The sequence below is a fragment of the Algoriphagus lacus genome, assembly GCF_003583985.1.
GTDB classification, from domain to species: Bacteria; Bacteroidota; Bacteroidia; order Cytophagales; family Cyclobacteriaceae; genus Algoriphagus; species Algoriphagus lacus.
The window spans coordinates 57672-115342 of record NZ_QXML01000010.1 but is presented as its reverse complement, the minus strand read 5'-3'; the positions used below and the strand labels follow the sequence as shown (position 1 = coordinate 115342).

Genomic DNA, 57671 nt, shown 5'->3' with positions numbered 1-57671 from the left:
AAACACCCACTCTCCACCGGCAAGTGTCGCAGCGCCGAGAGTTAGAAAGAAAAGCAATCCATGGATGAGATATTCTTTAGGTTTATACATGTCCAAAAAAGTCAAATAATACGTTTGGACCTGTCACATGAATCGCACGGACACCAATCGATGCGGCACCTTTCACATTGGCTTCCAAATCATCAAAGAAAATAACCCGCTCCGCAGTAGTTCCAAGTTCAACCAACATTCGTTCATAGATTTCTTTTGATGGCTTGGCCAGTCCCATCTCATGACTGTAAAATATTCGATCAAAGAGCGGATCAAAGCTGTTTAAGCCATGATCCTTGCGAAGCATTTCATACACCGCATCAATATGAATTTCATTGGTATTACTGAGGACGCCGATTTTATAATTTTGTCTCAGTTTAGAGACCAATTCCAGTCGTTCACCGGGAATTTTTCCAAGTAGGCTATTCCACAATTCGTCCACTTTCTGATCCTCCCAATTTTGTTCAAAATACTCTCGAACCGCATTGCGAAAGGTAGGAGAATCGATCTTTCCCTTTTCATAAGCTTTATGAAAATCAGTAAGATAAAACCCATCCACCTTGGCATGGAGGGATTCAGGTACATGATTTTTTATCAATCCAAGAGAACGATGGTAATCGATATCGATGATGACATTGCCCAAATCAAAGATCAAAAAGTCAGCATCAGGGGCATTTTTCATTGAATACTGTGGTTGTGTATATGATCTCAAATATGTAACATTGCACTCCGAAAACCAAGGTTTGAAGCCAATTGGGCAACAATTTTGGGGTTTTTAAAGGGCCTATAGCTCATTCGGTTAGAGCAACTGACTCATAATCAGTAGGTGCTTGGTTCGATTCCAAGTGGGCCCACAAAGCCATCCAAATTGGATGGCTTTTTTTATTTTTATCCTATGAACAGCTTTTTCGTATACGTGCTTTTTTCCCAGTCTCTTGACAGATTTTATATTGGTCTAACAACTTTGAGTGTGGAAGAAAGACTTGAAAATCATCTTGCTAAAAAAAATATGATGCCAAAAACTTCACTCAAAAAGCAAATGACTGGACTTTAGCCTGGAAGGTTCAAGGGAAATCCTATTCGCAAATCCGAAAAATTGAACATCATCTAAAACGGATGAAATCACGGAAATACCTCCAAAACCTGATTCAGTTCCCAGAATTGGGTCAAAACCTTCTCAAACGATTTGAAGACAACTGACTCTCCCGATAACTATCGGGACAGAAGGTGCTTGTCCCGAAAGCTTTCGGGAGAGGCCAAGTGGGCCCACAAAGCCATCCAAATTGGATGGCTTTTTTTATTTGGTAACAGGTGCAAATTCAAGCCAAGCTACATCTCAGATCCTGTTAAACTATCCGCTCTACAATCTTTTTAATTTTTCCCTTTCCTTCCGGTTTAGCGAATTAATCAAAACACCAAAACCGACCCTACCTAAATTTTGCCTAAATCGAAAACCAAGAACTGGGCTTTTCCATAATTTTTTAGGAAGTTTAGTATCTTCTCTTTTCGACTGCATAGACCCAAAACCTACCCATGAAGCAATTCCTTATTCAGATCCTTCGAATTTCCAGCTTTTCAATTTTTTCTGTTTTCCTTTTTGAATGCAACAATTCCAAAACTTCTGAATACGCCCATGCGGAAATCTCCGATTCATTGCGTCTGATCCCGGTTAGCTCGGGAAAAATCTTTGAAAGTCATCCGGAATTTGCACAGGGACACGCCTCCACAATTGTAGCTGTTAATCCCGGTGAATACTTGATAGCATGGTTTGGAGGTACGCATGAGAAACACGACGATGTCAGCATCTGGATGTCCAGAGGAGATGGCAAAACCTGGGAAACTCCTCAAAAAGTCGCTAAAATCAGAAATGATCCACACTGGAATCCGGTTCTTTTCAACGCACCTGACGGAAAATTACACCTCTATTTCAAAGTCGGAAAAGAAATCGACGACTGGGAAACTTGGGTTCAAACTTCCGAAGACAAGGGAAAAACCTGGTCAGAGCCGAAAGAACTTGTCCCCGGAGACCGGGGCGGCAGAGGCCCTGTTCGAAATCACATCCTCATCCTCTCGGATGGAACTTGGCTTGCTCCTGCTTCCAACGAAAAGAACAAAGTGTGGAATGCTTTCCTGGATAGAAGTATGGATGGTGGTAAAACCTGGGAAGCCACCCCATTTCTGGAGCTTGACCGGACGTTGATTCCCGAGGAAGGTGTAATTCAGCCTACGGCTTGGGAATCTTCTCCTGGAAATGTTCATCTACTTATGAGGAGCTCAGGTGGAAAAATCGCCCGAAGCGATTCCAAGGATTACGGCAAAACCTGGAGCCCGATCTACCTCACCGATCTGCCCAATAACAACAGTGCCATTGAAGTAGCACATCTAGGTAGAGAAAAAATCGCCCTGATCTACAATCCCGTCTCCGGAAATTGGGGCGACCGAAACCCAATCAACCTCGCGATCTCTCTGGACAATGGGAAGAGTTGGAAAATAGACCAAATCATTGAAAAAGGCGATGATCCGGAGACCGAATTCTCCTATCCTTCCATTATTCTCGATGGTGAGCACCTGGTTTTAACTTATACTTGGAACAGACAAAAAGTAGCCTTTTGGAAGTTCAAAATTGAAGGACTTGATTCTGCTAAATGAATTTAACCAGTCATTTTTTTGGAATTACTGGTTCAGGTCAGCTGGTCAAAGAGGTTAAAATGAAAAACATGACATCAAAAAAATTCTTTTATCAGTGGATGGGTTGTTTTATGATTTGGATCGGCACAAATCCTGCCTTTGCCCAATCTCCTACTTTGGTCACCGAGTCCAGCCTGGAAATTTTCGCCCCCCAAGATGAGCACGTTCACGGCAGCAGCTTGGTTGCCTTACCCAACGGTGATTTACTTGCCGTATGGTTTCAGGGATCAGGGGAACGGACAGCCGACGATGTGCGCCTCATGGGCTCCAGAAAAGCAAAAACCTCCTCCACTTGGTCAGCACCTTTTTTGATGGCAGATACTCCTGGAATTCCCGACTGCAATCCGGTGATTTTCCTGAATTCAAAACAGGAACTTACCCTAGTTTGGATAGCGGTCCTTGGCAATCGCTGGGAAAATTCCATTTTGAGAACCCGTAAAAGTAAAAACTACCTACAGACAGGAGCTCCGATTTGGAACTGGCAAGACAATATCCTCCTCCAGCCCGGAGAGGAATTTGTGAAAGAGGTTCAGAATAGGTTTAACGAACTACCGGAATCCAACCTTGGCTGGTCACAATATGCACCCAGCTACGAAAAGTTGATTCTGGAGGCAGTAGAGGATTCCAAAAAAAGAAGCATAGGATGGATGACCCGAATCAAGCCCTTGGTGATCGGAGACAAAATCATTTTGCCCTTGTATTCGGATGGATTCAACTTTTCGATGATGGCCATTTCAGATGATTCCGGAGAAACCTGGAAACCCTCCTTGCCTTTAGTTGGAAAAGGTCCAATTCAGCCGGCATTGGCGCTGCGGAATAATGGGGAACTGGTAGCCATGCTTCGTGACTCCGGTGATGGGCCGACTTTCATCCAGCAAAGTATTTCAAAGGATCAGGGAAAAACCTGGACTGCCGCTATCAAAACTTCCATTCCCAATACTGCCAGTGTGGAATTGTTGAGGCTGGCGGACGGAAGATGGCTGATGATCGGAAACGATCTGCATGACGGAAGATACCGACTCGCTCTTTGGACTTCCTTGGATGAGGGGCTGACTTGGTCAACCAATCCCTATTACCTGGAAAATGACAAAGACAAAAAAGGAAGTTTCTCCTATCCTTCCCTGATTCAGGACTCGAACGGTACAGTTCACATCAGTTATTCGAAACATTTCCCAACGGGAAAAACTATTCAGTACAAAAGCATCAACCCGGTAAAAATAAACTGATCCTTTGCGCTGTAATCTGATTTAGTGAATTACACCTCTTCAATTCAAAATGAATCAGGTATGAGGCAATTATCACACAACGAGAAGATAACCAATCCTGCAAGACTGCTTTCCTCAAATTCTAACCAGGTTCAATAAAAAAACCGGAGCTCATCTCTCCGGTTTTTAACTTATTTCAGGGAATTAATCCACCTGGCAATTTTCAGGGCTTCCTCTTTTGGCACCTGAGGCATGGCAGCCATCGGAGTGGCATAGCCGGGCCAGTTTTGAGGCTGAGGATTATAGATTAGCTCCACAATTTTCTCCGGGGAATAATTCCGCTTGGCTACATCCACATAAGCTGGACCAACCACCTTTTTATCTTTTTGATGACAGGCCGTACAGGTATTTTTGGTCAGTAAGGCCTTGATTTCTTCATCCGATGGAATTGCATTTGAAACCTGCTTTGCAGGAGCGGAAGGCTTGCTGGCTGGAGCCGCAGCTTTTGCAGCAGGCAACGCAGCGACCACAGGCTTAGGCTTGATCACCATCTTGTCTTCGGATGGAATTTCGTTCAAGGTATAGTAAGCATCCGTATGGACCAATTCGTGGGAATTGATCGCTTCCCGAATTCCAGGAAGGCTGATTTTGTGGACATGGTATTGCTGCGGATCCTTGATGGCAATTCTTACTTTTCTCCCATCTTCAGAGACTTCCACACCCAATACTTCATGATCCATCGGTTTGACCGGAGGACTACCGTAAACTGGGAAATACTTATAAGTGAAGCTTGAAATCAAATAGGATGACAAATCCTCCGCTGATTTTCTATCGACTGGCTTGGTGAATTCTATCTCAAATCCGTCTGGCTTTGCTTTTACGGTTCGCATTTCGAAGGGAGCCTCGCGATTCCAAACCAAGCGCTGCAAACCCTCATTGGCATCTCCTGCTGAGCCCCAACCTCTATTGGTCTCACCTACGAAAAGCGACTGGTCTGCTGCAAATACCATCCGCAAAACTCCCGACTGAAAGCCACTTCTGAAGTCAATCGAAGCACCTTGATACACCCCGTTCACTTTTTCAAGAATCACACGCATGATCTTACTTTGGCCCTGATCTCCGATAAGGATTTGACCTGCAAATGGCCCCCAATAGCCTTCGGGAATAACGATCGGCTCAGAATTGGAAATTCCATGAACGCCATGAGGCATCCAAACTGCCGGAAGTTTGATCGCCGGCAAAGACTTTTTAGCTTCGGCCAACGTGATAAAAGGTGCATTGACATCATTTTCAGGCTTGATAAACCTGCCATTTGCATCTTTGATTTTCATCGGATCTACCACAGCATCAAACTGCGAAGAAGTCATTTTGATCGGGGATTCAGGCAATTCAGACCAGCGAAGTCCAGCCGGGTGTCCTGAAAAATCCCCTTTTTCCAAATGCCAAAGTCCTCCCGAGGCCATGTAATCGCCCTGATTTTCGGTGTAGAACACTTCTCCGTTCAAAACTCCAGGTCCTGCCGGAGATCGCATTCCTGTTGCCCAAGGTTCGATCCTGCCATCGGGATGAATCTTCAAGGTCCAACCGCGATAAGGCACTCTACTCTCCCCTCTCCACCATTCCTGATCTCCAAATGCAACGTTGGCGGTGACGATAAATGCCCCGTCAGGAGTGATTTTAGGTCCAAAGCTGTATTCGTGGTAATGCGCAGACAGTGGCCAACTGGCTATTGTTTCGTACCAATCCGCTTTTCCATCCGAGTTTAAATCGGTCAATTTGGTCAGCTCCCCGCGCTGTACCATGTAGAGTGAACCCTCATGATAGGCCAGTCCAAGAATCTCATGGAGACCGGAAGCAAACTTCCGAAAGTAAGGCCTCGCAGCGGTGGGATTTTCCACGATAAAAACATCCCCTCTCCTGGTGGCTACTCCCAGATTTCCGTTGGGCAACATGGTCAATCCTCCCACTTCCAGCAGTGTTCCTTCCGGAGCTGGAACTTTCAGGATTTTGAAAAAATCTTCTTCCTTGGGCGACTCCTGAGCAAACAAAGAAAGGCTCATCCCAAGTGCCACTGCACTTAGAGTCAAGGTTTTCAGGTTAATATTCAATCGAAACATATCTTTTCTTTCTTTTCAGGATTAAAACAGGAGACTATAGCTCAACGAAGAAGTAACCGGGAGGAAAATTCCATCCGCTCCTACCTGTGGCTTCTGACCCGCAACATTCACTTTCAGGTAAAGACCAGAATCCTCAATCCAATACAGGTTCTCTGCCACTTCAGTCAGCACCTTTCCGGGAGCTACCCTGACCAGCAGCTGGCTTGAATTTCCGGACAAGAGGATTTCACGGCTCAGTCCTTTTCCATCTGACATCACCAGAACCTTATCCTTCAGCTCTTTACCATCTCCGGACTTAGAGGTAAAAGTGAGCGCGCCATCACCCAGGATTTGATATCCTCTGGGTTTCCATTCCCCGGAAATCGGGTTGTATGCGGCGTCGTAAAACAAGGGAGATCCCTGACTCAATTCGGTGACAGCACCCATAGGTCTGGAAACTCCATTTCCGCGGTCGTTCCACATCGGAGTCGCATCCAGAAAATGGCCTCTCCATATTCGAAGGATCTGATTGGAATTAAGATCATAGGAAAAATGGGCTCCGGATTGGGAAGAGACAGAAATCCCATGAGAGATTTTGCTGCGGTTAGGCAGCTCGATGAACGAACGTAAAACAGGGGTTTCTTTGGTATCAACCAAAATCGGATCGGCAGCCCAAAAATCCGCTCCAGCTGGATTGCTGTAAGTTTTTTGCCACATCGCATCAGCAGTGGCTGAAAGGAAAAAGCCCTGTGCAGTCCAATCAGTAGGTTTGGAAACCCAAATCACAAATGGAATCTCACCAGCCTGAAGCGCTTTTTCGGCGACAATCATCCCCTCTCTCAATTGGATTGGCTCAGATGCCTGGCCAAGTTGTATTGCTCCCAAGCCATTGGGAACGGTCATACGAAAGGTATAATTACCGGCCTTTTTAACTGAAACTGTACCTTCAAACTTACTCAAAGAGGCTGAAGTAAGCCCAGCCACAAATTCATCGAAATTGGAAATCTTTCCAGAAGAAGCAGCCTTGAGGGCATCCATTGCCGGCAGTTGGGTAAAGGAACCTGGAAAAACCTGATATGAAATTGATTTAAACTCCGGAGCGGCAGTCTCAAATCGTTTCACCTCCAAGGATTGGATTGCAATGGGACCGTGATCCCCCTGAATTCGAATGGGTCCTTCTGGTACTTCTCCACCTTCCAATGCTCCGCGGGTGGGGCCAAAAAGCTCTACATTCTCATGGATAGTCACCCCGTTTAGCGTAGCAGAGACGATGCGGGCATTCTCGATTTTTTCACCGGAAGAAGAAAATCTCGGAGCCTTGAATTGCACCTTCAAGGTCTGCCAGATTCCCGGCGCTTTACTTGCATTTTGACGGGGAGCATATCCCTGATAGCCTTTCTGTCCATCCGGTTTGGATTCGTCCCAGCGCTCATAGATTCCACCGTTATCTCCGGCTTTTACACTCACTTTGTTCCAGCTATCCAACAACTGAATTTCGTATTGGCCCTGCAGGTAGAGTCCGGAATTGGAGCCGGGGGCCATCAAATAAACCAATGTAACCTCAGCGTCTCCGAATTTTTCGGTTGAAACCAAGTCGGTGCCTGGCTTTTTCTTGCTTGGTGAGTTGAGAATTATACTGCCTTTTCCTTCGGAAAAAAGCTCGGAATTGGACTGAAGGGGATCGGTCCAAACCTTGGCTACTTCAGACCAACTCCCCTTGTTGTTTTCAAAGGAAGCAAGCTGAAGGCGAGTTTGGGCTTGGATGGAAACGACTGAAAAAGTCAAAACCAGCCCCAACCCAATCGATTTGCGGTTTGAGATCATAAAATAAAGTAGCTAATTAATTAGGGGCTGAAAATAACCTTACGGGCTAAGACCGCCAAGCTAAATTCGGATTGTTAGAAAAATTAGGAGTCAAACGGGGTTAAATTCCATAAATCCCAAACTACCTAAAAGAATTGCTTTCAGAAATTAAATCTCCACTCACCCTAGTCGCCGTGGGATTTGTTCCGGTTAGGAAAGGTCCACCTGATACAAGGTCTCAATCTGCTTTTGGGTCACCTTTCTGGGAATCATCCGAAAAAATGTATTCCTCAAGGTCATCAACAAAGGATTTTCAAGTTGGGCGATAATCCCCAACCTCCACGAATCCTGCACAATCCGATGAGTGCGTGAAAGTCGTCTCTTTTCAAAAAGCTCAAAAGCTTGGATTGGCTTCGGATTATTTTCCAAACAACTTGCTAAAATTGCCGCATCTTCAATAGCCATACATGCACCCTGCCCCATATTCGGCGTTGTGGCATGTGCCGCATCACCGATCAGAACCAGGTTTCCAAAAGCAAAACGAGGCAAGGGATCAAGATCAATGATGTCATTCCAAATGATCTGATCCGGCTTGGTACCTGCCAGCACTTGGGGAATTGGGAAGTGAAAGTCTTTAAAGTTCTCCTCCAAATCGGCTTTCGTGAAGTTTTTCAGCGGAGAATTTATCCCAGCCGCATTGATGCAGGCATACCAATAGACCTGATTCTTTGCCAAGGGAGTGACTCCAAACCTTCCTTTTTTGCCCCAGGTTTCCGAAGTTTCGGCGATGTTCAAGTCGGAATTATCCATGATGCCTCTCCAGCAAGTATAGCCTGAATAGCGGATTTTTTGACTTGGAATCAGTTTTCTTCGAATTGGTGAATGAATCCCCTCCGCCACAATCAGGTATTTTGCACGGATTTGATCTCCATCCTCAAACCGGACCAAAAAGCCTTCAGAATCCTCAGTAAAATCCACCGATCGCTTTCCGGTCAGGACGTTTCTCGGATCAAGCTGAGCCAACAAAACCCGATGCAAATCAGCCCGATGAATGGTGAAATTACTGATCCCATATCTTGAATTGGCAGGATCGGTATCCGTCCGGCTAATGAGTTTACCCTTTTGATCATAAATGGAAAACGCCTTCAACTCCCGTCCTTCCCGGATTACCTGATCCGCGACGCCGATTTTTCGGAGAGCCATCATGGCATTTGCGGCCAAAGCCAGTCCTGCACCGACAGGCTTGATTTCGATGGCAGCTTCCATGACCATGGCATCAATCCCGATTTTCTTCAAGGCAATAGCGGTTGTCAGTCCGGCAATTCCACCTCCCAGAATGACAAAAGAATATGAATTCATTGGATTGGATTTTTAGACAGAAGTAATTATTCAAAGTTTCCGGTACATCACGTAGACATTGGTCAGTCCAAGTTTGGGATGGAAAAAAGCCTCGGGAATTTCCCCTACGATCTCAAACCCCATTTTCTTCCAGAGTGCAACGGCTGAGCTATTGGACTTGATCACGTAATTAAACTGCATGGCATGGTAGCCTAGCCGCCTGGCTTCTTCAAAGGAAAACTCAGCCATTGCCTTTCCGATTCCTTTTCCGGAAGATTCGGGACTCACCATGAAGCCGGCATTCACCACATGAGATCCACGATCCGGCTGATTGGTTTTGAGGAAAAATGTCCCGACAATTTCCCCATCCTGCTCAGCAACATAGGTTTGCTTATCGTCTGCCAACCAATAGTCAAGCATCTTTTCTCTACTGGAATTTGGGTCAAAAACATAAGTCTCCCCGCTTCGGATAATCGGTTCGATGATGTTCCAGAGGAAAGGAGAATCTTCTGGATTGGCTTTTCGAAGGATCAAGCTGTTCAAGTTTCTTAGGAAATTTTGGCTGAAGTAAATTAACTTTTTCAAGATTCCATCCAGGCAGCTTCCCGGTTATTTAATTACCGCACATTTCTTATCTTAAGAATTACTTCCAGTCCCCAGATCTAGAGACTGAACCAGTAAACCCAACCAGCCCAACGCTATGAACCTTCACTTGAAGCCCCTAATCCTTTGGACTTTGCTTTTTTCCTGCTTTTTAGCCTGCAAACCAAAGGGATCTTCCGAATCAACTACCTCCACCCAACCCACTGTTTTTACCTTGGTCCAAAACGATGCAGATGGAAACATCTCGGTTTTGAGGAAGGGCGAGACCGATCCTATTCTCGTTCAAAATGCAAAGGAAGATTTCAGACCCTACATCCATCCGATTCTAGCACCGGATGGCAAGGGTGTTTTGACCGAATACAGTCCCGGACACCACAAGCATCAGACCGGACTCTATTGGGGTTTGACCAGAGTCAATGGTCGGGATTACTTTCATAACCCCCAGGGGGATTATTGGAGAAAAATCGCCTTGAACATCCTTGAGGAAACCGGGGAACAAGTCAAGTGGCAGACTATTTATCAGCTGTTGGATTCATTGGGAAATCCGGTTATGGAAGAAACCCAAAATTGGAGCCTAAGTGAAGTGAATGGGGAATATTCCCTGGATTTGGAATGGAAGGGCGAAGCCAAAACCGAAGTGACCATCGGCCAATACGACTACGGAAGCCTTTTCCTTCGAATGCCTTGGAAAGAAGGAATCGACGGTGAAATCATCAATGCTGCACGACAGAAAAATGCCCAGGCAGAAGGCCAACCCTCCATGTGGATCAATGTGGGAATGAAAATCGAAGGTAGAGAAGACCGGGCCAACGTGGCGATTTTCGACCATCCTGAAAACCGGGGCTACCCCAATAAATGGCGGGTAGATGGTCAGCTGGGATTGGGTCCAGCCTTTACCCGGGATGGAGATTGGGTGATCGAGGCTGGAAAAACCGAGTCTATTAAACTCCGCCTGCTGGTCTATACCGGCGAAGCAAATGACCTGAAACTGACCGAATCCTGGGGTAAATTCTCAGGGCGGGAAGGCATGTACAGTACTACCGAACTCTGGGGTCTCGCTCAGGAGGAAGGTCGAAATGCCAAATTTCTTACCGCCCAGGAAGCCGTGGATGCCATGACCATCAAGCCCGGATACAAAGTGAATGTCTGGGCTTCCGAACCCATGATGACCCAGCCCATGGCTTTTTGCTGGGATGATCGGGGCAGACTTTGGATTGCAGAAAACAAAGATTACGAATCCCGAGGCTACGGTTTTTCCAATTCCGGTGACAGTAGAATCCTGATTTTGGAAGATACCGACGGAGACGGAGTAGCCGACAGTCAGAAGGTATTCATGGAGGGCTTGGCCTTTCCCGCAGCCCTTGCTGTGGGTTTTGACGGAGTATTTATCGGCGCACCGCCTAACCTGATTTTTGTCCCTGACAAAAATGGGGATGACAAAGCGGACTTGGACAAGATTGAAATCCTGCTTACGGGTTGGGGAATCCGGGACCGCCACGAGACGCTCAACAGTTTGCACTGGGGACCGGATGGATGGCTTTACGGGCTTCAGGGTTTTGCCACTCCGTCCAAAATCCGAAAGCCCAAGGGTGAAGGTGACGCAAAACTATACTACCACAAAGATCCTTTTCCCGAAGATCTCCTGGAAAAAGAGGGAGTGGACATTAACGGTGGAGTATGGCGCTATCATCCAGTCAAGGACCGCTTCGAAGTCGTGGCACATGGATTCAGCAATCCCTGGGGGATCGACTACGATGCCAAAGGCCAACTGTTCATGAGTGCCTGCGTGATTCCTCACCTTTGGCATGTGATTCCGGGCGGAATTTACCATCGTCAGGGCGGACAGCATTTCAACCCCTATGTCTATGAGGACATCAAAACCATAGCCAACCATAGCCACCGCTCTGCCCACGGCGGTGCTCGTGTGTACCAATCAGATGCCTTTCCCAAGGAAGAACAGGGACGGATATTCATGGCCAATATCCATGAGCATGGAGTCCTTTCCGATATTTTGATCCCCAAAGGTTCAGGTTTTGAGGGAAAGCACGGCGATGAGTTTATGATGGCCAACAACGCCCAATGGGTGGGTTTTAGCATGGAAATCGGTCCTGATGGCGGACTCTATGCACTGGACTGGCACGATGCGGACATCTGCGGAAAGGAAGTTCTGAATGAAAAAACAGGCCGGATATTCCGGATCATGCCTGAAAAATCCCTTGCCCAAAACTTCCCAGGAAGGTATTCGGATTTAAATAAAATGACCGATGCCCAATTGGTGGCACTCCAAACCAATCCTTCCGACTGGCATGCACGCCGAGCTAGGGGGATTCTTCACAAACGTGCCGTGAACAAAAAACTTCAGCCCGAAACAAATGCCGCCTTGAGGACTATTTTCACAAAAGAAAAAAACACCGACTGGAGACTAAGAGCCATGTGGACACTTCATCAGACGGGAGGTTTTTCGGTGAAGGATCTGGTCGGATCGCTCTCAGACCAAGATCCCTATATTCGCGCTTGGTCCATTCAGTTGCTTTGCGAAGACCTCAAACCTTCCCCGGAAGCCCTGGCCAAATTCAAATCCATGGCTAAATCTGATCCTTCACCTGTGGTTCGGCTTTATCTCGCCGCCGCATTGCAGCGGATCCCGGTATCAGAAAAATGGTCGCTGGCTTCCAGCCTGATTCAGCATGCGGAGGATGAAAAAGACCACAATCTCCCCAAAATGCTCTGGTATGGAATCGAGCCCCTCTTTGCCGGAAGTCCCGATAAATTCCTGGAACTGGCACCTATCTCCAAACTTACCTTCGTCACCCAGAATATGGCAAGGCGAGCAGTGGATGGAAATCAGTTGGAAAAACTCGTAGCACTCATCGGAAAAGGCGGTCCAAACACTGAATTATTGATGGCAGGGATGCTGAGCGGAATGGAAGGACGGACAGATTTGAAAACACCTGCCAACTGGAAGACTGTTGCAACCAATCTTCAAAAATCAGGAGGAAAGAAACAGTCCTTGGCCTTGGAGATTTCCGGACTTTTTGGAGATACGGAAGCCACTCAACGGGCATTTGCTACCCTGAAAAACAAAAATCTGCCAACCGACCAGAGAAAGAAAGCCCTGCAAACCCTAACAGCCCAACAGCAAAAAGCATTGCCTGCAGAAATCCCGGGGTTAATGCAGGAAACAGCACTTAGAAAAGAGGCCATTCGATCAATAGCAGCTTTTGACAGTGAGCCTTTGGGTAAATTGCTTTTGGACAGCTATCCCAAATTTTCCCCGGAGGAAAAATTGGAAGCCATGCAAACCCTTTCCTCCCGAGCACGCTATGGAAACATGCTGACCCAGGAAATCAAATCCAAAAAAATCGCCAAATCTGAAGTTCCTGCCAGCGTGGCAAGACAACTGCTTCGGGTGGTAGGCAGCGGGTTTATTGAAGTATGGGGACCGATCGAGTCTGTCCCAAGCAACCAAGCAGCTTACGATAAATACCGGGCTATGATCACTCCTACTGCTCTAGGTTCAGCCAATCTGAAATCAGGAAAAACTGTCTTTGCCAAATCCTGTGGAAGCTGCCACAAAATGTATGGGGAAGGTGGAATCATCGGTCCTGACCTCACCGGTTCCAACCGTACCGATCCGGAATACATCCTCATGAATGTACTCGAACCCAGTGCGGAAATTCAGGACGATTACAAAATGGTGGTGATCAATACCCGGGATGGAAGGACCTACTCCGGAAATATCATTGCGGAAAACGACCGTCAAATCACCCTGAGGATAGTCGGTCAGGACCAGCTGATCATCAACAAATCCGCCATCCTTTCCCGGGAGGTGACAGACGTATCGATGATGCCTTCCGGGTTATTTGAAAACCTGTCCCAAACCGAAATCGTCAACCTGATCGGCTACCTCAAAACCAACAAACAGGTGGAGTAAAATCAGTCCACAGTCCACGGACGAAAGTCAACCGCTGTCGACCGTGGACAGTCGACCGTTGACCAAAATCATGCCTTCAACCACTGGTCAAACCAAGCAAAGGCTTCTTCCTGCATGGCTTTGTCAAACTTGTGAGGACCGGGATGGAAAGTGCATCGGTACCGGTCTGTCGCCTTAGCTTTTGCGTAGACTTCTCCAAGGATTTGGTCCGCCTTTTTCATTTCGGACAGGGTAAACAGATTGTCCTCGATGTCATTGAGCACCAAAGTGGGCAAGGGTGCTCTCAAACTCAAGATTTCAGGAAAATCCAATTCCTTGGGTAGAATCGGAACATAGGACATCCAAGTATGGGTGTAGGATTTGTAAAGCAACAGATCAGTCCAAGTCGTCATAAATCCAACAGCTACAGCGCAGGAAATTCGGGGATCCAACCCTCCCAACATCACGGTTCGAAGTCCTCCTCCGGAAAGTCCGGCACATCCCAACTTGGTGTCATCGACATCCTCACGAGCGGCTAAAATGCTCAAAGCCATCTGATCTTCAGCCAGAAAAACCGCCGGCCAACTCGTCCCAGCGCAAAATAGTGACTTGGCCAAAATGTGTTCGTGATTGGATGCCCAGGAATTGTAGGCATTGATCTTTTCTTCAGTATCCAAACTGAAATCTGTGATTCCCTGACGGATGCTTTCAGGAACATCTTCCAGCATCACTCTCCTACTGCCAAAAGCAAAAGCATCATGAACCATCACCACATAGCCCAGCTTGGCTGCCTCATTGGCCCAGGCTCGGCCTTCGTAATAGGTGTCGTGGTGGTCAACAATGTAGGATGGAAGATCTGCCCGGGTTCGGCTGATTTTATCCAATCCCAGGAATTTATTACCCCCATGACAATGCAAACCCAATATAGCCGGCAACTTGCCTTTGGCATTTTCAGGTTTCAAAATCACTGCCTTGGTCGGATTTCCACTGGGCAACTGGTAGCTGATCTCCTCAAAACTCACCCCCTCATAAATTCCGGATCGATGAACGGTCACTTTTGGAATCGACCCCAGCTCCACCGCACCCATCCGCTCTGAGACGAGCTTTCGGGTAGAGGTTCTCCAAGTATCCAAATCTGTAATTCCAGGATTCCGAAAGGAATGACTAGGTAATTTTTCCAGATTAAGGCTTTTGGCCCAGGGTCCATAAGATCCGATCAGATTGAGTTCTTGTTGATTGTTCACAGGAAATTTGGGGTTTATCGATTTGGGGTTCGCATGCAAATCCAACAGACTTCCACCCATGATTCCAAGTCCTGCCAATCCGGACTTTTTCATAAATTCTCTTCGGTCGTTTTGCATATGCGGAGGTGGAAAGCGTGAAGTAAGTTAAAGAATCAGAAAGAATATTTCAGCTGAATTGGTAGTGAGATCAACCTCACGAAACCACCTTTACCTTTCCCCAATTTTTCTCCATGGAAAGAATGGTCAGCCAATCCAACTGATTTTTCGATCGGGTTAAGTCAGTATCCCTTTTACCACATGCCCCTCCACATCAGTTAGCCTGAAACGTCGTCCTTGATGTTTGTAAGTCAGTTTTTCGTGATCGATCCCAAACAAATGCAATATCGTAGCCTGCAAGTCATGCACTGGAACAGGATCTTTGACCACATTGTAGCCAAATTCATCTGTCTCCCCATAGGTAAATCCCGGCTTTACTCCTGCCCCACACATCCACTTGGTGAAACACCTTGGGTGATGATCTCTCCCGTAATTGTCCGGTGAAAGCGTACCCTGACTGTAAACCGTTCTCCCAAATTCTCCTCCCCACACGACCAAAGTATCTTCCAACAAACCCCGTTGCTTCAAGTCCTTAATCAATGCAGCAGTAGCCTGATCGGTTTTTTGACATTGATTTTTGATTCCTCCGGGCAGGTTGCCATGCTGATCCCATCCCTGGTGATAGAGTTGCACAAACTTTACATCCTTTTCGATCAGCTTCCTCGCCATAAGGCAATTGGCTGCGTAGGTTCCCGGATCACGACTATCTTCCCCGTACATCTCATAGACCCAATCCGGCTCGGAGGACATGTCTGTCACCTCGGGGACAGAAGTTTGCATTCGAAAAGCCATTTCATATTGGGCAATGCGGGCGTTGATCTCAGGATCTCCGTAGGTATCGAGCTGGACTTCATTGAGCGATTTGAGGTAGTCGAGCATTTCCCTCCGGTCCTTTCCGTCGTAATTTTCAGGGTTTCCCAGGTAAAGCACTGGGTCTTTTCCCGATCGAAACTGTATTCCCTGATGCTGGGAGGGCAAAAATCCATTCCCCCAAAGTCTGGCATAAAGTGGCTGATCCTGGACCGCATTTTTGGAAATCAGCACAATGAAAGAAGGAAGATTCTGATTGTCAGAACCCAAGCCATAGCTCAGCCAAGCCCCCATCGAAGGTCTGCCCGGAAGCTGATGCCCGGTTTGGAAAAAAGTAATCGCAGGGTCATGATTGATCTGGCCGGTTTGCATGCTTTTGATAAAGCAAAGCTCATCCACAATCTCCGCGGTATGCGGCATCAATTCGCTGACCCAAGCCCGGCTTTGCCCATATTGCTGAAATTTGAAAGCAGAGGCCGTCAAAGGAAAAGAACTCTGATCCGCACTCATTCCCGTTAGTCGCTGACCGTCTCTGACCGATTCGGGAAGCTCCTGTCCATGAAGATCCACGAGTCTTGGTTTATAGTCAAACAAGTCCAACTGGGAAGGCCCACCACTTTGGAACAGGTAAATGATCCGTTTAGCCTTGGGCATAAAATGAGGCAAACCTGTCAGACCGTTGGATGATTCTGAAGGAGTAATGGGAATTTGAGGATTTCCTGCAAAAATCTTTTCCATTCCCATCAACGATCCCAGTGCTAATGAGCCGATGCCCAAAGATGTTCTGGTCAGAAACCTTCTACGATCCATTTTCTTTTCTATTTCCTGCAGATCCCGGTTGGCGGATCTCAACGGGGCGTCGTGGTGATGGCTCATCTTATCTTTTGGTTAGGGCTGCGTCTGAATTGATGATGGCACTGGCAGTGACGGCATTGGCAGCAACTTGAACAGGATCCAAACCAGGATTGATTTGGTATTCCCCGGTAGCCAACCAGCCTTTAAGTTTTCCGCTGTCCGACCTGAATTTTTCAAACTCCTTTTCTCTCAGTTCCAGTAGGATTTCAAGTTCTTTCGGATGTGGATTCCTCCCGGTCAACTTTCGAAATGTAGTTTTGATGGCTTGGGAGATTTCCGGAAAAGCCACCATTTGCTCGCCCAAAACCTTGGAGGCTTCCACGAAAGTCGGGTCATTCAGAAGTGCCAAAGCCTGAAGCGGTGTATTTGTTTCTTGTCTTTTGCTCACCGAGACGCTGTGATCCGGAGCATCAAAAATCGCCATCGTAGGATGATGAACTGAGCGCTTCCAGACGGTGTAAAAACTTCGCCGATACAGGTTTTGGCCTGTATCCTGTACATAATTGGCTCCGTTCACTTTCCACAATCCCTCGGGCTGATAGGGAAAGACGCTCTTCCCACCCACTTTTGGATTCAGTAATCCAGATGCGAATAGCGCATTGTCACGGATCAATTCGGCTGACATACGACCCGATGGGCCTCTGGCCAGCAAGGTATTTTCCGGGTCTTTTTCCTCCAGTTCAGGTCTTTTTTTGGAAGCCTGGCGATAAGTGGCTGAAGTTACGATCAGGCGCTGCATGGCCTTCACATCCCAGCCCGATCGCTGAAACTCCAAGGCAAGCCAGTCGAGTAATTCCGGATGGGATGGAAGTTGGCCTTGATTCCCAAAATCCCCCGAAGTAGCGACCAATCCTTTTCCAAAATAATTCTGCCAAAAGCGATTGACGGCAACCCGAGCAGTAAGCGGGTTTTCCGGATCAATGAGCCACTGAGCAAGTCCAAGCCGATTTCGCGGTAAATCAGACTTCATTGGTAGGATGCTATCCGGAGTATTGGGAAAAACCTCCTCACCGTGGAGATTATATTCTCCCCTTGTCAGGATGTAGGTCGGACGCGGGTTGGGCATATCCTTCATGACCATCATCTCCGGAATTTTTTCCACCGAATCAGCATATACTTTTCTCTGAGCGATCACCTCTTTCAACTTTTCCCGGTAAATTTTGGAATGAACGTTCAGGTAAAGGGATTTCAGGGCTTTCTTTTCTTCCGAATTGAGTTGGTTTGAAGATTTGGCTAACGTAGCCTTGAATTGAGTGGGATTGGCTATTTGGAGGATTTCCAGGGGAGAAAGCTCAAGATTGTACACACTGACTTCATCCACCAATGCGTCTTTCAGCCCCTTCCCTCTCCAAACTGCCCCTACCTGCAAACCGGGCTGCCCACCTTTGAAAAGGATGTCTTTATAGAGGTTATCGTGTGTAGTTTCGGTTGGCATTTCGGCCCCATTGAGGAATACCTTGAGGCCTTTGGCTTTGGATGAACCGTCATACGTCATGACCAGATTCACCCATTGATCCCTCGGAATGTCCTGTTTGGTGAGTTTGGTGATGGCATTGTAAGGAGCAGTATGTGCCATCAGAATTTCCAGTCGGTTGTTTTTCAGGCTCAGGTGATATCCTCTCCAGTTGTACAAAACTGCTCCAGAACCTTTGTGAAATATGGCCCCATGGGTCAATGATTTTGGAATATTGACCCAGATACTGACCGAAAAGGGTTCACTCCTTGAAAAAACTCCACTTCCTCCCAGATCAAGCCAAGAGTCCCCATTCAGTTTGACTCCTTTTCCCCTGACTGCGTCTACGTAAGTTGGGATCTGGTTTTTCACCTCACTGCTTTCCATGGTTCCTTTTTGGGAAGGATTAAGCTGGTTTTGGATGGACTTTTGGTCAAAATGGTAAAAAGCCACTCTGCTGGAAGGGAATTCCCGCATTGCTTCTTTTTGGTGAGCATTTGTGGCCAACCAAGTCTGAAAAGCTTTTTCCTCCTGCTCAGCCACCTGAGTCAATTCGGTTTCTTCCCGGTTTTTCTGCGAAAGCACATAGTCCAGCATTCTATCTTTTTCTTCATCGGTTAGAAGCATGGTGGGGACAGGAGTTGCATCGTCCCAGGAAATCTGCCCGGCTTCATCCACCTGATTGAAAAAACTGCTCAATTCAAAGAAATTCTTCTGGGAAATTGGGTCATACTTATGATCATGGCATCGGGCACATCCCAAAGTCAAAGCCATAAAGGCCTGTCCCATAGTGCTCGTACGATCCACTACATATTCGACCCGAAACTCCTCCTCCACGATTCCGCCTTCCATGTTTTGGGGATGAATGCGGTTAAATGCCGTCGCAATCAGCTGGTCTTTGTTGGGATTGGGAAGCAAATCGCCCGCAAGCTGATGAGTGATAAATTGGTCATAGGGGAGATTTTGATTGTACGCTCGAATGACCCAGTCCCGGTAGGGAGAAGCGTCACGGTAACGGTCTACAGTGTATCCATGAGTATCCGCAAACCGTGCAACATCCATCCAGTGCATGGCCATTTTTTCCCCATAATGGACCGAACTGAGCAGTCTATCCACCTGCTTTTCGTAAGCATCGGGATCAGGATCGGCCAAAAACGCATCCATTTCGCTCAGACTTGGAGGCAGTCCTGTCAAATCCAGGCTAACTCTTCGGAGCAAGGTTTCTTTATCGGCTTCAGGAGCAGGTTTGATTTTCTCTGCCTCCAACTTGTTCAATACAAAAATGTCAATCGGGTTTTTCACCCAGGAATTGTCGCTCACTTCGGGCAAATCTGACTTTTGGGGAGGTATAAAAGCCCAATGCTTTTTGTACTCAGCTCCATCCTCTATCCATTTGATCAGGATAGCTTTCTCCTTTGGAGTCAAAGTCAGGTTGGACTCCACTGAGGGCATCCTGTACTCCAGGTCCTCAGAAATAATCCGGTGGAAGAGCTCACTGTTGCGAAGACTGCCTGGAGTGATGGCAACTTTTCCAGGGGAGTCTTTGAGTGAGGCAAAAGCCATTTCGGGGGTATGAAGGCTGAGTCCGGCTTTTTGGGCAGCCAAGTCAGGTCCGTGACAGGCGAAGCATTTGTCCGATAAAATGGGTTTGACATGGATATTGAAATCCACTGTTTCCGGCAAGTCTTCATAGGCCAACTGAACGTCCTCAGGGAGATCTGGACTGCAGGAAAACATTATGAAAAGAATGCAGAGAAAACTCGGGAATCTGGGGCTCATCTAGGACTTAAATCTGTCTTTTAAACTACTGGAAATTCAGTGATTTACCGACATGAGGTGTCCTGATTGTAGAAATGAAATCTTAAAAACTGGAGATGCCAGGGATTCATTCTTTTTGTGGTTGGATGAATCCTTCTTTTTTGCAACTTCCCCTCAATAATTCATTTCGGAAATTCCGCTTTTCTTTGCAAGTACAATTCTCCTCTTTATGACTTCCCCTGCAGCAACCCAAAAGAAAGTTTCCGGTTTAATCATGGCCATTGCCGCGGCAGTCTTTTGGGGGATTTCAGGCACCTGCGCCCAGTTCCTTTTTGAGCAAAAAGAATTTGACCCGGCTTGGCTGGTTTGTTGGAGACTGATTTTGGGAGGTTTGATTTTGGTGGTGTTTTCCCTTACCCAAAAAGCCCACGATACCTTTCGGATCTGGAAAAAGCCAATGGACACCGTTAAACTCTTACTTTTTAGCATCCTTGGGATGGTCTCTGTACAATTCACCTATTTCTACAGCATTTCACTCTCCAATGCTGCCACTGCGACAATTTTACAATACACGGGACCATTGTTGGTAGTAGCATTTTATGCAATAAAACACCGTAGATGGCCGATTTTAGCGGAGTATGCTTCCCTTGCATTGGCACTTGTCGGCACATTCCTCCTCGTGACTCACGGGTCGTTTGATCAATTGGTGATTTCAGAGGGTGCTCTTCTATGGGGGATTTTGTCTGCGGTAGCTTTGGCGTTTTACACCATCCAGCCCGTCGGGTTATTGAGAACGTATTCCGCAGCAACGATCACCGGTTGGGGAATGCTTTTAGGCGGGTTAGCCTTTGCTCCCTTTACCCAACCTTGGGAAATCCAAGGGATCTGGGATTTGGAAGCCATGGCCGCATTTACCTACATTATCCTTTTTGGAAGTGTGATCGCATTTTACATTTTCCTGACTTCCGTGACGATCATCGGAGCAACCACCGCGAGTTTGCTGTGCAGTGTGGAGCCCTTGGCTGCAGCGGGAGTAGCAGTAGTTTGGCTGGGAGTAAACTTTGGACCTATGGATTGGCTGGGCACACTTTTCATCCTGATTACCATAGTTTTATTGACAATCAGCACAAAAAATGAGGGGCAAAAATCGGCTGCTTAATCAGTCGGATTTGATGAATTACTTGATTTTTCGGGACTTGATCTCAGGCCTGAGGTTGTCCCGTTGCTCTCGCTCATTCAAAATTGAATAGCCTAGTTGTTGGGGTGAAGGTCCAATCCAGGAGGTTCTTTTTCCTTCAATCGTGATTTTTCTTCCGGCTGGGTCTATGGAGAGCATTGCAAAAATGGGATCTGCATACGGACAGGTAAATTTCAACGAGGGATTCTTCTCATGAATTTCTTTTGGCAAACTGTTGTGAGCCAGTTTTTCCCCTACCCAATAATAGGAAGCCGAGTTAATGTGAACGTAATGTACTCCACCTACCTCCACATGCTGGTCCACATGAGCATGCCCATTGATTGCAAGGAGAATTTTAGTGGCAAACCGACTCAAGATTTCCTGAATTTCCTGAGAATTATCGATGGTGTAAATTCCAGCAATGGGTTGGTGAGAAACAATCAAAACCGGTTTTTCAGCTTTTTCAAGTTCGGAAATCAACCATGCTTGTTGTTCAGGTCCAATGTAAGAGGCATAGCCCCCTTTGTTTTTTGGAGAACCTGGATCGTTGCCATCCAAAACGATCAACCGAATGGATTCCATGTCGGTTGAATAATATAGCCCAGGCATCCCATAAGTTTTGGCAACCTCCTCCCTGGAATATCCTCCATCCATATCGTGGTTTCCCAACACATGCAACGCTCTGGGATGAGCTTTATTAAAGGCATCAATTGAGGAAAGATTCTCAGGTTTGGGAATGGCAAAATCCCCCATCTGAATCAGACCATGAGGTTGTTGGAGCAAACTTTCGATCAAAAAAGTATTCAGACGCTCTTTTCCGTCGTGAATGATATCGAGGTGCAGATCCGAAATAAGGCCAATTTTCAGACTTTCTTGATCTTGGAATAAGTCCAAGGTCGATTGCGGCATGCAAAAACTTAACAGGGAAAGGGAACTGGCTTGTAGAAATTCTCTTCTGGAAAAACAGGTCATGTTAAAATTGGAACCTTCCAAAAAAACTAATCAACCAAAGTCCCGCAAAACCTGTCAAAAACTTGAACGAATTCAAGATATTGATCAGCCTCTGAAGGTTTAACAATGTAACAACTTGCCTGCTCCTGATAACTGGTGATTATGTCGTCCTGAGTTGATGAAGTCGTCAGCATGATGACAGGGATGTCACTGGTCAAAATATTGGATTTTATCTCCTGCAATACCTCGTGTCCGGTTTTAAGAGGGAGGTTAATGTCCAATAGAATTAGATCAGGCCGCATACTGTTTTCAAATCTCCCTCTTTTGAAAAGGTAATCAACCCCATCTCTTCCATTGGTAAGCACCTCCATATCCACCACAAACTTACTTTCCTGAAGTGCCTCTGAAGTAAGCAGCACATCTCCTGGATTATCCTCAATTAACAAAACGTTAAACCTCTTCATATGGAACTATTGAAAATAAATCTGGAACCTCAGCAAACTTTAAAATTATCAATTTTATCGAAAGGCAAAAACCTAGCTTTAATAACTAAAAGCGGAGGCTAGACATTGAGTTTTTCCATCAATTCTTTGTACAACCCTCTGCGAATTGGAATACTGGTTTCACCAAGGTTAATTTTCTTAGCGTTGAACGAACCAATGTAAGAGATGTTTACAAGATAGGATTTATGCACCCGAATAAATTGATCTTCAGGAAGTTTATCTTCAAAGCTTTTTAATATATCCCTAACCAAATAGGACTTAGCTTTTGTATAAACTTTGGTGTATAGCCCATCTGCCTTGAGGTATACTACTTCTGTATAAGGAACGGGAACAAGATAGCCCTTATCCATTATCTTCAAGGAACCCTTGGATTTCCGGATTTTACCTTTCTTCTCTTCGTGCCTCTTCAATCCAAAAAACACAGCCGTTTTGAGACTTTCTAAAGAAAATGGCTTGAGTAAGTACCCTTCATGGATTTCTGAGGATATCCGCTCCAAGTATTCTGTTCCTGAATACGCAGTACTAAAGACTATCGGTAGGTCATAACCTTCCCGAATTTTGTAAGCAAGGTCAATTCCATCCAAGTCTCCATTGATTAGAATGTCCATCAATACCAAGTCAACCTCATTGTGTTCCAAAAATTCAAGTGCACTAGGTGCATTGTCCACTACAGAAGCGACCTTATAATCTAAATTGGACAGAATCTCACTGAGGTTATTTGCTAATTCTACCTCGTCTTCTACAATCAGAATTTTTTTCATATCTCAAATTAGAAAAAACTCTAAATAGAATCCCCTATGATTTAGGCACTTAATTTACGAAAGTGAGTGAGCTGCATCGAAATGTAAACGAATGGGTTAAGTGAAATTTTGCCTGTGGAATGTGTTGCTCTAAATTTCGATCAGTTTAGTTAGAAAAAACCAAATCTGATAACCTGGCTTCTAATTTTAGAAAATTGAAGAACTCTGATTATTCCCTAAATTTTCCCTTGAATATAAATAACAGAATTATCGAAACTGATTTTCCTCATAATTCAAAATTGCCTTCTGGATTTTCGGAAGAGGACATTCTCCAACTCTTTATTGACGAGGCAGAGGAAATCTTATTGCTTACTAACCCATCAATGGAGGTGGAATACGTTTCCGAATCCATCGAAAGACTCCTTGAAATTAAAGTTTCAGATTTAACAGGTAAAAAAGTCAATGATGTTCTTGACCATTTTCCTTCCCTCCCATTGATGAAACCCAATCAGAAAATGGTCATTCCTGTGACTACTCCCCTTTCAAAGAGGAAATTTTTGATTGAGTTTCAGTTTAAGCCACTTTTTGATAATATCGGCAGGGTCAAGGCAATTTTTGCCATAGGAAGGGATGTCACTGACCGGGAAAATTCTCTCAAAAAATTTAAGGAAACAGCATTTAAGGAAAAAGAGCTAAATCAGTTGAAGTCCCGGTTTGTCTCCATGGCATCCCACGAATTCCGAACTCCTTTAGCGACTATCCAAAGCAGCGCAATGCTGATTGAGATGCTCTTGAATAAGTCGGATGGACCGGATACCAAAGAAAGAATTCTCAATCATGTCGGCAAAATCTTAAACCAGACGAGCAGGTTGACGGATATTACAAGTGATGTACTCTTACTTGAAAAAAGTATTCAGCCGGACTTGAAAATCCAACTAAAGAAAATTCCTATTGCACAATTTGTCAATGACCTTGTCAAAACAATCAATATGGAAAACTTTGAGCGTAGGATTGTGAAATTCTTTGGTCCTGAAACAGATAAGAACATTCTGACTGATTCCTCATTATTAGTTCACATTTTGAGAAACCTCATCCTGAACGCGTTGAAGTATTCTGAAGGGGCGCTGGATCCGGAAGTACATATTCAATTCCGAGGTTCATTTACTGAAATCATGGTGAAAGATTATGGCCTAGGAATTCCAAAAGAAGATCAAGAACATATTTTCGGATCCTTCTACCGAGCAAAGAACGTTGGAAACATCAAGGGAACTGGTCTTGGACTTAATATAGTCAAGGAGCTAACGAAAAAATTAAATGGGGAAATTTGGTTAAACAGTAAGCTGGGTATTGGCTCGGAATTTTTTATTTCTTTGCCCTCCAAGTAAATGAAGTTGATTCATTTTTTTATTCTTGATTCTGCGGGCACATCCTGAAGTATTTGAACCTTTGGGAAGATTTCGGCATCTCTTCCAATTCTCACCCCTTGTCCAATTACCGCTTCTCTTCCTATTTTTCCTTCATCTTCCAAAAAAGAATATCCATTGAATGTAACTGATTCTTCAATAGTGCAATAGTTGCCTATAACCGACTCATGGCCAATGGAACAGTTTTGGTCAATACAGTTGAAATTACCCAAAAGGGTACCAAAATTGATTAGGGTGCCTTCCAAAATGATGTTTCCTTTGCCAAAAATGCAATCCCGCGATACCCAAGCCCCATTTGAAAAAAGGTTGGGAAAATCCAAAGAGGGATGATAGTGCAACCTTCTTACGATATCGATTTTTTGACTGGGATTTCTAAGAGCAAGGACAAGAGCCACTTTCTCATATTTCAAAACTTGATCTACACTTCCCAGAAACGGATAACCTGCAAATTCTTTCCCAATAAACTTAGGATCATCATCCACAAATCCTATTAGTTTATGCCGGAGTTTAAACTGCGAATAATTCTTCGCAATATATTCTCCCAATTTATCTGCTCCAGCAATGATTAAATTCATCAAGTGATCAAACTTTACAATCGCTTCTTAAAATATGATGATACTCATAAAAAAAATAAAATCCCACTATTTTTTCACTTGGGTTTAAGCATGAATAGAAAAAAACGCCTTTCAAATCCGCATTTAAATCCTAGCCTGATAGGTGTATAATTGATAATATCTTCCCTCTGAAGCAATTAGCTCATCGTGCTTTCCTCGCTCTACAATTTTACCCTGTTCAATCACCAAGATCTGATCAGCCTGACGAATGGTGCTAAGCCGGTGAGCAATTACGAAAGTTGTCCTACCCCGCATCAGTTCTTTTAAACTTGCCTGAATCAATGTTTCGGATTCTGTATCAAGATTGGATGTGGCCTCATCCAAAATCAAAATCCTAGGATCGGCAAGAATTGCTCGAGCAATGGCGATTCGCTGCCTCTGTCCACCGGATAGCTTTACCCCTCGCTCACCGATCAGGGTATCCAATCCCTGTTCAAACCGGTCCGTAAACTCCTGCACATGGGCTGCCTTTACCGCTTTTTGAAGCTCTGCTTCAGTCGCATCTGGTCTCGGGAAAAGGATGTTTTCCCTGATTGTACCTTCGAAAAGAAAATCATCCTGCAAAACCACCCCTAACTGAGATCTGAAAGATTCCAAAGTGACTGATTGAAGGTCTTTTCCATCCAATAGGATTCTTCCTGAATCCGGGTTGAGAAACGTAGCAGCCAGTCCGGCGATGGTGGTCTTTCCCGAACCTGAAGTTCCTACCAGAGCTGTTACCGATCCCGCGGGAGCAGAAAAGTTGATTCCTTTCACTACCTCTTTGCCGGATTCATAGGCAAAGGATACGTTTTCGAACTCCACATCACCCACAATTTTATCCAGCACAACGGTACGCTTTCGATCGTCTGCCTCCAAGGGGGTATTCATGATTTCCTCGGTCCGGTCAAGTCCGGCAAAAGCCTCTGTCAACTGGCTGCCGATATTGGACATCTGAACAATCGGTGCAATCATAAATCCCAGATAAAGGGTGAATGCCAGAAAATCTCCAAAAGTCATCTGACCTTGCATAATCATGTAACCGCCAATGCCCATGATCCCAGCTGAAGCCAACCCTAGCAAAAGTGCCCCGGCTGAAGTCACAAAACTGGTTGCCGTGAGACTGGCTTTGACGTTTAGAAAAAGCTCTTCCACACCTTTTTCAAATGTTTTGATCTCCTGAGCCTCGGCATTGAAACCTTTGATGACACGAATTCCCCCCAAAGTCTCGGTCAAACGGCCAGTTACCTGAGCATTGATTTTTCCACGCTCTCTGAAAATAGGGCGAATCTTGCTGAATGCCTTCAATGAAACCAAACCAAAAACGATTACTGGCAATAGCACATACAAGGTCATCAATGGACTGATTGAAATCAGAAGGATAAGTGAAATCACAGCAGTAAGAATTCCTCCGATCATCTGGGCAAAGCCAGTTCCGACCAGGTTCCTCACTCCTTCCACATCAGTCATGATGCGGGACACCAATTCCCCGGTTTTTGCATTGTCAAAATACCGGATTGGAAGCTTGATGATGTGCTTTTGTACCTGAGAGCGAAGCTTGGCGATCAGATGCTGGGCTTCCACACTCAGAATCTGAGTAAGGGAATAGGAAGTGATGGACTGAATCACAATGGATACTACTACTGCTAGAATCAACCATTTGAGCATATTCAGGTCATTGCTCGGAATGACGTCATCGATTAGATATTTACTCGCTCCCGGTAAAACCAAGCCTGAAAGTCGGCTGATAATGATTAAAAAAAGACCTAAAAAAAGGTGTTTTCTTCTTGGCCAGATGATGGTGCGAAACACCTGACTCATGGTTACTTTTCGTTCTGCTTTTTTAGTCATATCAGTTAAAATCTATGAAAAAACCCCAGAATACATTCCGGGGTTCCAAGTATCAGTCTATTCCGTCGTCTTCCTTTATCCTAGGCTTCAGCTCTACTGGTTTTGAATGGGTTTTCTTCTTCATTCGAAGATTGATAACCTCCACACCCAAGGAGAAGAACACTGCAAAGTAGATGTATCCTTTTGGAACTTCAAAATGGAATCCTTCAAGCAGAAGCATGAATCCAATCAAAATCAGAAATGAAAGCGCCAGGATTTGTAATGTAGGATGGCTATTGATGAAATTGCTGATTCTGCCTGCAAATGTCATCATGATTATCAATGAAATAACTACCGCAATAATCATGATGCTCACGTGATCTACCAATCCAACTGCGGTCAAAATACTGTCAAATGAAAAAATAATATCCAGGAAAACGATCTGAGCGATCACACTTCCAAAGCTTTTTGCTGCCTGAGCTTTAATTTCCTCAGGTTCCCCTTCCATTTTGTGGTGAATCTCCAACGTTGATTTATACAGCAGGAAAAGTCCCCCCGCTCCCAAAATCAAATCCCTGCCGCTAAACCCATGTTCGAAGAGCGTAATCAAAGGTTCTTTGAATTTGATGATGTAAGAAATCCCCAAAAGAAGCCCAATTCGGAATATTAGTGCCAAGCTCAACCCAAGCATTCTTGCCTTAGGTCGCATTTCCTCAGGAAGCTTGTTGGACACAATCGAAATAAAAATGATGTTATCCACCCCAAGGACAATCTCCAAGAAGGTAAGAGTCAATAAAGCGATCCAGGTGTCTGTCTGAAGAAATATTTCCATTTGAGTTCGGCTTGGGTTTAAATAAAGAAAAAAGCCTGTCAAAAATAGGACAGGCTTTAGAAGTTTGAAACTATCGTGGGTTAATTTGTTTTTGGAAGAACATTTGAGATCAACGAAACCTTCTCAATTGGCTCCAAAGCATTGGAATAAATTCTCACCACAGAATTCTGCTTACCCATTTTTCCGGCGGAATTAAAGGAAACCTTGATTTCAGCAGATTTTCCTGGAGCTACGGGCTCTTTAGGCCAGCTTGGAACAGTACATCCACAGGTAGCTGCCACGTTGGAGATTACCAATGGAGCCGAACCTGTGTTAGTCAACGTAAAAGTATGCTCAACTTTTGCGCCCTGAACAATATCTCCAAAATCAACTGATTTTTCCTTGAACGTTATGACCGCTCCGGATCCCTGATCCTGGGCACTGGCCTGGAATACCAATACAAATGCAAACAGACTAAATAGAACTCCTAGTTTTTTCATGGTTATATAAGTTGGTTATCAATACTCTAATTTTAATACCGCATCAGAACAACAGAATGAGTCGGATTTTCATTCCAAAATTGAAAATTACAGACCAAAAATAATGCAGAGATCGGTTAAAAAGTGTGAATAAATCAGACAGATTTTCAATCTACCGGAGAATCCACCGGTTTGACAAAAAAGCTGGGAGAAAAATTCACCAAAAAAAGCTCCTCGGTAGCCCGGGTAATGGCCGTATAAAGCCAGCGTACAAAATCCCGATCCACTTGTTCCTCATTGAGGTATCCCTGATCAACAAAAACGGCTTTCCACTGTCCACCTTGGGCTTTATGGCAAGTCAGGGCATAGGCAAACTTGACTTGCAAAGCGTTGAGGTACGGATCTTTTCGGATGAGCTCCATTCGCTCGGTTTTATTGGCAACGTCTGCATAATCCTGCGAAACTTGATCGTAAAGACTTCTGTATTGCTCTCGGGTCAGAGATGGGGAAGCTGAGTATAGCGTGTCTAAAATCACCTTGGCTTCAAAAAAAGGTTCTTCTGGATAATCCAAAAGTCTCAGCTCCAAGGTAGCAAACCGCAATCCATACATTTCTTCAAAGTTTCGGATCTTCATGACTTCAGCCATATCTCCATTGGCCAAAAAATTGACTTTATCCGACTCCGACATGTAAGTGTAGTTGTTTTTCACAATCATCAGCAAGTCTCCAGAACATATTTCATCTTCGTAAAAATGAATCACCCGGCGGATGTAGAGATTGTATTGGACGGCTGATTTATTGGAGCGGGTAACGATGGTGGTATTTTCCGTTCCATACTTATCATAGGCATAGCGCAAACCGTCTTCAAGTTTTTCCGAGGTCATTTTAAAAATATCCCGGAAGGCACTGGTTTGAATTTGGACTTTGGGATCCTGAATTAACAGCTGATCTCGCAAGCCGGTCGCATTAAACAATATCCCGGATTCCAATTTTTGTCTCATTACCTCAGTCAACTCTATCTGTTCTGCTTCCAATCGGTAGTGTCTCAACAAATACCCGGCATCCAACGCAGGACTGTACTCGCTTCCGACGGGTGGAAGCTGGGCGGTATCACCTATAAACAACAACCTGTTATCTTTTCCAGAGAAGACAAACTGGATCAAATCCCAAAGTAGATTTCCGGACATCCCACCATCGTCAGCCAACATGGAAGATTCGTCCACAATAAATACGGTGTCTTTGTAATAGTTTTTTTGAAGAATAAACCCTCCGCCCATCGTACCCGGATCGCCTTTGGGTTTGTAGATGATTTTATGAATGGTGTAAGCCCCCCTTCCGGAGTAATTACTCATTACCTTAGCAGCCCTTCCGGTTGGGGCGAGTAAAAGGGACCTCATTTCCATTCGGGGCAAAACTTTGACCAAGGCAGAGATCACCGAGGTTTTACCGGTACCTGCATACCCTTTCAAAACGAAGACCGGCTTTTCCTCCGGTTTTTTCAGGAGAAACGCATCCATTTTTCGGAAAAAAGCCGCCTGCCCAGAAGTCGGTACAAAAGGAAAATATTTAGCGATCAGGTCCGAGGGCTTTAGTGCGCCCTGATTATCTTTACCCATAGAGACGAATGTAAATGCCAAAAGACAACATCAGCAAAGAAATCGAAGCAAAATTTGGACACCAGCTCCGAATGAGGGTGAATGGAATCCTGATCGAGGAGGATCGACTGCTGATGGTCAAGCATCGAATGGGAAATGGCCGAATCCTATGGTCGGTACCTGGAGGGGGAATGAACTTTGGGAGTTCTGCATCGGAAAACCTGGAACGGGAATTCCTTGAGGAAACAGGATTGGAGGTAAAAATTGAAAAATACCTGTTTGTTCACGAATTCCTGAAGCCACCACTCCATGCCATGGAACATTTTTTTCTGGTAAAAAGGACGGGCGGCAATGTATCTTTGGGAAAAGACCCCGAACTTTCCGGTGAAAACCAAATTCTCGAAGAAATAGCCTGGATTGGCATAAATGATCTAACCCAGATCCCAAATGAGTCAATTCATCAAGTCTTTTGGGGAATTAATTCCCTTTCTGAGCTGGCTTTGTGGAAAGGATATTTTAATTTTGGAAATAATTCTATAAAATAGCACGTTTTAAAAACCTTCAACCTTAACCAGATTTCTAAATCTCTATCAAAATGAATCTTACAAAAGTTCTCTCCTTTGTTTTCTTTGCAGTTGCTGCGTTTCTGGGATACCTCCTTTGGAAGGGTGTGGATGACGTAGTGGAAGAAGAAAAAAGAATTGCATTAATGGAAGCAGCTACTATCGAAAAACTCGAAATGCTTCGTGATGCTCAGCTTGCATATCAGGCTGCAAATGGAAAGTATGCCAGCACTTGGGATTCGTTGAAGACATTTATCCAGACTGGACAAATTTGGTTGGTTCAAAGAACCGAAACCACTAAGCTATTGGACTACGGAGCTGAAGAAATCAAAGTAACATTTGACACCTTGGGTTCTGTAACTGTGATGGACTCTTTGTTTAGCACCAAAAAATTCCCTGACTTCAATCTTGATCTATTGCCAGTTGTTCCAGGTTCAGGAGGAAAGCAGTTTGAATTCTTCGCAGACAAAATCGAAAAGACAGGTGGATACATGGTAAGTGTATTCGAGATTAGAGACCCATCTCCAATCAATCCTGACAGAAGAGCAAATAACAACGAAAAAGCATTGAGAGTAGGCTCAAGAACTGACGCCTCTACCGAAGGTAACTGGAAATAATCCCTTTGGATTTTGGAAAACAACCTTAAGGTCTATAAAAGTGATAAGTTTGATGTGGAAGACACAGCGAGCTTATCACTTTTTCTTTACCCCCACTCCTTTTTTGTATTTGCCAAAGACCAAAATCAGGCAAATATCGGTATTCATCACTACCAGGATTTTAGCTGGGAAAAACTGGAATGGCTCCTAGGTACTGATCCACTGCTTAGAAATGATGTGCCTGTAAAAGTTTACTTCCATCAAAAGGGATTTAGCCTAGTTCCTGGTGCACTTTTTCAGCCTGGGAAGGAAAAGGAATACCTGCATTTTGCCCAGGAATTAGCTGAAGATGTGGTTTGCTTTGCTTCCGGACTGGACAGCAACAATCTTCAGGTGGTATCCTACATAGGACAGAAACTAAAGAAAACCTTGGACGCCAGGTATTCTGAGGTAAGCCTTCACCATGGAAGCTGTTCCTTCTTGTCTTATTTGTTCAAGGAGCGATTTAATTTGATAGGTCAGGAAATCCTCATTAACTATTTCAAAAGCCACATTTACATTGCAGCTTTCACAGACCAGGATCTGAGCATATTTAATATTTTTGAAATAGCAGGTAAAGAAGACCTTTTGAAATATGCATTGATTACGATGGATCAGTTGAAATACGAACGGAACCATGTCCGAATCAGCGTGTTTGGTGCCACTGAGAAAAGCGGAATTACAGAGGATTGGGGGAAAGATTATTTCCAGAACTTCAGATTGGTAAACCCTCATGCCAACCAGAATTATACGCATGGATTCAAGCACCTGAAGTCTGAAAATGTGCTTGAGGCTTTTTGGCAATACGAATAAGGAAATGAAAAAAATCGCAATTTTTCCAGGTTCATTTGATCCCTACACCCTGGGGCATCATGACATTGTAATGCGAGGCCTAAATCTATTTGATGAGGTAATCATTGGTATAGGTTATAATTCGAGTAAAAAGAACCGGTATTTTGATATCGACTGGATGGTCTCAAAAATTGAGAGCGTTTATATTAATCAAGATCGGGTCAAGGTGGTGGTATATAATGAACTCACTTCAACATTGGCTAAAAAATACGAAGCAAACTACCTTATCCGAGGGCTTCGAAACACCACAGATTTTGAATATGAAAATTCAATAAGCCAAATGAACCGTTATCTAAATGATGACCTTGAAACTGTCTTCCTGATCACTTCTCCTCAGTTTGCCCAAATCAGTTCGACAATAATCCGTGAGGTTCACAGATTCGGTGCAGATGTTTCTGACTTCCTGCCTTATTCCCTTTAATTCTTGATGTGGTTCTTGAGGTAATGCTTGAAAAGATACCTCATCGAAGGATAAGAGTTGATTAATGCTGTCTTGGCATCAGTTTCAGAAAGCCAAAGAATTTCCTCAATCCCTTCCTCTGCCTGAGGTTTCATTCCGGCGTCATTGATACAGTCCATAGCATACCAATAGGTCTTCTTCAGGATACTTTTCCGGTTTTGGGTGTACGTATGCCAAGTGTTACAAATGTGAGGTCCTAGTTTGACTTTTACATTGCATTCTTCTTCCACTTCCCGCTTTGCACAGTTTTCCGGAGTTTCACCTTTGTCAAATTTACCTTTTGGAAAATCCCATTTCCCCAATCTGAAAATCATCAAGACCTTATCTTTTTTGGACACAATCCCTCCAGCCGCTTTGATGATCGAAAACCTACTTTTGATGAATTCTTTAAGGGCTTTCTTGTCTTTGGTCACCAAGGTTACCGAATCCAACTCCTTCATCTTGCGAGTTCGGAGCAAATACAACAACCGAATAATCAGGTCATGACTGGGTTCATGAAACAGGATATCCTCTTCCCAGAGCATGTCGGAAGGCAACTCTTCCAGATTGGAATAAATGAAATCGTAAGACTTAGCCGGATCGAGCTCCTCATAACTGATCAGTTCGACAGGTTTATCATTCACAAAGATTTTCATGATCAACTCCGATAAAACAGGTGGTGTGGTCAAAAATGCATAAAAAATTCAGCCAGTACAATCTTCCCGCAGCAATATCCATTATTTTTGAAACCATGGAAATTTTAGACCCAAGCATTGCGGCCGAAGTAGCCGACAAACTCCTGGAAATCCAGGCTATTCGTCTTCAACCTGAAAAACCATTTACTTGGGCATCTGGCTGGAAATCACCAATTTATTGCGACAACAGACTTTCGCTTTCTTACCCAGAAGTCCGAAATCTCATCCGCGATCAATTGGTAAAAAGTGTCAGTCATTTTTTCCCAACGGCTGAAGCCATTGCTGGCGTCGCTACTGCAGGGATACCCCAAGGGGCCTTGATTGCAGACAAATTGGAATTGCCTTTTATCTATGTCCGATCCAAACCAAAGGGGCACGGAATGGAGAATATGATTGAAGGAAAGGTAACTCCAGGTCAGAAAGTTGTTGTGGTAGAAGACTTGGTATCAACGGGCGGCAGCTCGCTTAAAGCTGCTGAAGACTTGAAAAACGCCGGCTTTGAAATATTGGGTATGGTAGCCATTTTCAGTTATGGCTTTGATGTGGCAAACAAAAATTTCTCAGATGCGGGTGTAAAATTGGTTTGCCTGAGTCATTACGATGCGTTACTTCCCAGGGCTGTTGAGCGAAATTACATCACCTCAGAAACTCTGGAATCCCTAGCCGAATGGCGAAAAGATCCCGGAAGTTGGAAGCAGTGATAAAAATTTAGCCGGGTCTCCCGGCTTTTTTACTTTTCAAAAAGACCGATTGAACCTCCTACCCAATCTTTGTCTTTGTTGAATTTAACTCCGATCATTTCTCCCCTACTCAGACGAACCAAGTTTCCAACAATCGTTGGACTTTCATCTTTTTCGGGCCATAAACAAAGAATTCGAACCTCAACTTTTACTTTGCCATCGGGAGATTGAATCACAGGAGCATAATGGACTTTTTTCTGAAGAATATACAGATCCTTATCCTTCACCGCTTCCACATCTTCCTTTTTTACATGGAAAATCACACCTGCCCCCGAAAAAGAAAAAAGCGGCTTGAGCACATAATTCTCCAGATCCTCAGGAATTGACTCCAGTTCGCTGAGAAGTTTTGTTTCAATGAAATGGGGGCCTTTCAGGTAAGGAAGAATAAACTTGGAAATCCGGGTGTACCAATTAGGATGGCCGGCCCACTCCACATCCAACTTCTCCTCGAAACTAAATTGAAGCTTCAAGTCTTTCCTTAAATCCAATTCATCGAAAATCACCCGGTTGTAAATTCTTCGGATTCGGGTTTTTTCACCTGCTTCATTGGTGTAAAAAAGTTGCTTTCCCTCTTTAATTACCTCGGTAACACAGACTAAAGGTATGCCCAAATCTCTTCTTGCATAGTAAAAGTCAATCTTGGTGTTTTGCTTTTCCGGTTCGATCTCAAGGAGTACTACTTCGCTTGGAGAAAAGTCTCCAAAAATAACCTCCTTCAGTTTTTTTAGGTAAATCTCTTCATCAATCCCATCAGGATAAGGAGACATTTCCTTAAGAAACGGATAGATCTTTTGAATTTTTCGATACAGATTAAATTGAAAATTGAAAATGGAAGGAAACCCCTGAACCTCGATCAGCTTTGGGGTGATGTGGCCGTTTTCCTCACAAATCCCAAAATCAATCGCCAAAAACTGAGTATGAGCATCCTCATTGGGAACTGCCGTATTCAGTTCAATCGACCGCTGAGTCAGCTGTTTGAAATCGGGTCTTTTGATAAAATCGATTACCTGATTGCATCCCTCAAAAATCTGGTTTTGAAGATTTTTAGGAATAAAAAAAGGAGTCTCTGCTATTCGAAATGTAGGTGCATAATCAAAATCTGAAGCGATGTCTTTGAGAAAAGCCTGATACTTTTCCTGTGAAAATTCTTCATTAAATCGCTTTCGGATGGATTCGATCATAGAAAATCAAGTCAAGGATGGGGTATTGACCATTTTGAGTTTACGAATCGCCTGCTCCAAAAAGTTTGGAATCAGCGTCTCATTGGTTCTGTAGATTTTGTTTTCATCGACCAGATCTTCCAACATTGTCCGAAACTTTGCCTTGCCTTTGAGTTCGATTATTTTTTCACGAACCATAGGCTTTTTCAAATGCTCCAGAAAGCTCACTGCATCCGCTTCAGGATGGAATTGGGTTCCAACAATCTCATCTGAAAACCGGATAGCCATAATTGCCCGTTCATATTCTACATGGTTTCGGATTTTTTCAAGTGCGATGATTTTGGAGCCCAAAGCCTTAAACTTGCGGCTATTGGGTTGGACTACTTGATAATCCCTTGAATCCACCGCCCAAAAAGGATTTTCCAGATTTGCAAAAAGTGGATCATTCATCCCTTCAGGAGTTTTGTGTACTGTCATTACTCCGAATGAAGTCGATTTTCTTTTGGTAATCTGTCCCAATCCAAAATGCTTACAGGCCATTTGAAAAGAATGGCAGATCAGGAGGAGGTGCTTTTTTTGAGAATGATTTTGATTCCAAATCCATATTTGATCAAGAAAATCATAATAGCGCAAATCCCAGTTTCCGTCTCCTTCCATAGGATTTCCTGGTCCTCCTGTCGAAATAAAGAGGTCATATTCACGGATTTCAGGAATTTCTGCTTTCCCCCTGACATCGAATTCCCGATAACTGATCACATCGGAAAACCTGGCCAGGATATCATGAATACACCGCATACCCTGATTGGGCTCGCCGTCATACATGTCCAAAATCGCCAGATTTATTTTTTTCTTGCCCACGGTGTTAAGTTGGTTTGGTCTAGGGACAAAGGTAATCAATCGATCAAATCCCCTCCGTAAACTTCCCTGTAATAAAATCCACTACCGCCTCCAAGCTCCCGGTTTTTTCAAAAACCGCAAGTTGTTGATCGGCTCCTGTGCCTTTTTCGAAAATTTTATGCACGTAGTTGATTTCTTGCCTGCTCCCCAATTCATCCACTACATCGTCAATGAATTCAAGCAACTCCATGATCAATTCCTTGGTCGGTACTTCAATTTTCTTACCAAAATCAATCAGCATTCCATCTATTCCGTTTCTTGCCGCTCTAAATTTATTCTCCCTGATCAAGGCAATTCTGTAAACATTGAAGCTGGTATTACTCATCTGAAGTTTATACAGCTTAGCCACCACTGCCTGAATGATTGCTACAATGCAAATGGTTTCGTCCACTGTCAAACACATGTCACAAATCCTGAACTCGATTGTGCTGAAGAATGGATGCATTCTCAAATCCCACCAGATTTTCTTGGGGTTGTCGATGCAGTTGGTTTTAACAAGGATTTCAAGAAAGTTGTCATACGACTGCACGGAGTCGAAATATTCAGGAAGGCCCGTTCTTGGAAACTTGGCAAAGACCTTTGATCTAAAGGCCTTTAAACCCGTATTTCTTCCTTCCCAAAACGGGGAATTGGTAGTCAGGGCATAGATATGGGGTAGAAAATAGCAAGCCTGATTCATCAATTGAAGTGCAATTTCCCTGCTTTCTATACCCACATGCACATGCAAACCAAAAATCAGGTTGGATCTGGCGATGTCTTTTAGCTCATTTACAATATTGTGATAGCGCGGATCATCGGTAATCTCCTGATCCTGCCATTTGGCAAATGGGTGAGTACTTGAAGCACCTGCCACCAAACCTTGTGCGGTAGCCAATTCGGCTATTTTATTTCGGAGAAAGGCTACTTCCTTTCTTGCCTCCGCTACGTTTTGGCAAACATTTGTTCCAACCTCAACGACTGATTGGTGCATTTCTGCCTTTACCTGCTCATGCAAGACAATTTTTCCACCTTCCACAATTTTGGACATGTGAGATCTAAGGTCCCTTGTTTTAGGGTCGATGATCATGTATTCCTCTTCCACTCCCAATGTAAATTGCGGGAGTTTTTTCAACACACTGGTCATAAGCTGATCGTCTTTAGAATCTCTTAGCTACTTCTACCGAATTTTTCACAAAAGTGCCCCAAGTCAGGTTCATCTGACCGGGTTTCTGGGCTTTGGCATAGGCAATAGCCATTTTTGCTGCTTCTTCCACTACCCATTCAAAATTCTCCTGTCCGACGGAGTTGACATCAGCATCAGGAGCTGGATTCCCAAAGTCAATTGCATATGGAATACCATCCCTTACCGCAAATTCAACCGTATTGAAGTCATAACCCAGCCCAGTGCAAAGTTTGATTGTGTAATCCTTTACAGTATTGAGCAATTTTTTGGAGGCTGGAGCTCTGTCCACCACATACCGAAGATGGTGTGGATTCCGAGGTTCATATTCCATGATTCGTACCGCCTTCCCTCCCAGACAGTAAACTCTGAAATACTCATCAAATACAATTTCTTCCTGCAAGAGCATGACCAACTGACCTGTTTCGGGATGTTTTTGGAAAAACTCTTCCTTGTTTTCCAACCGATAAACATTCTTCCAACCACCTCCTGCATAGGGCTTCATATAAGCAGGAAACCCGGTGTAATTGAAAATCCCATCCCAATCCAATGGTGCCACTAAGTTTCGAAAGGACTTAGCAGTGGTATCATCAGGATGCTTGGCCGAAGGTAAAATAACGGTCTTTGGAAGAGGCACCCCCAATTGATCAGCGAGGCAGTTGTTGAAAAATTTATCGTCAGCACTCCACCAAAACGGGTTGTTGATTACGGCTGTGCCGGTAAGGGCTGCATTTTTCAGATATGCTCGATAAAAAGGCACATCCTGGGAAATTCGGTCAATAATCACCGCGTACTCCGTCAATTGATTCTGGATGACTTTGTCTATCCGAACCGGTTCGGCAATGATTCCTTTTTCTGCTTTTTGATTTACGCGCTCTACAAAAGCATGGGGAAAGGTGTCCTCCATACCGAAAAGTATCCCGATTTTTTTCATGTGTTATTGTTGTTTTTTGTGGTTACACCTTAATGCTGTCAGAAAGCTTGAATCTAACATGATTGAACTGATCCCTTTTGGTGATACATGGTTCATGTTCGATTTCATGATTGATTTAAATGATTTTCTAATCGAATTTAATGGTCGATAAATAATGCGGAAACATATCTCTCCAAACCGGCCAATCGTGCTGCTTGTCCTGTCGTACGTCAAACCAATGCGGCACTCCTTTTTGATTTAGGACGTGGTGGAGCTTAATATTTGAGTCATAGCAAATATCCCAATTGGACGTACCCAAGACTATTTTCATGTTCCAAAGTTCATGATCCTGAAGTCCGGGAAGATACTCCAAAGGACAATTGTAATAAATGTCATCGTGCTGATAACCATCCATGAAATTTCGGATATCAAAAGCACCGCTCATACTAAACATATGGCCAACATAGCCTGGATGCCTGAAAGAAAAATTTGCAGCATGATATCCACCAAAACTGCAACCCGCCATTGCCACCTTCGCAGCCGAGGTATTTAGACGGACTCGTTCCACGATCTCATGACAAATCATCTTGTCGTAGGCCACATGATTCTGGATTCGTTGGTGTGGGTGGATTCCCTTGTTGTAAAAACTTTGCTTATCGTTACTCTCCGGACAGAAGATTTGTACCAATCCCTGCTCAATAAACCAATGGGCAGCACCAATCAATCCCATGTCACGGTTTTCATGAAATGTACCCATGGAAGTAGGGAAAAGGATCACTGGATATCCGGCATGGCCAAAAACAAGCATTTCCACATCCCTATTGAGGTGGGGAGAGTACCATTTATAATATTCTTCTTTCATAGGTTGAATGTTGACTAAGAAAAATGGCACTTCGTACCGTTACGAAATACTAGTCAAAATTCAGTGAAAAGAAAAGTGTCCAAGAAAAGCCTTTGGGGTGATTAAATTAAATTTCCGCCTTTTGAGAATTAACTGACAAAATTTTTCTGCCCACCAGAAAATTCAACAATCCAAAAAGAATCATAAAAATTAGCACCGCTACCATAATCCACTTGGAAGTAGTAAAAAATGAAGAAAGCAACGCCAAAAACTCATTCTCTTTAGGGAAAATCTTCAGCATTTTAAGGACTGTAAGGTTTTCAAAAAAATCGATTGTCAATATTAAAACCGGTAGAAAAACCACCTTCCTGTTTCCCCAAAGCTTCAGTAAAATCCCCGAAAACAACAGGCAGTAGACAATCATATAAGGCGTGTCCAATAGCCAAAGCCCAAGACTATAGACATTTCGGTGATCCAAATCAAGATTGCCCAAAGCGAGATATGCCTCCTCCACTGAATAGGCAAACTTCAAATCCAATGCATTTTCCTTGGACAGGAAATGGCTCAATAGGTAGTTGAATAAAAGAAAAAGACCAGCCAACAAAAGTAAATTTTTACCCTTGCTGAGAAATTGAAAAAGTTTTTTCATCTCTAAAAATTTAAGCTTAGCAAAATTAAAAATTACAGTGAAGATGACAAAAAAATAGAAAGCTATTATTAGTTGTAAATCAGCGGTCTGGATATGTTTTCAACCTTCAGTTTCTGAAAACCATTTGGAATACATGGGATAGTTTCTGGCTGTCCGCATGATTACTTCTTTCATTTCCGGACCTAATTCTTTGACTTTCTTGGCAGGCATCCCTGCATAGATCGAATTGGGTTCCACTACCGTTCCTGCCAAAACAACCGCGCCGGCAGCAATAACCGAATCAGAATGCACTACAGCACCATCCATCACTATGGCACCCATTCCTATCAAAACCCGGTCATGAATCGTGCATCCATGGACACAGGCATTGTGAGCTATGGAAACTTGACTACCAATGTATGTCGGGGCCTTTTGGTAAGTACAATGAATCACTACCCCATCTTGGATATTGGTATCATCTCCTATCCGGATTTCATGAACATCCCCTCGGATGACGGCATTAAACCATACAGTACAGTTATTCCCCATTACCACGTCACCTACTATCGTCGAATTTGGGGCAAGCCAGCAATCCGCTCCAAACACTGGGGTCTTGTCTCTCACTTTTAGGATTAAGGCCATAAGAACTTTGCTAAGGGTTTTTATTCAGAAAATTATTCTCCCTGAAAATTAGAAATTTTGATCCAGTCGTGAACTTTTAATTTTGAAATGTGATTTACGTGTTTATACATTTGTTGTCAAAACAAACAAACCACACATTATGAAACTAACCAAACAAATCGGACTATTCGCAGCAGTCGCAATGCTAGCATTGGCTTGCGGAAAACCAAGTGACACAGTTGAAGCAACTGATGCTCTTGAAGTGGCTGCCGGAACTGGAGACACGCTCAACATCAATCCAGCATCTACCACCATTTCCTGGACTGGTTACAAGCCATCTGGAAAACATTTCGGTAAAATCCCCGCAACAGAAGGCGTGTTGACTGTATTGGGAGATACAATCACCGGGGGTTCATTCACATTTAACATAGTCGGCCTGAAAATCGAGGATATGCCAGAGACGGACGAAAACTACGGTAAATTGTATGGACACCTTCAGTCTCCTGACTTCTTTGATGCCGCTAATTTCCCAACTGCGAAATTCGAAATCACCGGAGTGGAGCCCTTCAAGGCTGGCGACATGGTGACTGACAAGCAGGAATTTGCTTCAGACAACACTCCTTCAACAGACAGTTCTTTGGCTCCTGCCAATCCAACTCATTGGATCAGTGGAAACCTTACTATGAGAGGAACTACCAAAAACATTAAATTCCCTGCAGCTGTTAGCCTCGCAAACGGAACATTGACAGCAAAAGCTGGATTTAACATCGACAGAACCGCATGGGGATTGATGTATGGAGACGAATCCGCGGCAGCTAACAAAGCAAAAGACCAATTTATCTACAACACCGTTTCCTTGGAATTGGATGTAACTGCAAACTAAGAAACCAACTACCCAGTGATAAAAGAGGGATTCTGCGGAATTCCTCTTTTTTTTGCTCTAAAAGTTAGCTTTTATGTATTCCCATTCTTTTTCAAAAGCTCAAGATCTCATCCGACTACTCCGGTGGGCAGACTTGAAGTTTGAACATTTCGCACTTTTTGAGGGTAATGGTTCCGATTTGCCTGAAGGGTCTTTCGATTCACTTTTTTTTGCAGGAAATAAGAAAATCGATGCTATATCTGCTTTAAGCTTTGAAAAAGGAGCTGACCGGGTTGGAATCATCGGCTACGATTTTAAAAATCACATCGAAAACCTGCAAAGTAAAAACCCGGAATTTTTCCCTTTACCCGAGCTTTGTTTTTTTGAACCTGAAATTTCTTTCCGAATTACGGAAAATGGCATTTGGTCCAAAAAACCTGTTCCGGATCAAACCCTAAATGAAATCCTGAATTTCCCGATTCCAGAAGAAGGAAACACCAGCTGTGAAATTTACCTCCAAATCACCCGGGAAGAATACCTGCAACGGATCAAGAAAATCCAACATGAAATTCTTGAGGGAAATACCTATGAAGCCAATTTCTGCCAGGCTTTCTATGGGAAATTTGAAAGTTGGGATCCGATTTCTGCTTTCCTAAAGCTCAATCAACTATCTCCTATGCCTTTTGCCGGGCTTTTTAAAGCAGGAAGACAATGGTTGGTCTCAGCTTCTCCTGAGCGGTATTTAAAGAAAATTGGAGATCGTCTTATTGCTCAGCCGATCAAAGGAACCATACGTAGAGGCAAAACACCGGAGGAGGATGAGATCAATCAAAAGCTGCTACTTGCAAGCGAAAAAGAGCGCGCTGAAAACCTCATGATCACCGACCTCACCCGAAACGACCTCTCTAGAGTTTCCAAAACTGGATCGGTCAAGGTGGAAGAATTATTTGGAATCTATCCCCTGCCTGGGGTTTTTCAGATGATCAGCACGGTGAGCTCTGAACTCAGGCCCAAAATCGCCTTGAAGGAAATTATTCACGCTACCTTCCCGATGGGCAGCATGACTGGTGCACCAAAAATCAGCACCATGAATATTATCGAGCGGGAAGAGAGCTTTCGTCGGGGTTGGTTTTCAGGTGCATTTGGCTGGATCGATGAATTAGGAGACTTTGACTTTTCGGTGGTAATTCGGTCCATTATTGCTGATTTGGACACAAAAAAACTCTATTTTGGAGTGGGTAGCGCGATCACCATAGATGCCTCTGCTGAGCAGGAATACGAGGAATGTGCGCTGAAAGCCCAAGCCATCTTAGAATTACTTCGTGGAAACTAATCCTGAATCTCTCTCACCGATACGAAAAATCATTCATGTGGACATGGATGCCTTCTATGCTTCCGTGGAGCAGCTGGATCATCCCGAATGGCGTGGCAAACCCTTAGTTGTGGGAGGTAACGAAGCCCGTGGAGTCGTAGCCGCCGCAAGCTATGAAGCACGGAAATATGGAATTCATTCCGCGATGTCCTCTGCTTTGGCGGCGAAGAAATGCCCTCATCTGATTTTTGCACGACCACGATTTGAGCGATACAAAGAAATCTCGTTGCAGATCCGGGAGATTTTTTATGAGTATACTGATCTGGTAGAGCCTTTGTCCTTGGATGAAGCTTTCTTGGATGTCACCGAAAACAAAGTGAATCTCAAGTCTGCCATTCTTATCGCACGACAAATCCGTGAAAAAATCAAGGAAAAAACAGGGCTAAATGCTTCCGCTGGGGTTTCATACAATAAGTTTCTGGCTAAAACTGCTTCCGACCTCAACAAACCCAATGGTCAAGCGGTCATCCTGCCTGAAGAAGCGGAGGCCTTTTTGGAAAAACTCCCCATCGGAAAATTCTTTGGTATCGGTAAAGTCACAGCCGAAAAGATGCAGCAACTGGGCATCCACAACGGATTGGATCTCAAGCAATACTCCCTGCAATTTCTTACGAAGAAATTCGGAAAATCAGGCTTGCATTACTTCAATATTGTCCGGGGAATCCATCTTTCTGAAGTTCAACCACATCGGGTCCGAAAGTCACTGAGCGCAGAAAACACATTCGAAAAAGACCTCATCACATTACCTGAACTGGAGGAAAATCTCCATCCGATTTTCGAAGAGGTCATCCGGAGAATCGAAAAAAGTGGGATCAAGGGACGGACTGTCACACTGAAAATCAAACATTCTGATTTTACTCTCCAAACCCGTAGTAAGACGGTCGAACAATACCCAGATTCGGAAACCATTTGGAAAATCGGACTGGAACTTCTCCATCAGCAAGAAATCCCAAAACCTGTCCGCCTTTTGGGTTTGGGAATTTCCAATCTAAACATCACTGAAGAACAAGTGCATTTTGGAGAGCAGTTAAATATACCGTTTGAGGAATCGAAGGATCATTATCCTAAGAAATAACGAACAACCTTCTGCCATTTTGTCCGCATTTTCGTAATTTTGCAACCCAAAGCATTCATTCAAGGTTTGATGAACATCCAGCCTGAGCAAATGAATCTGGCTAAAGAAGATTTATAATCACCTTTCCATCCAATGGATCTGATCAAAGACATCGATATTATCTCTGCCGAGGAGGCACAGGCTTGCGATTACAAAACCACCGCTGACGAAAACACCGGAAAATCCAAAAAACTTTACATCGAAAGCTACGGCTGTCAGATGAACTTTTCCGATTCGGAAATCGTGGCCTCGATCATGAAAGAAAACGGCTATGATACGACCTCGGATTTTGAGCAAGCGGATGTGATCTTTTTAAACACCTGCTCTATCCGTGAAAAAGCAGAACTCACAGTCAGAAAAAGACTTAGCCAGTTTCAAAATGCTAAACGCAATAAGCCTGAATTGACTATTGGAGTTTTGGGCTGTATGGCAGAGCGACTGAAAGAAAATCTCCTCTCAGAAGAAAAAATTGTAGACGTGGTAGTTGGCCCTGATGCTTATCGGGATCTTCCTAATCTGGTAGCCGCTGCAGAAGAAGGGGAAAAAGGTGTCAATACCTTCCTTTCCAGAGAGGAAACTTACGCCGACATTGCCCCTGTCCGTCTCAATTCAAATGGAGTCACTGCCTTTATTTCGATCATGAGAGGCTGCGACAATATGTGTTCATTCTGTGTCGTTCCGTTTACAAGAGGACGTGAAAGAAGCCGTGATCCGCATTCCATCGTTGCTGAAGCAAAGGACTTGTTTGAAAAAGGATACCGCGAAGTTACTTTACTTGGCCAAAACGTGGACAGTTACAAGTGGTCTCCGGAAGAAAACAACAAAGCCAGACTCAATAAGAAGGAAGAGGAAGTATCTGAAGTGGTCAACTTTGCCCATCTGCTGGAAATGGTCGCTCAAGTAAGCCCTCTCTTGCGGGTTCGCTTTTCTACTTCTCACCCCAAAGACATTACCGATGAAGTACTTCACACGATGAAGAAGTACGACAACATCTGCAAATACATTCACCTCCCTGTCCAAAGCGGTAACAGCCGGGTACTTGAGCTGATGAACCGAACCTATGACCGGGAGTGGTACCTGGACCGTGTCCGGGCGATACGGAAAATTTTGGGAGAAGAATGCGGCATTTCTTCTGACATGATCGCCGGATTCTGTACTGAAACAGAAGAAGAACATCAGGAGACCCTTTCTCTGATGGACATTGTGAAGTATGATTTCTCCTACATGTTTTTCTACTCTGAGCGTCCAGGAACCTTGGCTGCAAAGAAATTTGAGGACGATATCCCTCTGGAAACCAAAAAAAGAAGGTTGGCAGAAATCATAGCAAAGCAAACCGAGCTTTCCTATGAGCGAAACAAAATGGATTTGGGGCAAGAGCAGCTGATTCTAATCGAGGGAACTGCCAAAAAATCAGACCAACAGCTCAAAGGAAGAAACTCGGCCAACAAAGTGGTCATTATTCCGGCTGATTTGGCTAAAAAAGGAGACTACGTGAAGGTTAAAATCACCGACTGCTCCCCTGCTACGCTATTTGGGGAAGTATTGGAAGTAAATCCTGTCTTGGCATGATCACACCTGCAGAAATTCAAAGCGTCAAGCAGCGCTTCGGAATCATAGGCAACAGTCCTCTGCTTAATCATGCCATTCAGGTAGCCATGCAAGCGGCACCGACTGACATGACAGTACTCATCACCGGAGAAAGCGGAAGTGGTAAAGAGAGTTTTTCCAAAATCATCCATTCCCTTTCCCTACGAAAACACGGAAAATTCATTGCGATCAACTGTGGAGCTATCCCCGAAGGCACGATTGATTCCGAGCTTTTTGGTCATGAGAAAGGATCATTCACCGGAGCGCATGAAGCTAGAAAAGGTTATTTCGAAGTAACTGACGGGGGCTCTATTTTCCTGGATGAAATCGGGGAAATGCCGCTTGGCACCCAGGCCAGACTCCTCCGTGTGCTGGAAAACGGTGAATTCATCAAAGTAGGCTCTTCCAAAGTCCAGAAGACAAACGTCCGCGTCATCACAGCTACCAATGTCAACCTGCTGAAAGCCGTCGAAAAAGGTAAATTCCGAGAGGACCTCTATTATCGACTGAACACTGTTCCGATCTACGTTCCACCTTTGCGGGAACGAGGAGAAGACATTGTACTTCTTTTCCGCAAATTCACCGGGGATTTTTCTGAAAAGTATCACGTAAGACCTATCAGTCTGGATGCTGAAGCTCAAAGCATGTTGATCCGTTATGCCTTCCCCGGCAATATCCGCCAACTCAAAAATATTGCTGAACAGATTTCCTTGCTGGAAGAAAACCGTGAAGTCAATGCCCAGACTCTTTCCAGGTACCTTCCTGCGGATAAGGCGCGACTTCCTATGGCATTGGGATCCTCTTCCGTTGATAGCTCGGATTTTTCGGAGAGGGACATTCTGTATAAAGTCCTTTTTGACATGAAAAAGGATATGAATGACCTCAAAAAACTGGTTCTGGAATCATATCAAAGCGGCGGAATAAATTCTTCCATCATCCAAAAGCATCAAGGACTTTTTGAGGACTTGGAGTCAGGATTTTCCCAAAAAGAAAGTATCGAAGGAAATCCCTCCTATCAGGTTCCTTTGGTCTTGGATTCTCAGAAAAACTCATCCATGAATGAGGAGGATTACGAGGAGGATGTAATTGAAGATATCATTCATGAAGAGGATGATAACTCGCTTTCTCTGGAGAAAAAAGAGAAAGAGATGATACTTAAAGCGCTGAGAAAGCACAACAACAAAAGAAAGTACGCAGCAAGTGATCTCGGAATTTCAGAACGAACGCTCTACCGAAAAATCAAGCAGTATGAAATTGAGTAAGCGCTTTTTCCCTTTGCTGGGTTTGATTTTGCTGGGTTTGCAGGCCTGTTCGGTAAAGTATAGCTTCACCGGAACCAACATCAATTACGAATTGACCAAGACCTTTTCGGTTGACAACTTCTTTAATGATTCAGGAGGCGGACCTGCCAACATGGAGCAGCGCTTTACGGAAGCCATGAAAGAATACTACCAGCGTAACACCCAACTGGAGTTGGTAAGGACGAATGGTGATTTACAGTTTTCCGGAGCGATAAGCAGGTACTCGCTCACTCCCCAAGCGGCAGTATCCAGCGGAGACCCCAATCTTCCAGACCGAGCAGGGCAGATGAGATTGACTATTTCGGTAGATGTGGATTACATCAATCTGAGCAATGAAGAAGAAAGTAAAAAGCAGACTTTTACTTTCTTCAAGGATTACGATCCCCGAAACGTGACTTTGCTGGACGTGGAGAATCAATTGGTCGAGGAGATTTTCGAGGTAATCATCCAGGATATTTTCACCGCCACGGTGGCCAACTGGTAAATTTGCTATATTCAATCCAAAACCCGGAAAGTGAACGCAACCCAATTCCTAGACTTAATCAAGAAAATTGACCATCTGGAAAAGTCGGATTTCCTGCAAATCAAAAAAGTGCAGGAAAACTTTCCCTACTTCCAGATTCCGCATGTATTGGCTGCACGGTATGAATTTTTGAAAAGTGAAGGAAAAAAAAGCCAGTTGCTTGCCCAGGCAGCTATCACAAGTCCAGACCGGATTTGGCTGAAATCACTGATCGAAAAACCGGTAATGGAAGAGTTTCAGCATTCACAGACACAGGAAGATCTTCTTCCTGAAGAACCTGAAAATGAACCTGATCCGGCACATCGAACGGAATCATTGGTCAAACTTGGAATGCAGCTCAAGGGGCAACAATCTCCTGAAGAGGAAACCAAGGCCGAAAAACCCAAACTAAAAAGAAGAAAACCTCCCCATGACGACTTGATAGAGACCATCAAGCGGAAGGAGAAGAAGGAAATCGTCGATTCCAAGAAAAAAGAACAGATTGATCTGATCAAAGCTTTTAGCAAAAAGGAAATCAAGCTTGCTACAATCAAGGAAATCGAGGCCAATCAAAATACTGAAAATTTGGCTGCCTCCAGTACCCAGCTGCATGACAACCTGTTGTCAGAATCATTTGCCAGAATTTTAATCCGGCAGGGTAAAAAAGACATGGCAAGGGAAATTTATGAGAAGCTGGCTTTGAAGTTTCCCGATAAAAGGGCTTACTTTGCGGACTTAATTGAAAAACTGAAAGAATAATTTAGCTCATATGTTTACAGTATTAATCAGCGTGATTTTGGTTTTGGCAGTATTGCTGATCTTGGTGATTCTGGGTCAAAATTCAAAAGGCGGTGCAGGTGCAGCTTTCGGCGGCAGTGCTTCTCAAATCATGGGTGTTACCCGCACAGGAAATGTGTTGGAAAAAGCAACCTGGATCCTGGCAGTTTCCATTTTGGTTTTGTCTTTGGCATCTTCCGCTTTCTACACCAGCAGCCAGCCAAACCAATTCTCCTCTCCAAACATTGAAAGTGCCAAGCAGCAAGTAGTGGCCCCGGCATTCGGTGACCAAAGTGCGCTTCCTGCAGCAGACAGCACAGCTGCTCCTGCTGGGGATTCCACTGGAAATTAATTAGGTTTCTAACTTAAAAAAGGCCTTTTGGAACAATCCAAAAGGCCTTTTTTTTGCAACAACCTCTAAGGTTGAATTTTCATGATTCGTACATTCTTACTGATTTAAAGAAAATTTCAATCTCAGACGCCACCTGTGGGTCAGAATCCATCCAATCCAAACACGATTTCAATCCATCAAATAATTCAATCTCCAAGTTCAGTTTTGGAGCGGATAATTTTAATATGGAGAATATGAATTTTTGATTGAGCGTAGAATAGATAAACCCATACTTTTTCTTTTCCGGAATGGTGACTTTACTTTGATAGTATTTCAAAAATTCAGGCACATCAATCCGATACCCGATTGCCTTACAATCCCTAAAATCAAAGATCAGCGGATAGCCGGGCGAATAATCCGGCATAGAAATAATCGTTTGGGTAAAATGAAGCATGTCACTTAGGACAACCTTTCCATAAAATTTTGCAGCCATATATCCCGACTCCCGGAATATCTTGATGCTGAATTTCTCTTCAGTCATGTGTATTAGTTATGGAAAGATAATCGGTGATTCCTGACAAAAACTAGTTTAAGAATGGAATTACAGGATATAGTAAACAAAATGTCCAAGAAGGTAACCCAAGTGGATAATCCTGAAATGAAGTGTAAAATTAAAAGTTCAATTTCAGCTCACCCCGAAAAATCAAATTAAAAAAAGCCTTTCAATTTGATTGAAAGGCTTGCTAAGAATCCAATTAACTTTTTCATTCTGAGACTGACTTGAGGAGCAGCCTTTTGCCAACAGGAATCAGGGTTTCTTCAATCGGAACGGAATGCGGACTGTGCAATCTCCACGTAGCAGGATTTGGCAGTTCCTTAATTTCCTTGATCAATTGCATTTTGAGCTTTTCAAGCGTAGTGAACAGGGATTTTTGAAATACTCCTACCAACCAGAAAGCAATACTTCTAAACTTTTCGCCTGCCATCTGGATCAAATTGGATCGGTAACGAAAAGCATGCACATCGGATTCGGATTCCCGAGTCATCAGAATATATCCTTCCCGGTTATATATGGGTTGAATTCCTATTGGCTCAAACTCCACCTGCTCCTCCACAAAATCATAGATGGCTTTTCCCTCTTCGATTTGATATTTCAGTTTGGGGAGTGCATATGAAGTAATCTGTGATATTTCATGCATCAGGACATCATCCTCCACTTTGGGTTCATATTTAAGTTGGGAATTATTTAAATCAATTCCGTTGAGCGCCTTGGGAAACAGCTTACTTAATTCAGTCTTTCCCGAGTTCAATTCATTGAGTGTCCGGTGATGCTCGATCAAGTCACCCAGCATGGGATAGAGCTTTATAGCTTTAAATTCCCGTTCAGCTTCTTGGAGGTAAGCTAGTAATTGGTACTTCTTGTACTCGAAATCGATCAGCCCTTCGGTGATCCAGTTTTTTGGTAAGGTTCGCATAGGTCTTAATGGTTTGACTTAAAATACGGAATTCTGACATTTTTTGCATCGGCTTAAGAAAATTTGACAGTTCCGACTGTCAAAAAAAATAGGTTGGAATCCGAATTTGACTGATTTTTACGGCCGATTTGTCAGAAAAACCTTTAACAATTCCCTTGGCACAGGAAGTGCAGAGAGGGCAATAGCATTTTAATCTAACCTTAAATAAAACATACTATGTCAAATGTGAACATCAAACCTCTAGCAGACCGAGTTCTGGTACAACCAGCTGCAGCTGAAGAGAAAACTGCTTCCGGGCTTTACATTCCGGACACTGCCAAAGAGAAACCACAAAAAGGTACTGTAGTGGCAGTGGGTAACGGTAAAAAAGATGAGCCCTTGACTGTAAAAGTTGGTGACACTGTTTTGTACGGAAAGTACTCCGGCACCGAACTCAGCGTGGACGGAAAAGACTTCCTCATCATGAGAGAGTCTGACATTTTCGCTATCCTTTAATCAAACACAAACATTAACCTGAAAAATTCTTAAAAACATGGCTAAACAACTGTTTTTCGATACAAACGCCCGTGATCAATTGAAGAAAGGCGTAGATGCATTGGCAGATGCAGTAAAAGTGACTTTGGGCCCTAAAGGTCGAAATGTCATCATTGATAAAAAATTCGGTGCTCCGATGATCACTAAGGACGGTGTGTCCGTAGCAAAAGAAATCGAACTTAAGGAGCCAATCGAAAACATGGGCGCTCAGCTCGTGAAGGAAGTGGCTTCCAAAACTGCTGACAACGCTGGTGACGGTACTACTACAGCTACTGTTTTGGCCCAGGCTATCTTCGCAGTAGGCATCAAGAACGTGGCTGCAGGAGCCAACCCAATGGATCTGAAAAGAGGTATTGACAAGGCTGTAGCGGCTGTTGTTAACCGATTGAAAGAAAACTCCAAGAACATTTCCACCTCCAGAGAAATTGCTCAGGTAGCTACAGTTTCCGCAAACAACGATGAGGAAATCGGTAACATGATTGCCAACGCGATGGACAAAGTGGGTAAAGACGGCGTAATCACTGTAGAGGAAGCAAAAGGTACTGAAACTGAAGTGAAAACTGTAGAAGGTATGCAGTTTGACAGAGGTTACCTTTCTCCTTACTTCGTGACCAACACCGAGAAAATGGAAGCTGAGTTGGATCATCCTTTTGTGTTGATTTACGACAAGAAGATTTCTTCTATGAAGGAGTTGCTTCCAGTACTTGAGCCAGTTGCTCAGTCAGGCAAGCCATTGTTGATCATCGCTGAAGATGTGGATGGTGAGGCTCTTGCTACTTTGGTAGTAAACAAAATCAGAGGCGCTTTGAAAGTTGCCGCAGTAAAAGCTCCAGGTTTCGGTGACAGAAGAAAGGCTATGTTGGAAGACATCGCTATCCTGACAGGTGGAACTGTAATCTCTGAAGAAAGAGGTTTCAAACTGGAAAATGCTACTCCAGACATGCTGGGTAGAGCTGAGAAAATCAATATCGATAAGGACAATACCACCATCGTAAACGGTGCCGGTGATGCTGCTGCTATCAAAGGCAGAATCGCTGAGATCAAAGCTCAAATCGAAAAAACTACTTCTGACTACGACAGAGAAAAATTGCAGGAAAGACTTGCTAAGCTTTCCGGTGGTGTAGCTATCCTATACATCGGTGCTGCTACTGAAGTGGAAATGAAAGAAAAGAAAGATCGAGTAGATGATGCATTGCACGCTACAAGAGCTGCTGTACAGGAAGGTGTTGTAGTTGGAGGTGGTGTTGCTTTGGTTAGAGCTGCATCAGCCCTTGACAACCTAAAAGGTTCCAATGATGACCAGGACACTGGTATCAACATCATCAGAACCGCAATTGAAGCTCCATTGAGAACGATCGTTTCCAATGCAGGTGGCGAGCCTTCTGTTGTCATCAACAAAATCAGAGAAAACAAAGGAAACTTTGGTTACAACGCAAGAACAGATCAGTACGAAGACCTCTTCGAAGCTGGTGTAATCGACCCAACTAAGGTAACTCGTCTTGCGCTTGAAAATGCTGCTTCCATAGCCGCATTGTTGCTGACTACAGAATGTGTAGTAGCTGACGTAAAAGAAGACGCTCCTGCAATGCCTCCAATGGGTGGCGGAGGAATGGGCGGAATGATGTAATCATAGATTCCATTTAAAAACTAAAGGAGGTCCGATTGGACCTCCTTTTTATTTACCTGATTTATAGGGTTTGTGTATGAGTGGAAATAAAAACGGTGCAAATCCTTTTTTAGGGAAAAGGAATAATTGTATTTTAGGATTGATACTTCCACTTAACACCTGATTAACACTTTAATGATTCGCTTTGATGCCATTTTTTTAGTGGACGATGACCCCATAAATAACCTTATAAACAGGAGACTTTTGGGTAAAACCGGCATTAGCAATCGGATTCTTGAGTTTTTGGGAGGCGAAGATGCCTTTGAAAAAATCTCAGAGCTCGGTCCGGACGAAACACTCCTAATCTTACTGGACATCAATATGCCGGTCATGAATGGTTGGGAATTTCTAAATAAGTACATAGAACTTTTTCCCAACCGAAAAGACAAAATTGTCATCCTATCGAGTTCCATAGATTTTCAAGACCGCCAACGGGCCAATGAGTACTCAATCGTCTCGGGTTTCCTTGAAAAGCCCCTCACCTTGGATAAAATCAACGGGCAAATGGAACATTACCGCTAGACTTTTTACTTGATCACTTGATCCAATCGCTGCCAAATATCCCGCATTAACAAGAAAGGCACTGGTGAATCTCCCCCCGAACTCCCCATTCTGACTATTACCAGATTCTGAGAAGGAATGATCATCAAAAACTGTCCGTTCTTCCCCATAGCCTGATACATGTCTGCCGGTGCCTGGGGAATCAAAGATCCTGGAATCACCGACTGTGAACCGGGAACCATGAATGAACTTTTACCATTGAGCCAAGTCAGGTACCCATAACTCAAATTCAGATTTTGCGAAGTTTGAGGCATTTTATCAAAAAAATCACCTGACCATACCTGAGTTCCGTTCCAATTGCCTTTGGCAAGCATTAGCAATCCAAATCTGGCAAAAGAGCGAGCATCGGAATAAAACACATTGTTGAAACCTGTTTGCTGCCAAAATCCCTTCATACCGATTTTATCACCGAGCTTTTCTTCAAAGTAAGTTTGGTAATCTTTGCCGGTTGCTTTCACTACCACCTTTTCTAATAGGGTGTAAGTCGCATTGTGGTAACTCCAACGTGTCCCGGGTTTTGCCAGATACTTTAGTGAGGCCGGAGAAGTATCATCCAGATTGGCTACTTTATCGTCGATACCAGTGGTCAATGTCAGGTGATGGATCAGTCGAATTTCCCGTTCCTGATTGCTAGGCATGGAAGTCCAGCCTTCGCCCAGGTACTTTTGAGTACGGTCATTGACAGAAAGAAACTTGTCACTTTGCGCCAAACCAACCAGGGCAGCCGTTAGGGTTTTGCCTGCAGATGCCCAATACCAAAAGGAGTTTTGATCCATCTCTCCGGATCCTGTCAGTTTGGTTCCCCAATATTCCTCCACCACAATTTTCCCGTCTTTCAGAATGATAAATGCCCGGGTATCCTGAGTAGGCAACCAAGCCAACAACTCAGCCAAAGCGACTTGGTTCCATCCAAGTTCCGCCAAAGGCTTTTCCTCCCAGACTGAAGATTCATTGGGTGGAAAATAGAGATTGGAGGAAGGAGTCGGTTTTTGTGCTTCGGCACAACTGAACGTAAAGAAAGCCCAGCATCCCAGCAGGACCTTGAAAAAAGAGGAAATTCGAAATGGTGGAATGCCGGGCTTCATACGTTTAATCACTTTCTAAGTGTGTCCTGGATAAATTTCTTCAGATCCTCACGGAAAAGCTTGGCTGAAGGAAGGTGAGTGTACATCATGTGACCAGCTTCATAATAGGTCATAATGATACGATCAGTAGCTGATTTGGGAAGTTCCATGTGGGAAATGGAATGCTCCACCCCATGGAAAACGGTCGCTAAATCGTAATATCCATTCATAATCAGGACTTTTACATGAGGGTCTTTGCTCAGCGCTTCCGCCATATCTGGCAAAGTAGTTACTGCTGCATCCGCGCCCCAAAAATTATTCCCCTGATGCTTCCAGTCCCATTTGAACCCTTCCTTGGAATAGGCTGAAGTGGCATACATCAAATCCTTGCTAACCCCTAAGTTCCTGTGGTAGAAATCCAAAAAGCCCATGGTGTATGCGGGAGAAATCGCGTCACTTTGAGGATCGGTGAAAGCCGACATCGCCATTGGATCGATGTTTATTCCTTTGTATCGGGAATCCAGACGGCCTACTGTCTCACCCGTGCTTCTCAAAAGTTCCTGATAATATTCATTTGCGGTAATCTTCAGGTTTGCCCTTTTCCAAACTTCTGTTGAGATCCCAGTATAATCCTGAAGCTTTTGCGCCACTGCTGATTTTTCTTGCTCCGAAATTCTGTTGCCCTTGTAAAGTGCCGGAGCGTAGTGGTTTTCAGTGAAACTTCTCACCTCCTGAACAAAAGCAGGTAAGTCAGTTCCCTTATTGGCTACTTTATTATGGTACCAGCTGGTCGCTGCCATCGTAGGCAAATAGACGATATGGGAAAGATCTTCATTTGGAGCAAAGAAAAGGGTTCTCAAATCAAAGACGGCCGAAACCATTACCACACCATTCAGCGCATATCCCTTGTCCAAAAGGTAACTCATCACCCCTGCATTCCGGAAAGTACCGTAGCTTTCTCCCAAGATGTATTTTGGAGAATTGAGTCGGTCGTGCGCTTTCAAAAACTGCATGATAAACAGGCTGATGCTACGGATGTCCTGATCTACTCCCCAGAAATCCGATCCTTTTGCATCTCCGATCGGCACACTCAGTCCTGTTCCTACCGGATCCATCATCACGACATCGGCGATATCAAGGATGGAAAACTCATTGTTTACCAGTTCATACGGAGCTGCTTGGTTGTAATTGGGATCATTGACCACGATCCGCTTTGGTCCCATGATTCCCATATGCAGCCAATAGGAAGATGAACCCGGTCCCCCGTTGTAGGCAAAAACTATCGGACGGTTTTTCTCCGGATTTTCCTTGAAATAGGCAGTGTACCCAAAAAGCGCAATCGGCTTGTTGTTTTCGTCTCGGAGCTCCATCGTTCCTGCTTTAGCATTCAGGCTGATCACTTTTCCATCGATGGTTACAGACTGTTTGGAGTCAAAAACCTGGGCTACAGGAAGCGGTGCGGTCGCGGTTTCCTTTTTCTCCTGTGCAAAGGCAAAGCTTGAGACAAAAAGAAAAACCAGTAAAAATCTGATTTTCATAGTGCTTGGATTATTAATGATTGGATTGGTTTAAATGAGTTTAAATATTGTCTTGTTTTGTCATTCTGAGCAATGGAGTGACGAGAGTCCCAAGTCTAAGGGTTTATCGTTGACAGCTTGTATTGTCCTAAATAGAATAGACCGTTTTGAAGTTGGTTTTGGTTAGAATTTGATTTTGTTCAAACTGATCAATCGACCAGAATGGCTATAAGTTTTTATTGACAAAAGCGGCACTGGAAAACATCAGGACGAGACCTGAAAGGAAGAATTTCTTCATGGATAAGGTAATGGTGGTACAGAAAAGAAAGTTAAACCATTAAATGAGGATTGAAAAACCGGACAAAAAATTAACGGATTTGTGATTTTCATTCTCAATTCAAAATTCCTAATTCATATCCTCCCCCGGCTTCAATTGGTAGCATCGCTCGTGAAGCTGAAATCCCAACTTCTGATAGAATGGCTCCGCATCTTCCGCAGAAAATAGAAACAAGCGGGCATCGGGAGCTAAATCACGTGTAAACTGAAGGATTTTTCGACCAATCCCTTTTCCCTGATAAGCTTCGGCTACAGCCAAATCAGCAATAAAACAGCGATAACAGAAATCCGATAGCCCTCTCAAAAATCCCACCAACTGATCCTCCTCCCTGGCAGTAACCAAAAGATTTGAACCTTCAATCATCCGCCTTAAATGCTCTGGATCATCCATCGGACGCCGCTTTCCAAGACCGGAATAATGTAGTATAAACATGTATTCTTCGAGCGAAAGCCTGGATTCTACCTGAATAGTCAGCATGGAGAATTGATTTTTGAAATCAAAAATTCAGTTTCAATTTAATACATCCTGCAAGTCCGTCCTTTTTTTAAAAGTGGCTTTCGCAAAAGGACATAGTGGAATGATCTTGATTTCTTCCTTTCGGGCATAAGCCACCAAATCTTCGAGCAACTTAGCTCCTATCCCCTGACCTTTCAGACTCTCGTCCACTTCGGTATGTTCGATTATCATTTTCTTAGGGCCTGCCATTACATAGACCATTTCAGCAAGGTGGGTCCCTCCTTCCTCCATAAAAAATGAGCCTTTCCGGCCGTCAAACTTGTGTTGAATTTCCATTGATGAATTTGGTTAATTACACGTAATAAATACTTCGCTATTTCTCAGAATCAGCTCTTCGTCCTGCCCTCTACCAATCGATCATAGTCCTCATCGTTTGGCTCCCAGAGTTCGATACTGTGTCCATCCGGATCAAGGATGTGGACGAATTTACCGTATTCAAAAGTCTCGATCTCATCCAGAACAGTCACGCCCTCACTTTTCAACAACTCTACCAATTCCACCAGATTTTCAACCCGGTAATTGATCATGAAATCTTTTTCGGAAGGTTTGAAATAATCGGTATCCGAGTTCATCGGAGACCATTGGGAAAAACCCTTTCGCTCCGGCTGCTCACTGCTTCTCCATTCGAAAGCAGTACCATATCGATCGGTATTCAATCCCAAATGCTTCTCATACCAGGATTTGGTAGCATCCGGGTTTTTAACTTTAAAAAAAATCCCTCCAATCCCTGTTACTCGCTTTTTCATGATTTTGGCTTTTACCCAATCTACAAAGTGATTCGGGAATGGTCCACTACTAGGGATGAAAAAAGAAAAGCCGCCCGAAAAAAAATTCGGGCGGCTTTTACTAAGTTTAAAGAGCTTTTAATTCAGTCCTTACTCTTTAATCAATCGCTTTGTCATCAACATCTTACCTAGCTGAATCTGAACAGTGTACATGCCTGGGGCAAGTCCACTTAGATCCAAGGTTTGAACAAAGGTCGTTTCACGGCTAAACTGATCACTGATCACCATTCTGCCAACGGCATCAAAGACTCTCAAGGACACTTGAGATGGCTGATCCAATTCCACCAGAACATTGGTCTGTTCAGCAGCCGGATTCGGATAGATCAGGAACTCGCCGATTTTGAGTTCACGGAACAGCGTGACTTCCTTACTGATGGTTTGTCCGGCACGGTCCGTGCTGAATACGGTGAGCTTCAACTGAGCCTCAGGCATTCCTGTCCCTTTCCAGAGCAATCGGTTGCCTTCTACCACCAAATCCGGATTTCCTTCGATGCGGTAAGTATGAATATTATCCACCGGATCAACCGTACTCAAGATTGCAATCTGATCACCTGCTTTCATTTGATTGGAGATTGAATTGGTGCTCAATTCGATGTCAAGTGCCTTTGGCTTGTCCTGAACCAAAACCTGAATTGAAATTGGTTCATCCAATTTGAAGAACTCATTTTCCACCAGATCAGCCTTCAGTTCATAGAAGCCTGGAGTCAATGGATCATACGAATTGGCATCCAGAGTCATTTCCAGTTTTCTGCTTTCAAACCATGCTGTACTCATCTGATCTACCTTCTGCTTGATGGTTTCAGCCGAAGTATTCCAAGGAACTGTAATGAGGTCAGTTACAACTCGCTTAGTACCTCTAGCTTTAGCCTCATGGATCACGATTGATCCGCCTCCAAGAGAAGTTGCGATGTCTGAGTTATCATCTGCTCCGAGACCATTGTCATAGAGTACTCCGTTAGAGCCCCAAATCTTGATTCGGAACTGATCAGGTCCAGTCCCTCCGTTCCAGTGACCATCGATTGCCGTGATGGTAAATCGGTATCCCGGAGCACCATTCACCATCCCATCTCCTCGATAAGTTGCTTTTCGTCCTGAGATAACCAGGGTTCCGGCTTCATGAAGTGTGGATTTGAAGCTTAGATTTCCTGCAGTAAACTGGAATTCAGTATTGCCATCCACTTGGTTGGAGCCTTTCTTGTACTTGGAAACAAATCCAAAGTTGGCTTTGCCTA

General features: G+C 44.1%; 55 protein-coding genes and 1 tRNA gene (2 of these 56 cut by a window edge). 23 read left to right on the top strand and 33 right to left on the bottom strand.

Annotated features, from left to right (window positions below):
- Positions 1-90 carry the 5' end (the start) of a site-2 protease family protein gene (locus D0X99_RS17365; RefSeq protein WP_119479127.1) on the bottom strand. Its footprint begins 1020 nt before the window's first position, so the window shows 90 of its 1110 coding nt (coding positions 1-90); its start codon is at positions 88-90; its stop codon lies off the left edge, out of view.
- The gene (locus tag D0X99_RS17360) at positions 83-712 is read right to left on the bottom strand and encodes an HAD family hydrolase (protein WP_119479126.1); all 630 of its coding nucleotides are present in this window, start codon (positions 710-712) and stop codon (positions 83-85) included. The genes D0X99_RS17365 and D0X99_RS17360 overlap by 8 nt, the downstream gene beginning before the upstream one ends.
- Before the next feature lie 98 nt (positions 713-810).
- On the opposite strand from D0X99_RS17360, the gene D0X99_RS17355 reads away from it, so the two are divergent.
- From D0X99_RS17355 to D0X99_RS17340, 4 genes are all read left to right on the top strand, one after another.
- Positions 811-884: transfer RNA gene (locus D0X99_RS17355), tRNA-Ile, on the top strand.
- Positions 885-925: 41 nt separating this feature from the next.
- Positions 926-1084 (top strand): GIY-YIG nuclease family protein, encoded by a 159-nt coding sequence (locus D0X99_RS20785; protein ID WP_147392257.1) that lies wholly within the window; start codon positions 926-928, stop codon positions 1082-1084.
- 479 nt (positions 1085-1563) lie between these two features.
- Complete coding sequence (locus D0X99_RS17345) at positions 1564-2679, top strand: sialidase family protein (protein ID WP_119479124.1); 1116 nt, start codon at positions 1564-1566, stop codon at positions 2677-2679.
- A 68-nt stretch (positions 2680-2747) separates the two neighbouring features.
- Complete coding sequence (locus D0X99_RS17340; protein ID WP_233553750.1) at positions 2748-3944, top strand: sialidase family protein; 1197 nt, start codon at positions 2748-2750, stop codon at positions 3942-3944.
- A gap of 170 nt (positions 3945-4114) precedes the next feature.
- On the opposite strand, the gene D0X99_RS17335 is transcribed toward D0X99_RS17340, so the two are convergent.
- The 4 genes from D0X99_RS17335 to D0X99_RS17320 form a co-directional block, all read right to left on the bottom strand.
- Positions 4115-6040 (bottom strand): c-type cytochrome, encoded by a 1926-nt coding sequence (locus D0X99_RS17335; RefSeq protein ID WP_119479123.1) that lies wholly within the window; start codon positions 6038-6040, stop codon positions 4115-4117.
- Positions 6041-6061: 21 nt separating this feature from the next.
- Entirely contained in the window at positions 6062-7843 is a 1782-nt protein-coding gene (locus tag D0X99_RS17330) for a 3-keto-disaccharide hydrolase (protein ID WP_119479122.1), read from the bottom strand.
- A 189-nt stretch (positions 7844-8032) separates the two neighbouring features.
- Positions 8033-9181, bottom strand: coding sequence for an FAD-dependent monooxygenase (locus tag D0X99_RS17325; protein ID WP_119479121.1), 1149 nt, complete (start codon positions 9179-9181; stop codon positions 8033-8035).
- 30 nt (positions 9182-9211) lie between these two features.
- Complete coding sequence (locus D0X99_RS17320; protein WP_233553749.1) at positions 9212-9745, bottom strand: GNAT family N-acetyltransferase; 534 nt, start codon at positions 9743-9745, stop codon at positions 9212-9214.
- A 115-nt stretch (positions 9746-9860) separates the two neighbouring features.
- On the opposite strand from D0X99_RS17320, the gene D0X99_RS17315 reads away from it, so the two are divergent.
- Complete coding sequence (locus D0X99_RS17315; protein ID WP_119479120.1) at positions 9861-13697, top strand: PVC-type heme-binding CxxCH protein; 3837 nt, start codon at positions 9861-9863, stop codon at positions 13695-13697.
- A 68-nt stretch (positions 13698-13765) separates the two neighbouring features.
- On the opposite strand, the gene D0X99_RS17310 is transcribed toward D0X99_RS17315, so the two are convergent.
- The 3 genes from D0X99_RS17310 to D0X99_RS17300 all read right to left on the bottom strand — a co-directional run bounded on the left by D0X99_RS17310 (position 13766) and on the right by D0X99_RS17300 (position 19913).
- Positions 13766-15037: a dienelactone hydrolase family protein gene (locus D0X99_RS17310; RefSeq protein ID WP_199708137.1), complete on the bottom strand. Its 1272-nt coding sequence runs from the start codon at positions 15035-15037 to the stop codon at positions 13766-13768.
- A 156-nt stretch (positions 15038-15193) separates the two neighbouring features.
- Positions 15194-16702 (bottom strand): DUF1501 domain-containing protein, encoded by a 1509-nt coding sequence (locus tag D0X99_RS17305; protein WP_119479119.1) that lies wholly within the window; start codon positions 16700-16702, stop codon positions 15194-15196.
- Between the two features lies 1 nt (position 16703).
- A complete protein-coding gene (locus tag D0X99_RS17300) occupies positions 16704-19913 on the bottom strand; it encodes a DUF1553 domain-containing protein (protein WP_119479118.1) in 3210 nt (1069 codons plus the stop codon).
- A gap of 208 nt (positions 19914-20121) precedes the next feature.
- On the opposite strand from D0X99_RS17300, the gene D0X99_RS17295 reads away from it, so the two are divergent.
- Positions 20122-21051, top strand: coding sequence for a DMT family transporter (locus D0X99_RS17295; RefSeq protein ID WP_119479117.1), 930 nt, complete (start codon positions 20122-20124; stop codon positions 21049-21051).
- Positions 21052-21069: 18 nt separating this feature from the next.
- Here the strand turns inward: D0X99_RS17295 and D0X99_RS17290 are convergent, their stop codons facing one another.
- The 3 genes from D0X99_RS17290 to D0X99_RS17280 form a co-directional block, all read right to left on the bottom strand.
- Positions 21070-21978: a metallophosphoesterase family protein gene (locus tag D0X99_RS17290; RefSeq protein WP_158587729.1), complete on the bottom strand. Its 909-nt coding sequence runs from the start codon at positions 21976-21978 to the stop codon at positions 21070-21072.
- Between the two features lie 89 nt (positions 21979-22067).
- Positions 22068-22484 carry a response regulator gene (locus D0X99_RS17285; protein ID WP_119479115.1) on the bottom strand — a complete coding sequence of 139 codons (417 nt, stop codon included), beginning with the start codon at positions 22482-22484 and terminating at the stop codon, positions 22068-22070.
- Between the two features lie 98 nt (positions 22485-22582).
- Entirely contained in the window at positions 22583-23284 is a 702-nt protein-coding gene (locus D0X99_RS17280; RefSeq protein ID WP_119479114.1) for a LytR/AlgR family response regulator transcription factor, read from the bottom strand.
- A gap of 227 nt (positions 23285-23511) precedes the next feature.
- On the opposite strand from D0X99_RS17280, the gene D0X99_RS17275 reads away from it, so the two are divergent.
- The gene (locus D0X99_RS17275; protein ID WP_147392255.1) at positions 23512-24648 is read left to right on the top strand and encodes a sensor histidine kinase; all 1137 of its coding nucleotides are present in this window, start codon (positions 23512-23514) and stop codon (positions 24646-24648) included.
- Between the two features lie 11 nt (positions 24649-24659).
- Here D0X99_RS17275 and D0X99_RS17270 read toward each other — a convergent pair whose 3' ends face one another.
- The 5 genes from D0X99_RS17270 to D0X99_RS17250 form a co-directional block, all read right to left on the bottom strand.
- Positions 24660-25262 (bottom strand): LbetaH domain-containing protein, encoded by a 603-nt coding sequence (locus tag D0X99_RS17270; RefSeq protein WP_119479112.1) that lies wholly within the window; start codon positions 25260-25262, stop codon positions 24660-24662.
- 123 nt (positions 25263-25385) lie between these two features.
- Complete coding sequence (locus tag D0X99_RS17265) at positions 25386-27131, bottom strand: ABC transporter ATP-binding protein (protein ID WP_119479111.1); 1746 nt, start codon at positions 27129-27131, stop codon at positions 25386-25388.
- Between the two features lie 52 nt (positions 27132-27183).
- Positions 27184-27942: a TerC family protein gene (locus D0X99_RS17260; RefSeq protein WP_119479110.1), complete on the bottom strand. Its 759-nt coding sequence runs from the start codon at positions 27940-27942 to the stop codon at positions 27184-27186.
- A gap of 80 nt (positions 27943-28022) precedes the next feature.
- Complete coding sequence (locus D0X99_RS17255; RefSeq protein WP_119479109.1) at positions 28023-28421, bottom strand: DUF1573 domain-containing protein; 399 nt, start codon at positions 28419-28421, stop codon at positions 28023-28025.
- Positions 28422-28567: 146 nt separating this feature from the next.
- On the bottom strand, positions 28568-30016 hold the full coding sequence (locus D0X99_RS17250) for an ATP-dependent DNA helicase (protein WP_119479108.1): 1449 nt from the start codon (positions 30014-30016) through the stop codon (positions 28568-28570).
- A gap of 14 nt (positions 30017-30030) precedes the next feature.
- Here D0X99_RS17250 and D0X99_RS17245 point away from each other — a divergent pair, with 14 nt between their 5' ends.
- From D0X99_RS17245 to coaD, 4 genes are read left to right on the top strand one after another with little or no spacing between them, the layout of a single operon-like run.
- Positions 30031-30540, top strand: coding sequence for an NUDIX domain-containing protein (locus D0X99_RS17245; protein ID WP_119479107.1), 510 nt, complete (start codon positions 30031-30033; stop codon positions 30538-30540).
- 50 nt (positions 30541-30590) lie between these two features.
- Positions 30591-31175 carry a hypothetical protein gene (locus tag D0X99_RS17240; protein WP_119479106.1) on the top strand — a complete coding sequence of 195 codons (585 nt, stop codon included), beginning with the start codon at positions 30591-30593 and terminating at the stop codon, positions 31173-31175.
- 12 nt (positions 31176-31187) lie between these two features.
- Positions 31188-32006 carry a DUF3822 family protein gene (locus D0X99_RS17235; protein ID WP_158587728.1) on the top strand — a complete coding sequence of 273 codons (819 nt, stop codon included), beginning with the start codon at positions 31188-31190 and terminating at the stop codon, positions 32004-32006.
- 4 nt (positions 32007-32010) lie between these two features.
- Positions 32011-32466: a pantetheine-phosphate adenylyltransferase gene (gene coaD / locus D0X99_RS17230; protein ID WP_119479104.1), complete on the top strand. Its 456-nt coding sequence runs from the start codon at positions 32011-32013 to the stop codon at positions 32464-32466.
- On the opposite strand, the gene D0X99_RS17225 is transcribed toward coaD, so the two are convergent.
- A complete protein-coding gene (locus D0X99_RS17225) occupies positions 32463-33140 on the bottom strand; it encodes an NUDIX hydrolase (protein ID WP_119479103.1) in 678 nt (225 codons plus the stop codon). The genes coaD and D0X99_RS17225 overlap by 4 nt on opposite strands.
- 95 nt (positions 33141-33235) lie before the next feature.
- On the opposite strand from D0X99_RS17225, the gene pyrE reads away from it, so the two are divergent.
- Positions 33236-33880 (top strand): orotate phosphoribosyltransferase, encoded by a 645-nt coding sequence (pyrE, locus tag D0X99_RS17220; protein WP_119479149.1) that lies wholly within the window; start codon positions 33236-33238, stop codon positions 33878-33880.
- Between the two features lie 29 nt (positions 33881-33909).
- Here pyrE and D0X99_RS17215 read toward each other — a convergent pair whose 3' ends face one another.
- The 7 genes from D0X99_RS17215 to D0X99_RS17185 all read right to left on the bottom strand — a co-directional run bounded on the left by D0X99_RS17215 (position 33910) and on the right by D0X99_RS17185 (position 40159).
- Positions 33910-35100, bottom strand: coding sequence for a hypothetical protein (locus tag D0X99_RS17215; protein ID WP_119479102.1), 1191 nt, complete (start codon positions 35098-35100; stop codon positions 33910-33912).
- A gap of 6 nt (positions 35101-35106) precedes the next feature.
- Positions 35107-35937, bottom strand: coding sequence for a type 1 glutamine amidotransferase (locus D0X99_RS17210; protein WP_317133433.1), 831 nt, complete (start codon positions 35935-35937; stop codon positions 35107-35109).
- Positions 35938-35980: 43 nt separating this feature from the next.
- Positions 35981-37087: a carboxylate-amine ligase gene (locus D0X99_RS17205; RefSeq protein WP_119479147.1), complete on the bottom strand. Its 1107-nt coding sequence runs from the start codon at positions 37085-37087 to the stop codon at positions 35981-35983.
- Positions 37088-37112: 25 nt separating this feature from the next.
- A complete protein-coding gene (locus tag D0X99_RS17200) occupies positions 37113-38069 on the bottom strand; it encodes an ATP-grasp domain-containing protein (protein WP_119479101.1) in 957 nt (318 codons plus the stop codon).
- 127 nt (positions 38070-38196) lie between these two features.
- On the bottom strand, positions 38197-38910 hold the full coding sequence (locus D0X99_RS17195; RefSeq protein WP_119479100.1) for an esterase family protein: 714 nt from the start codon (positions 38908-38910) through the stop codon (positions 38197-38199).
- Positions 38911-39016: 106 nt separating this feature from the next.
- Entirely contained in the window at positions 39017-39538 is a 522-nt protein-coding gene (locus D0X99_RS17190) for a hypothetical protein (protein WP_119479099.1), read from the bottom strand.
- Positions 39539-39637: 99 nt separating this feature from the next.
- Positions 39638-40159 carry a gamma carbonic anhydrase family protein gene (locus D0X99_RS17185; protein WP_119479098.1) on the bottom strand — a complete coding sequence of 174 codons (522 nt, stop codon included), beginning with the start codon at positions 40157-40159 and terminating at the stop codon, positions 39638-39640.
- 139 nt (positions 40160-40298) lie between these two features.
- On the opposite strand from D0X99_RS17185, the gene D0X99_RS17180 reads away from it, so the two are divergent.
- From D0X99_RS17180 to secG, 8 genes are all read left to right on the top strand, one after another.
- Positions 40299-41021, top strand: coding sequence for a YceI family protein (locus D0X99_RS17180; protein ID WP_119479097.1), 723 nt, complete (start codon positions 40299-40301; stop codon positions 41019-41021).
- 73 nt (positions 41022-41094) lie between these two features.
- Positions 41095-42333: an anthranilate synthase component I family protein gene (locus D0X99_RS17175; protein ID WP_119479096.1), complete on the top strand. Its 1239-nt coding sequence runs from the start codon at positions 41095-41097 to the stop codon at positions 42331-42333.
- A complete protein-coding gene (dinB, locus tag D0X99_RS17170; RefSeq protein ID WP_262696740.1) occupies positions 42323-43447 on the top strand; it encodes a DNA polymerase IV in 1125 nt (374 codons plus the stop codon). Before D0X99_RS17175 ends, dinB begins: the two co-directional genes overlap by 11 nt.
- Before the next feature lie 132 nt (positions 43448-43579).
- Positions 43580-45055 carry a tRNA (N6-isopentenyl adenosine(37)-C2)-methylthiotransferase MiaB gene (gene miaB, locus D0X99_RS17165; protein WP_119479095.1) on the top strand — a complete coding sequence of 492 codons (1476 nt, stop codon included), beginning with the start codon at positions 43580-43582 and terminating at the stop codon, positions 45053-45055.
- Positions 45052-46335: a sigma-54 interaction domain-containing protein gene (locus D0X99_RS17160; RefSeq protein WP_119479094.1), complete on the top strand. Its 1284-nt coding sequence runs from the start codon at positions 45052-45054 to the stop codon at positions 46333-46335. The genes miaB and D0X99_RS17160 overlap by 4 nt, the downstream gene beginning before the upstream one ends.
- The gene (lptE, locus tag D0X99_RS17155; protein WP_119479093.1) at positions 46322-46858 is read left to right on the top strand and encodes an LPS assembly lipoprotein LptE; all 537 of its coding nucleotides are present in this window, start codon (positions 46322-46324) and stop codon (positions 46856-46858) included. Before D0X99_RS17160 ends, lptE begins: the two co-directional genes overlap by 14 nt.
- Positions 46859-46888: 30 nt before the next feature.
- Positions 46889-47635 carry a hypothetical protein gene (locus D0X99_RS17150; RefSeq protein ID WP_119479092.1) on the top strand — a complete coding sequence of 249 codons (747 nt, stop codon included), beginning with the start codon at positions 46889-46891 and terminating at the stop codon, positions 47633-47635.
- A 10-nt stretch (positions 47636-47645) separates the two neighbouring features.
- A complete protein-coding gene (gene secG, locus D0X99_RS17145; RefSeq protein WP_119479091.1) occupies positions 47646-48005 on the top strand; it encodes a preprotein translocase subunit SecG in 360 nt (119 codons plus the stop codon).
- Positions 48006-48084: 79 nt separating this feature from the next.
- Here secG and D0X99_RS17140 read toward each other — a convergent pair whose 3' ends face one another.
- Together D0X99_RS17140 and D0X99_RS17135 are read right to left on the bottom strand one after the other, a co-directional pair.
- The gene (locus tag D0X99_RS17140; RefSeq protein WP_119479090.1) at positions 48085-48525 is read right to left on the bottom strand and encodes a hypothetical protein; all 441 of its coding nucleotides are present in this window, start codon (positions 48523-48525) and stop codon (positions 48085-48087) included.
- 223 nt (positions 48526-48748) lie between these two features.
- Positions 48749-49459 carry a hypothetical protein gene (locus D0X99_RS17135; protein WP_119479089.1) on the bottom strand — a complete coding sequence of 237 codons (711 nt, stop codon included), beginning with the start codon at positions 49457-49459 and terminating at the stop codon, positions 48749-48751.
- Between the two features lie 216 nt (positions 49460-49675).
- On the opposite strand from D0X99_RS17135, the gene D0X99_RS17130 reads away from it, so the two are divergent.
- The 3 genes from D0X99_RS17130 (at position 49676) to D0X99_RS17120 (ending at position 52181) form a co-directional block, all read left to right on the top strand.
- On the top strand, positions 49676-49954 hold the full coding sequence (locus tag D0X99_RS17130; protein WP_119479088.1) for a co-chaperone GroES: 279 nt from the start codon (positions 49676-49678) through the stop codon (positions 49952-49954).
- A gap of 37 nt (positions 49955-49991) precedes the next feature.
- Positions 49992-51620, top strand: coding sequence for a chaperonin GroEL (gene groL, locus D0X99_RS17125; RefSeq protein WP_119479087.1), 1629 nt, complete (start codon positions 49992-49994; stop codon positions 51618-51620).
- Between the two features lie 174 nt (positions 51621-51794).
- Positions 51795-52181, top strand: a complete 387-nt coding sequence (locus D0X99_RS17120; protein ID WP_119479086.1) for a response regulator — start codon at positions 51795-51797, stop codon at positions 52179-52181.
- 5 nt (positions 52182-52186) lie between these two features.
- On the opposite strand, the gene D0X99_RS17115 is transcribed toward D0X99_RS17120, so the two are convergent.
- From D0X99_RS17115 to D0X99_RS17090, 6 genes are all read right to left on the bottom strand, one after another.
- A complete protein-coding gene (locus tag D0X99_RS17115; RefSeq protein WP_119479085.1) occupies positions 52187-53305 on the bottom strand; it encodes a serine hydrolase domain-containing protein in 1119 nt (372 codons plus the stop codon).
- Between the two features lie 8 nt (positions 53306-53313).
- Positions 53314-54822 carry a S10 family peptidase gene (locus tag D0X99_RS17110; RefSeq protein ID WP_119479084.1) on the bottom strand — a complete coding sequence of 503 codons (1509 nt, stop codon included), beginning with the start codon at positions 54820-54822 and terminating at the stop codon, positions 53314-53316.
- 385 nt (positions 54823-55207) lie between these two features.
- The gene (locus D0X99_RS17105) at positions 55208-55615 is read right to left on the bottom strand and encodes a GNAT family N-acetyltransferase (RefSeq protein ID WP_119479083.1); all 408 of its coding nucleotides are present in this window, start codon (positions 55613-55615) and stop codon (positions 55208-55210) included.
- Between the two features lie 33 nt (positions 55616-55648).
- Positions 55649-55930 carry a GNAT family N-acetyltransferase gene (locus D0X99_RS17100; RefSeq protein WP_119479082.1) on the bottom strand — a complete coding sequence of 94 codons (282 nt, stop codon included), beginning with the start codon at positions 55928-55930 and terminating at the stop codon, positions 55649-55651.
- A 50-nt stretch (positions 55931-55980) separates the two neighbouring features.
- Positions 55981-56400, bottom strand: a complete 420-nt coding sequence (locus D0X99_RS17095; RefSeq protein WP_119479081.1) for a VOC family protein — start codon at positions 56398-56400, stop codon at positions 55981-55983.
- Between the two features lie 129 nt (positions 56401-56529).
- Positions 56530-57671, bottom strand: partial view of an HYR-like domain-containing protein gene (locus D0X99_RS17090; RefSeq protein ID WP_233553748.1) — the end only. It continues 6973 nt past the right edge of the window; the window shows 1142 of its 8115 coding nt (coding positions 6974-8115); its start codon lies beyond the right edge, outside the window; the stop codon is at positions 56530-56532.

What these genes read in the sequence shown, in the direction of transcription:
- D0X99_RS17305 (WP_119479119.1), bottom strand. Translation starts at nt 16,702, where the DNA reads ATGAGCCATCACCACGACGCCCCGTTGAGATCCGCCAACCGGGATCTG.
- D0X99_RS17315 (WP_119479120.1), top strand. Translation starts at nt 9,861, where the DNA reads ATGAACCTTCACTTGAAGCCCCTAATCCTTTGGACTTTGCTTTTTTCC.
- D0X99_RS17310 (WP_199708137.1), bottom strand. Translation starts at nt 15,037, where the DNA reads ATGCAAAACGACCGAAGAGAATTTATGAAAAAGTCCGGATTGGCAGGA.
- D0X99_RS17340 (WP_233553750.1), top strand. Translation starts at nt 2,748, where the DNA reads ATGACATCAAAAAAATTCTTTTATCAGTGGATGGGTTGTTTTATGATT.
- groL (WP_119479087.1), top strand. Translation starts at nt 49,992, where the DNA reads ATGGCTAAACAACTGTTTTTCGATACAAACGCCCGTGATCAATTGAAG.
- D0X99_RS17105 (WP_119479083.1), bottom strand. Translation starts at nt 55,615, where the DNA reads ATGCTGACTATTCAGGTAGAATCCAGGCTTTCGCTCGAAGAATACATG.
- D0X99_RS17110 (WP_119479084.1), bottom strand. Translation starts at nt 54,822, where the DNA reads ATGAAAATCAGATTTTTACTGGTTTTTCTTTTTGTCTCAAGCTTTGCC.
- D0X99_RS17225 (WP_119479103.1), bottom strand. Translation starts at nt 33,140, where the DNA reads ATGAAAATCTTTGTGAATGATAAACCTGTCGAACTGATCAGTTATGAG.
- D0X99_RS17270 (WP_119479112.1), bottom strand. Translation starts at nt 25,262, where the DNA reads ATGAATTTAATCATTGCTGGAGCAGATAAATTGGGAGAATATATTGCG.
- D0X99_RS17130 (WP_119479088.1), top strand. Translation starts at nt 49,676, where the DNA reads ATGTCAAATGTGAACATCAAACCTCTAGCAGACCGAGTTCTGGTACAA.
- D0X99_RS17095 (WP_119479081.1), bottom strand. Translation starts at nt 56,400, where the DNA reads ATGAAAAAGCGAGTAACAGGGATTGGAGGGATTTTTTTTAAAGTTAAA.
- D0X99_RS17190 (WP_119479099.1), bottom strand. Translation starts at nt 39,538, where the DNA reads ATGAAAAAACTTTTTCAATTTCTCAGCAAGGGTAAAAATTTACTTTTG.
- D0X99_RS17280 (WP_119479114.1), bottom strand. Translation starts at nt 23,284, where the DNA reads ATGAAAAAAATTCTGATTGTAGAAGACGAGGTAGAATTAGCAAATAAC.
- D0X99_RS17120 (WP_119479086.1), top strand. Translation starts at nt 51,795, where the DNA reads ATGATTCGCTTTGATGCCATTTTTTTAGTGGACGATGACCCCATAAAT.
- D0X99_RS17330 (WP_119479122.1), bottom strand. Translation starts at nt 7,843, where the DNA reads ATGATCTCAAACCGCAAATCGATTGGGTTGGGGCTGGTTTTGACTTTT.
- D0X99_RS17100 (WP_119479082.1), bottom strand. Translation starts at nt 55,930, where the DNA reads ATGGAAATTCAACACAAGTTTGACGGCCGGAAAGGCTCATTTTTTATG.
- D0X99_RS17325 (WP_119479121.1), bottom strand. Translation starts at nt 9,181, where the DNA reads ATGAATTCATATTCTTTTGTCATTCTGGGAGGTGGAATTGCCGGACTG.
- D0X99_RS17185 (WP_119479098.1), bottom strand. Translation starts at nt 40,159, where the DNA reads ATGGCCTTAATCCTAAAAGTGAGAGACAAGACCCCAGTGTTTGGAGCG.
- D0X99_RS17200 (WP_119479101.1), bottom strand. Translation starts at nt 38,069, where the DNA reads ATGAAAAAAATCGGGATACTTTTCGGTATGGAGGACACCTTTCCCCAT.
- D0X99_RS17265 (WP_119479111.1), bottom strand. Translation starts at nt 27,131, where the DNA reads ATGACTAAAAAAGCAGAACGAAAAGTAACCATGAGTCAGGTGTTTCGC.
- D0X99_RS17240 (WP_119479106.1), top strand. Translation starts at nt 30,591, where the DNA reads ATGAATCTTACAAAAGTTCTCTCCTTTGTTTTCTTTGCAGTTGCTGCG.
- D0X99_RS17140 (WP_119479090.1), bottom strand. Translation starts at nt 48,525, where the DNA reads ATGACTGAAGAGAAATTCAGCATCAAGATATTCCGGGAGTCGGGATAT.
- D0X99_RS17215 (WP_119479102.1), bottom strand. Translation starts at nt 35,100, where the DNA reads ATGATCGAATCCATCCGAAAGCGATTTAATGAAGAATTTTCACAGGAA.
- pyrE (WP_119479149.1), top strand. Translation starts at nt 33,236, where the DNA reads ATGGAAATTTTAGACCCAAGCATTGCGGCCGAAGTAGCCGACAAACTC.
- D0X99_RS17175 (WP_119479096.1), top strand. Translation starts at nt 41,095, where the DNA reads ATGTATTCCCATTCTTTTTCAAAAGCTCAAGATCTCATCCGACTACTC.
- D0X99_RS17260 (WP_119479110.1), bottom strand. Translation starts at nt 27,942, where the DNA reads ATGGAAATATTTCTTCAGACAGACACCTGGATCGCTTTATTGACTCTT.
- D0X99_RS17290 (WP_158587729.1), bottom strand. Translation starts at nt 21,978, where the DNA reads ATGCCGCAATCGACCTTGGACTTATTCCAAGATCAAGAAAGTCTGAAA.
- D0X99_RS17195 (WP_119479100.1), bottom strand. Translation starts at nt 38,910, where the DNA reads ATGAAAGAAGAATATTATAAATGGTACTCTCCCCACCTCAATAGGGAT.
- coaD (WP_119479104.1), top strand. Translation starts at nt 32,011, where the DNA reads ATGAAAAAAATCGCAATTTTTCCAGGTTCATTTGATCCCTACACCCTG.
- D0X99_RS17135 (WP_119479089.1), bottom strand. Translation starts at nt 49,459, where the DNA reads ATGCGAACCTTACCAAAAAACTGGATCACCGAAGGGCTGATCGATTTC.
- D0X99_RS17245 (WP_119479107.1), top strand. Translation starts at nt 30,031, where the DNA reads ATGCCAAAAGACAACATCAGCAAAGAAATCGAAGCAAAATTTGGACAC.
- D0X99_RS17345 (WP_119479124.1), top strand. Translation starts at nt 1,564, where the DNA reads ATGAAGCAATTCCTTATTCAGATCCTTCGAATTTCCAGCTTTTCAATT.
- lptE (WP_119479093.1), top strand. Translation starts at nt 46,322, where the DNA reads ATGAAATTGAGTAAGCGCTTTTTCCCTTTGCTGGGTTTGATTTTGCTG.
- D0X99_RS17285 (WP_119479115.1), bottom strand. Translation starts at nt 22,484, where the DNA reads ATGAAGAGGTTTAACGTTTTGTTAATTGAGGATAATCCAGGAGATGTG.
- D0X99_RS17250 (WP_119479108.1), bottom strand. Translation starts at nt 30,016, where the DNA reads ATGGGTAAAGATAATCAGGGCGCACTAAAGCCCTCGGACCTGATCGCT.
- D0X99_RS17295 (WP_119479117.1), top strand. Translation starts at nt 20,122, where the DNA reads ATGACTTCCCCTGCAGCAACCCAAAAGAAAGTTTCCGGTTTAATCATG.
- secG (WP_119479091.1), top strand. Translation starts at nt 47,646, where the DNA reads ATGTTTACAGTATTAATCAGCGTGATTTTGGTTTTGGCAGTATTGCTG.
- D0X99_RS20785 (WP_147392257.1), top strand. Translation starts at nt 926, where the DNA reads ATGAACAGCTTTTTCGTATACGTGCTTTTTTCCCAGTCTCTTGACAGA.
- D0X99_RS17255 (WP_119479109.1), bottom strand. Translation starts at nt 28,421, where the DNA reads ATGAAAAAACTAGGAGTTCTATTTAGTCTGTTTGCATTTGTATTGGTA.
- D0X99_RS17180 (WP_119479097.1), top strand. Translation starts at nt 40,299, where the DNA reads ATGAAACTAACCAAACAAATCGGACTATTCGCAGCAGTCGCAATGCTA.
- D0X99_RS17160 (WP_119479094.1), top strand. Translation starts at nt 45,052, where the DNA reads ATGATCACACCTGCAGAAATTCAAAGCGTCAAGCAGCGCTTCGGAATC.
- D0X99_RS17335 (WP_119479123.1), bottom strand. Translation starts at nt 6,040, where the DNA reads ATGTTTCGATTGAATATTAACCTGAAAACCTTGACTCTAAGTGCAGTG.
- miaB (WP_119479095.1), top strand. Translation starts at nt 43,580, where the DNA reads ATGGATCTGATCAAAGACATCGATATTATCTCTGCCGAGGAGGCACAG.
- D0X99_RS17360 (WP_119479126.1), bottom strand. Translation starts at nt 712, where the DNA reads ATGAAAAATGCCCCTGATGCTGACTTTTTGATCTTTGATTTGGGCAAT.
- D0X99_RS17115 (WP_119479085.1), bottom strand. Translation starts at nt 53,305, where the DNA reads ATGAAGCCCGGCATTCCACCATTTCGAATTTCCTCTTTTTTCAAGGTC.
- D0X99_RS17300 (WP_119479118.1), bottom strand. Translation starts at nt 19,913, where the DNA reads ATGAGCCCCAGATTCCCGAGTTTTCTCTGCATTCTTTTCATAATGTTT.